Genomic DNA, 55,599 nt, shown 5'->3' with positions numbered 1-55,599 from the left:
CACGGCAGATGTCTTCGGGCAATGCGTCTCGCGCTATGCTGGTCGGGATCGCCGCTTTGGCGGGGTGAAACCATGAGCGGTGGGCATTCTTCCGGCAAGTGGCGCGATCTGGCGCCGCGGCTGATCTCTGCCGTGGTGATGGTGGCCGTTGGGCTGGGCGCTGTCTGGGTGGGCCATCTGGCTTTTACACTTCTCGTCGTTGCGGTCGGTCTGGTCGGCCTATGGGAGCTCGCGCGCATGGCGCGTCTCAAGCAGGCTGCGGGCGGCTTTGCGCCCGGCGATCAATCCATGCTGGCGCTCTATCTCGCGATCCTGCTCCTCGGCTGTTTCGGGCTTCTTGTCCTCTCGGCAGAAGGCGGGCGCGCGCTTTTGCTCTATGCGATCGGGCTTGTGGTGGTCACGGACAGCCTCGGCTATCTGGTCGGTAAAACGCTGGGCGGACCGAAATTCTGGGCTCGGATCAGCCCGAACAAAACTTGGTCGGGTATTCTCGGCGGTTGGGCCGGGGCGGCGATCTTTGCCTATTACGTCCATCCGTTCATGCCCGAAGGTTTCGTCCGGCTCTGGTTCTTTGTGTCCTCGGCCATCGTTCTGTCCTTTGCATCCCAGCTGGGCGACATGCTGGAAAGCGCGCTCAAGCGCCGCATGGGAGTCAAAGACAGTTCCAATATCATCCCCGGACATGGTGGGGTTCTGGACCGGTTCGATGCGCTTTTGGCCGTGGGCGCGATCTATCTTATTCTCGCGACGATATTCGGCTGAGGCTTTCGCATGCGACGCATTTCCATCTTCGGGGCAACAGGGTCCATCGGGCAATCGACCATCGATCTGATCCGGCGCGATAAGGTGGCCTATGATGTCGTGGCGCTCACGGGGGGCGGCAATATCGCCCGTCTGGCGCAGGATGCGATTGAACTGAATGCCGATGTGGCCGTGACGGCCTATGAAGATCGACTGCCAGATTTGCGCGCGGCATTGGCCGGGACGGGCATCGAGGCTGCGGCTGGCGAAGCGGCGCTGATCGAGGCGGCGGATCGGGAGGCGGACTGGATTATGTCGGCCATCGTCGGCTCTGCCGGTTTGGCTCCGGGGCTGCATGCCTTGCGTCATGGCACCACTTTGGCGCTGGCCAATAAGGAAAGCCTTGTCACTGCCGGACCTCTGCTCATGAGGTCTGCGCAAAGCTATGGCGCGCGGGTTCTGCCGGTCGATAGCGAACATTCGGCTGTTTTTCAGGGCCTTGTCGGCGAAGATCAAAGCGAGGTGGAACGCGTGATCATCACCGCCTCTGGCGGACCGTTCCGGGATTGGTCGCTCGCGCAGCTCGAAGGCGCCACTTTGGAACAGGCCTGCAAACACCCGTCTTGGGATATGGGGCAGCGGATCACCATCGACAGTGCGTCCATGTTCAACAAGGCGCTGGAGATTATTGAGACCAAAGAATATTTTGGGTTTTCGCCGGAGCAGATTGAAGTTCTGGTGCATCCCGGTTCTTACGTCCACGCGCTGGTCGGATTTCGCGACGGGGCGCTGATGGCGCATCTTGGCGCACCGGACATGCGCCACGCCATCGGCTATGCGCTGCATTGGCCGGAGCGTCGTGACCTGCCGGTCGAGCGGCTGGATCTCGCCAAGGTTGGTCAACTGCGGTTCGAGGCGCCCGATGAGGTCCGTTTCCCGGCGCTGCGTCTTGCGCGTGAGGTGATGGAGATCGGCGGCTTGGCCGGGGCTTCGTTCAATGCCGCCAAGGAAGCCGCGCTGGACCTGTTCATTGCAAAGAAAATCGGTTTTCTTGATATGGCGCGGGTTGTGGAACGGGTTCTCAACGAGATGTCAGCGGATGTGAGCCTGGGCGTCAACGCGCTGAGCTTGGACAATGTCCTCGCGGCAGATAAAGAGGCTAGGGCGCGGGTCTTCGCGCGCGAAGCGGCCTGAGAACTGGCCAGAAAAGCAGCCTGAGGAATTAAGGGGTTAGGGATTTGAGCACTCTTTTGAGCGATCTGGGCGGCGGTGCTTTCACGCTGATCTTCTTCATCGTCGCGCTGTCGATCATCGTCACGGTGCATGAATACGGCCATTATATCGTCGGGCGCTGGTCCGGGATCAAGGCAGACGTATTCTCACTGGGCTTTGGCAAACCGCTCTGGCAACGCACGGACAAACGCGGCACGGTCTGGCAAATCGCGGCTCTGCCTTTTGGTGGCTATGTCAAATTCGCAGGGGATGCGAACGCGGCATCTGCGCCCGATGCGCATGCCGTCGAGGGGCTGAACCCGGAGGAGGCTCGGCACACGATGCCCGGCGCGCCGCTTTGGGCGCGCACGGCCACGGTTGCGGCTGGCCCGATGTTCAACTTCGTGTTCTCTTTCCTCGTTTTCACGGTTTTCATTCTGATGTCCGGCAAAGCCGCTGATCGGTTGGTTGTCGATGAAATCCGCCCGGTTCCTTATGAAGTCGGGCTGATGAGCGGAGATGAAATTCTCGCCATTGATGGGGACGATGTCACTGAGACCACGGATCTTGGCGAGATCGTCGAGAACCTTCCTCGCGATGCGCGCGTCACCTACACGGTGCGCCGCGACGGGCAGGAGATTCAGGTCGAAGGGCCTTATCCCTATCCGGTGATTGTCGCCGGGATTTCCCCGAAATCCGCCGCCCGCGATGCGGGGCTTAAGACCGGGGATGTGATCACTGAGCTTGATGGCGAAGCGGTCAATACGTTCTGGGATTTGCAGGATTATGTCACGGGCCATGAAGGTGCGGCGATGACTTTGACGATCTGGCGGCCTGATGACGCTGGCGGCGAGACTTTTGAGACGACACTTGAACCGCGCCGCCGTGATCTTCCGTCCGAAGGGGGCGGGTTTGAAACGCGCTGGCTGATCGGTATCTCGGGCGGCTTGCTCTTCACCGTCGGTACTGAGCCTGTCGGTTTGGGCGAAGCCATGTCGGCAGGTATCAGCGCTGTTTGGCAGATCATCACCATGTCCCTGTCAGGGCTGGGGCATATGATCACCGGCGCGATTTCCGCCTGCAATATCTCCGGCCCTGTCGGCATTGCCGAGGTGGTGTCGACCTCCGCCTCTGACGGGGCGAGCAGTTTCCTTTGGACTGTCGCTATGCTCTCAACCGCGATTGGCCTTATGAACCTGTTCCCGATCCCGGTGCTCGATGGCGGGCATTTGGTGTTCTACGCCTATGAAGCCGTGCGCGGCAAACCTCTGCCGGATCGTGCTGTTGGGGTGATGATGACCTTCGGCATGATCGTGATCATGGGCTTCATGGTTTTGGGGCTTAGCTCGGATTTGTTCTGCAAATAAGGCGGCACGGGCGGATTTCCGCCTGCGCTTCCGAGCGCCGATGTCTGGCCTAAAATTTGGCCCCAAACTGAATTGATCCGGTGGCAAGATTATTGTGCCACGTCCAATTCTCGCCACATTCCATTCGTAAACTATAGCCAAACGGGACGCTTGTGTCCCTTTTCGGTGTGGCGTGAGCCGCACTGCTTTGAGAGTTTCAAGCTGACGCCAATATCCGATGTGGAGGGCCCTTAAATGACTGCAATTCATGCGAGCTACCGCAGCCTTACACAACTGGCCGATCTCAATTGGGACCGTCTGCTCTATGCTGTGACCTTGGTTGTCGCTTTGGCCGCCGGAGCATTTTTCGGTCAAATGTTCCTCTGAACTGATAGAGACCTGCCAAGTTCGGCGGGCGCTATCTTTGGACGTCTCTACATTGCACTCTTCCGCGCCGTTCAGGCGGTTCGATGTCACGGATTTTTGTGCCGTGTGATCCCTCGTGATGCGTCAAGCCCTTTTCGTAGCCCTTTCATCAATATGAAGGGTTTTCGCAGGGAGAGAACGCCACTATGGTGTGTGCAAAAGGGTGACCGTTCCGTTTTGACAAGGGGCGGCATTCCCGTTACTCAACGAGGGACTTGTGGGGAATTTCGAGAAAGCCACCATGTTTGCAATCAATGATCGTTCGACCCGTGGGGCATCGCATGTCGCGGCCCGCGCATTTGCCCTTTCTTTTGCGGCTTTCGCTGTCACGACCGTGTCCTACACGGCGTTTCCCGCTAAAGCTGTGGCGCAATCCTATAGCTTCAGTAACGTAAGCGTCGAAGGGGCGACCCGGGTGTCGGCCAATACGATCCTGTCTTACGCGGGAATCTCGCAAGGGCAGACCGTCTCTGCTGCCGAGCTGAATGACGCCTATCAAAAGGTGCTTGCCTCGGGCCTCTTCGAGACCGTCGAATTCACGCCGCGCGGCAATACGCTTGTGATCAAGGTCGTCGAATTCCCGGTGGTGTCTCGCATTTCCATCGAGGGCAACAAAAAGGTTTCGGACGACAATTTGATGTCGCTTCTCGCGACCAAGGTGCGCCGTGTGTATTCTCCGGCCACCGTCGAGGCTGATGCGGCTGCGATCACCCAAGCCTATGAGGTGAAAGGTCAGCTTGTCGCCACCGTGACCCCGAAAATCATCCGTCGCCCGGACAACCGCGTCGATGTGGTGTTTGAAGTGACCGAGGGCAAAGGGGTCGAGGTTGAGCGTCTCAGTTTTGTCGGCAACCGCAACTATTCGGACAGCCGCCTGCGTCGTGTGCTTCAGACCAAACAAGCGGGCCTGCTGCGTTTCATCATCGGCAAAGACACCTATGCCGAGGATCGCGTCGAGTTCGACAAACGCGTGCTGACCGATTTCTACACCTCGCGTGGCTATGTTGATTTCCAGGTGCTGAACGTCGCTGCGCAATTCTCGCGCGAGCGCAACGCTTACTTCATGACTTTCAACGTGCGTGAAGGCCAAAAATACGAGTTTGGTAACATCACGGTTTCTTCCGAGATCGCGGAGGCCGATTCGGATGAGTTCCTCAAGGTGAACAAAATCCGTGCGGGTCAGACCTATTCGCCGCTCGCTGTCGACAATGCCGTTGAGCGCATGGAGACCTTGGCGACCAAAAAAGGCATCGACTTCCTGCGCGTCGACCCCCGCGTGACCCGCAACGAGCGCACCCAGACGCTGGATATCGAATTCGCTCTGGTGCGTGGTCCGCGCGTCTTCGTTGAGCGGATCGACATTGAAGGCAACGCCACCACTCTGGACCGCGTTGTCCGTCAGAAATTCAAGACGGTCGAGGGCGACCCGTTCAACCCGCGCGAAATTCGCGCAGCGGCAGAACGTATCCGCGCGCTTGGCTTCTTCTCCAACGCCGATGTGAACACCCGTCAAGGCTCGTCCTCCGATCAGATGATCGTGGATGTGAACGTGACGGAAAAACCGACGGGCTCTTTCACCTTCGGCGGCAACTACTCCGTGTCCGAAGGGGCCAACCTGATCGCATCCTTCAGCGAAGCAAACTTCCTTGGCCGCGGCCAGAAGCTTTCCTTCAACCTGACCACGGATGTGTCTGAAGGCAGCCTGTCTTTCAACTTCGTTGAACCGGCGTTCCTCGGGCGCGATGTGGCCTTTGGCCTGTCGGCTGGGATTGGTTCCTCGCAGCCGTCCTACGCAGAATACATCACCCGCAGCTTCTACGTGTCGCCGCGTCTGACCTTCCCGGTATCTGAAAACGGTGCGCTGACGGTCAACTATCGAGGCGCATTGGGTGAAGTTGTTGAGGACGAAGATTACACGGATGACGGCTACACCTATCCGGTTCAAATCCAAGACGATATTGATACCGGTCGGTTGACCACCCACAGCCTAGGATATTCCTATAGCTATGATACGCGCCGTTCGGGCTTGAACCCGAATGCGGGCATGCTGTTCAAATTCGGACAGGACTATGCGGGCCTGATCGGGGGGGACTCGAATTACATCAAGACCTCTGCGGAACTGACCGGTGAGATGAAGGTCTGGAACGAAGAAGTGACCCTGCGGGCGACCATTGAGGGGGGCATACTTGACGCGGATGGCGATAGCCGGATCACCGATCGCTATTTCAACAGCTCTTCCATCATCCGTGGTTTCGAACCCGGTGGGATTGGGCCGCGCTCTTCGACGAATGATCTCGCGCTTGGCGGCAACTACTACGCCGTGGCACGTCTGGAAGCGAACTTCCCCTTTGGGCTTCCCGAAGAATACGGCCTCTCCGGTGGTGTCTTCTTTGACTATGGTTCGGTCTGGGGACTGGATGATACGACGGATATCATCGATGGGTCTGACGAGTTGAACTGGCGCTCCGTGATCGGCGCGTCGATCTTCTGGACGACGCCGATGGGGCCGCTGCGTTTCAACTTCACCCATGCGCTCGACAAAGAAGAGTACGATGAAGAGCAAACCTTCGATCTGACCCTGTCCAAGAGCTTCTGATGAGCGCGCTCTGATGCGTAGACTTGTTGCGGTTCTGCTGTGTATCCTGAGCTTAGGCGTATCTAGCGCCCAAGCGCAGGAGGCAAACACGCCGACGCCACCGCGCTCGCAAAGTCAGAAGATTGTCTTTCCGGTGCTGGTGTTTGATCGGGCGCGTGTTGTTGAGCAAAGCGAGACCGGGAAAGCGCTGGAAGAGCGTATCGAAGCAGCACGTGCGGCGCTTCTTGATGAAAACAACCGTCTCTATGACGAGCTTGAGGCCGAAGAGCAGAACCTCGCGGATATTCGCGACAGCTTGAGTGCGGCTGATTTTCGCGCCCGGGCGAAAGCTTTCGATGACAAGGTGACGAATTTCCGTTCCGAACAAGACCGTAAGGCACAGGACATTCAGTCACAGTATGATGAAGGTCTGACCGAGCTTGAGAAGGGCATGAACGCCGTCCTGACCGGTATTGCGCGGGATTATGGCGCGGTCTTGGTGTTCGAACGCGGCCAAGTCTATCTCATGAGTGGCGCCATTGACGTGTCCAGCCTTTTGATCGAGCGGCTTGATGCGCAAGAAGGTGTGGACGATGTGCCGGCCAGTGACGCGGTCGCCGGGGATCAGACTGCCCCTGATCAGACCGAAAACGGGGCGGGGGAAGCCGCTGAGAGCAGCTCTGCGACACCGGGACAGGACTGAGGGCGCTTGTCAGCCCGTGCCACGATTGTTACAGGATTGTGAGAAAACGACCCGCCCGCTTCAGGGCCGCGCGCGGGATTGGGCTTGTGCCCGGATATGTCTGAGTTGGCCCGACAAAATATAAAGAAGGCCCCGGGGATTAAGACCATGACCGAGAGCACAGAAACCAAGACCGCCGATATCGATCTGATCCAGCGCATCCTGCCGCATCGTTACCCGTTTTTGCTGGTGGACCGCGTGGTGGAGATTGACGCGCCCAACAGCTGTGTCGGCATCAAGAACGTGACCTTTAACGAGCCGCATTTCCAAGGCCACTTTCCCGGTGAGCCGGTGATGCCGGGTGTGACCATCGTCGAAGCGATGGCACAGACCGCGGCCGTGATGGTGGGGGTTCACATGGATCTCGCCGACAAAGAGTTCAACGTCTATTTCATGAACATCGACGGCGTGAAATTCCGCCGTAAGGTGGTACCGGGCGATCAACTCAAGATGCATGTCACAGTGAAACGTGGCGGCGGCAAGGTCTGGAAATTCGAAGGCCGTGCCGAGGTTGATGGCGAACTGGCCTGTCAGGCGGAATTCACCGCTATGATGGACCTGACCCCGAAATCCTGAGCCTGACCGCCGGAAGGATCCCCCTATGAGCACGATTGACCCGAGCGCGAAAGTTCACCCTTCGGCGGTGATCGAAGACGGGGCCGTGATTGGTGCCGATTGCAAGATCGGCCCGTTTTGCCTTGTTGGCCCGAACGTACGTCTGCACGAGCGGGTCACGCTGAAATCCCATGTCGTCGTCACCGGCGACACGGAGATTGGTGCGGACACCACAGTGTTCCAATTCGCCTCCATCGGGGAGATTCCGCAGGATCTCAAGTTCAAGGGCGAAGAGACCAAGCTGATCATCGGGGAGCGCAACCGCATCCGCGAGTATGTCACGATGAACACTGGCACAGAGGGCGGCGGCGGTGTCACCCGCGTCGGCAATGACGGCCTGTTCATGTCGTCTTGCCATGTGGCCCACGACGCGCAGATCGGCGATCGGGTGATCCTTGTGAACTCCGTGGCGGTGGCGGGCCATTGCCACATCGAGGATGACGTGATCATCGGCGGACTTTCGGGCATTCACCAATGGGTTCGGATCGGGCAGGGCGCCATCGTGGGCGCTTTGTCCATGGTCACCTCCGATGTGCTGCCCCATGCGCTGGTGCAGGGGCCGCGCGCCGAGCTTGATGGCTTGAACCTTGTCGGGCTCAAGCGCAAGGGCGTGCCGCGTGACGACATCAATCAGCTGCGCGCCGCGTTCCAGATGCTCAAACAGGGCGAAGGTTCGTTCAAGGACCGTGCACAACGCCTGTCGGAGGATTTCGACAGCGACTATGTTGCACGGATGGTGGCTTTCGTCATGGGCGACAGCGACCGTGGTTTCCTGACCCCAAATTGATCCGCAGATGACAAGAACAGCGATCATAGCCGGTTCCGGCGCCTTGCCCAAGCTTTTGGCCGAGGCCCTGAACAATCCGGTCTATGTCACGCTCGACGACACGCAAGCGCCCAGAGGCATCGAACATGTCTCGGCGCGGATCGAGAAACTGGGCAAGCTCTTCAAAGCTCTGAAATCTCACGATGTGGGCGCTGTGGTCTTCGCGGGCGCGATGGCGCGCCCCAAGGTTAACCCCGTGCTTCTCGACCGCCATGCGCTCCGTCTCGCCATGTCCTTGGGCAAGGGCGACGACGCGTTGCTGCGTGAAGTGCTGGCGCTCTTCGGCGATCAGGGGTTTCTGATCCGTGGCGCTACGGAAATCCGTCCCGACCTTCTGCTCGAACCGGACACGCTCTGGGGCCGCAAACCGAGCCGGGAAGAGTTGAGCGATGCCGAACGGGCGCAAGATGTGCTCAAGGCGCTCTCGCCGCTGGACGTTGGACAAGGTGCGGTCTGCGCCGGGGGCCAGATGCTTGGGATTGAAACGGTGCAGGGCACCGACGCCATGCTGTCCTTCGTTGGGGCCACCCCGGAGCGGTTGCGCCGCGCCAAGGGCGTTTTCGTGAAAGCACCGAAACAAGGGCAGGACATGCGCATCGACATGCCGACCATCGGGATTGAGACCGTGGAGAAAGTGATCTCCGCCGGGCTTGGTGGCATCGTCGTCCCGGCTGGCGGCGTGATCGTGCTGGAACGCGACAAGGTCGAAGCCCGCATCAAGGAGGCAGGTCTGTTCCTGAAAGCGCAATGAGCCTCAAGGTCTTCGTTATTGCCGGAGAGGCCTCGGGCGACAAACTGGGCGCGGCGGTTATGGCCGGGTTGAAAAGCCTGTCCGATGTCGAATTTCGCGGCGTGGGTGGGAAACTCATGGGCGAAGAGGGGCTTGAGAGCCAGTTTCCGATGTCGGAACTCTCTCTCATGGGCATTGCGGAAATCCTGCCGAAATATTTCCACCTGAAACGCCGCATTCGCGAGGTGGCTGACGCCATTCTCGACTGGCGTCCCGATGTGGTGCTGACCATCGACAGTCCCGATTTCTGTTTGCGCGTCGCCGATCTGGTGAAGGCGCAAAGCGACATTCGGGTTTGTCATTACGTTGCGCCGACGGTCTGGGCCTGGCGTCCCGAGCGGGCCGCGAAGATGGCGAAGCGGGTCGATCAGGTCTTGGCGCTCTTTCCGTTTGAACCGCCCTATTTCGAGAAAGAAGGGCTGCGCTGTGATTTTGTCGGGCATCCGGTTGTCGCCGAAGGCATCGCCGATTTCGATGAGGTGAAGGCCTTCCGCGAGGGGCATGCCATTGGCGACGCGCCCCTCGTCTTGGTTCTGCCGGGCTCGCGCCGGGGCGAGGTCAGCCGTCTGGCCCCGATCTTCGGCGAAACCCTCGGGCTCTTCGCGAAGACGCATCCGGAGGCGCGCTATGTCCTGCCCATGGCGCATGGCGTCGAGGACCATGTGCGTGCCGCGGTCGAGGACTGGCCGGTCAAACCGATCCTGATCTCTTCCAAGGCGGAGAAACAGGCGGCGTTTCGTGCCGCCAACGTGGCGCTTGCGGCATCAGGGACGGTGTCCTTGGAGCTTGCCGCCAATGAGACGCCGATGGTCGTGGCCTACCGGATGAACTGGCTGACCGAGCAGATCGTCAAGCGCAAGCTGTTGATCGACACGGTGACCTTGGTGAACCTTGTCAGCGAGACCCGCGTCGTGCCGGAATACCTCGGCCCGGAGTGTATCCCGCAGAAAATCTCCTCCGCACTGGCCCATGCGCTGAATTCCGATGAGCAGCGCGCGGCTTTGACCCTCACGATGGAGCGTTTGGGGCGGGGCGAAGAGGCTCCGGGGCTTCGTGCCGCGCGTGCGGTGCTCGACGGTATCGCGCAGGTAGCGGGCAAGTCCTGATCCACTAAAGCGACATCGTCAAGACATGTCGCGCCATCGCTCCAAATGTGGAATGTTGCGGGTCATGAACCACGCGACAGGGGCCCAAATGCCATGCACGCGCAGCTTTTCGGAGCAAAGCGCCTGCATGTCATGCGCGGTCATGTTCGGATCAACGAAATCGCCGTCGAGATAGCAGAACGAACAGAAGTGATCAGAGCGTGTGCCGTCAATATTGCGACCGCCGCCCAGCGGGTCTTGGGACAATGGCATGCCGCAGCTTTGGCAGAACTTCACATTGGACGTCATGGCGCAGCCCTCCATTGCAACCATGTGGCTGACGGTAATCCGACTCGGAAAACCCGTTCTTTGCGCTCGGTCAAATCCGGGCATAACGTGAAGGGCGGAGGTCCGAGATGCTGCGTGGCGTTTTTTGTATCGGGGTGGCGTTTTGTGCGCCAGGCGCACATGCCGGCGAGCTTGCCGTTGGGGAAGTTTTCGGAGACCCGGCGCGCGGCGCCGAAATTTACGCGGAGCGCTGTGCGCGATGTCATGGCGTTGCGATAGAAATGATCCTCGCGCCAGAGGACGCGCCCCGAGTCGCTGCTTTTATCGCCTCGCATAAGACGCGTTTGGATCAGGATCGAACGGATCAGGACAATGCCGATCTCGCGGCCTATTTGGTGAGCCTGTCGCCCACTCAGCGCAATTGATCGTTCAGTTCTTTCGTCCGCGCGCGGGTCAGCTCCACGCGGCAAGAGGTGATCGCAATTCCCGTGCCGGAGCCGCCACCAAAGCCTGCGCCAACAAAATCGCATTGCGTGTCGCGATAGGCTTCCCAAGCGGTTTGTGAGGCCTCAAGCGCGGGCAGGGCGACGGCGCGCCCTGTGATCCCATCGAGTTCCTCGGCAGAGCCCTTGGCGAAACCGAGCGTGAGTTCCATCGCGCGGGTGGCATTGGCCTCGGCCTCGGCAACGCAATTGCCGATTTCGACCTGAGAGCTGAAATGCGCGCATTCCAAAGACGGATCGGCGATGGCTGCCACCGGAAGAGCCGCAACAAAGGCGGTGGGGAGAAAAGCCAAAAGCGCGATCCGTTTCATCTCAACGTCCTTTCCAGATCCAGCCGCCACCATAAATGCGCGGGCTCTCCGGATCATAGAACACACAGGCCTGACCGGGCGAGACACCTTCTTCGGCGATCGCCAGCTCGACCTCGGCCTCGGTTTCCGAAATCGGGCGCACGATGGCCTCGCGCGGCGGACGGGTGGAGCGGACTTTGACGTCCAGAACCCATTCCTTGCGCGACATGAAGGGTTCATCTCCGAGCCAGTTGATCTCCCGTACCGGAATGGTCCGGGTGGCAAGCATCTCTTTCGGCCCGACGATCACGCGCCGGTTGTCTACGTCGAGTTTGACCACATAGAGCGGCTCAGTGAGACCGCCGATGCCAAGCCCGCGCCGTTGCCCGATGGTGTAGTGAATGACCCCGTTGTGAGTGCCGCGCACATTGCCCTCGTGATCGACAATCTCTCCGGGCTCCGCCGCACCCGGGCGCAGCTTTTCAATCACCTGCGCATAATTGCCGTTGGGCACGAAACAGATGTCCTGACTGTCGGGTTTGTCCGCGACAGAGAGGCCGTATTTCGCCGCCAAGGCGCGGGTCGCGTCTTTCGACGGCAGATGACCCAGCGGGAATCGCAGGTATTCAAGCTGCTCCGGTGTCGTCGAAAACAGGAAATAGCTCTGATCGCGGTTCGCATCAGCCGCCGAATGCAGCTCCGGCCCGTTCGGCCCCATCACGCGTTGAATATAGTGTCCGGTCGCCATGCAATCGGCATCCAGATCTTTCGCCGTGTTGAGCAGATCTTTGAATTTCACCCGCTCGTTGCAACGAATACAGGGCACAGGGGTCGCCCCCGCCAGATAGCTGTCGGCAAATTCGTCGATCACCGCGTCCTGAAAGATGTTCTCGTAATCAAGCACATAATGCGGGAAGCCCATCTCTTCGGCCACGCGGCGCGCGTCATGAATGTCGCGCCCGGCACAACAGGCCCCCTTCTTGGCCAAGGCCGCGCCATGGTCATAAAGCTGGAGCGTCACGCCGACGACATCATATCCCTCTTCGGCCAGCTTCGCGGCCACAACAGAGGAATCGACACCGCCCGACATGGCCACAACCACGCGGGTGTCCTTGGGGGCTTTCGCAAAGCCTAAAGAGTTCAGCGGGTGTGCGCCGTCATCAAACATGAACAAATCCTTTCGGGAACAGACCCGCTATATAGGAAAATTCGAACTACTCTCAAGAGCCAGCTTCACCCCCCATTAAGAGGATTGCTGCAAAACGGGGTGACGATTCACGAAGAGGGTGAGACCAATGTACCTCAAAAAAGTCGACGGCCCGCGTGCCGTGACATTGCCCGACGGTTCGATCATGACCCGAGCCGACCTGCCGCCAAAGGACACGCGCCGCTGGGTTGCTTCGCGCAAGGCCGCTGTGGTGAAGGGCGTTGTGTTCGGGCTGATCACCACCTCTGAGGCGCTTCAGATGTATGGATTGTCCGAGGAAGAATTCAATTCTTGGAAGACCGCTATCGCTGAGCATGGCGAAGCGGCATTAAAGGCGACATCTGTGCAGAAATACCGACAACCTTGAGTGGAAAATCAAAAAAGGGTAGCTCTGGTAACGTGTAGTTAACCATTTGTGCCCATCTTCCAAAGGAACGAACGCAACGAGAACGAATTTGGAAGAGAATAACGGAGTTCCTAGGTTATGCGTATTTTGCTGGTCGAAGACGATCCTACCACCTCGAAAAGCATCGAGTTAATGCTGTCTCATGCCAATCTTAACGTCTACACGACGGACCTTGGCGAAGAGGGGATCGATCTCGCGAAACTTTACGATTACGATCTGATCCTTCTCGATTTGGGGCTTCCAGATATGAACGGTCACGAAGTGCTGCGCCAGTTGCGGCTGGCTCGTGTCGATACGCCCATTCTCATTCTCTCCGGTGCCGATGATACGGAAAACAAGATCAAAGGGTTCGGTTTTGGCGCCGATGATTACCTGACCAAACCGTTCCATCGCGAAGAGTTGGTGGCCCGCATCCACGCGATCATTCGGCGCTCCAAAGGCCATTCCCAATCCGTCATCCGCACCGGCAAGGTCGAGGTCAATCTCGATGCGAAAACCGTGTCCGTGGTTGGCAAACCGGTGCATCTGACGGGCAAGGAATATCAGATGCTGGAACTGCTTTCCCTGCGCAAGGGGACGACTTTGACCAAGGAAATGTTCCTCAACCATCTCTACGGCGGCATGGATGAACCCGAATTGAAGATCATTGATGTCTTCATCTGCAAGCTGCGCAAGAAGCTCGCCAATGCCACCGACGGGGCGAATTACATCGAAACCGTCTGGGGCCGGGGCTATGTCTTGCGCGATCCCGAGCCGGGAAACGATCATGGTGATGAACAGATTGCCATCGGTGCCTGACCGGAACGATACGCGAGTTGTCGTGCCCCGGCGGTCTTACGCCGTAGGTTTTAGGCCAGTCCGGAGCGTTTTCTTCCTTCCGTGAATTCTGACTGGACCTCCTCCTGTCCCTCTCCTAAATCAGAGAGAAGACATCCGCGGGGAGTATTTCATGGCTGAACATCTGGACGAGACGAAACCCGTCGAGGCGCTGAGCGCGGATGAAGCGCGCGCAGAGCTTGCGCGGCTTGCGGAGCGTCTTGCCGGAGCCAATACCGCCTATCACACCGACGATGCGCCGGTGATGTCGGATGCAGATTACGACGCGCTCAAGCTTCGAAATGCGGCGATTGAGGCGCGGTTTCCCGAGCTGCAGCGCTCCGACAGCCCGACGGAACAGGTCGGCGCCGCTCCCTCCGAAGGCTTCGGCAAGATCACCCATGCCGTTCGCATGATGTCTTTGGCCAATGCGTTTGACGACGAAGATGTGCAGGAATTCGACCGCTCCGTGCGCAAATATCTCGGCGCTCCGGGGGAGATTGCCTATACGGCGGAACCGAAAATTGACGGGCTGTCCCTGTCGCTCCGCTACGAACAGGGCAAGCTTGTCTCCGCCGCGACCCGCGGCGATGGCGAGGTGGGCGAAAACGTCACTGCCAACGCCCGCACCATTGAAGATATCCCCCAAGAATTGACCGGTGCGCCCGATGTGCTTGAGGTGCGCGGCGAGGTCTACATGTCCCATGCCGATTTCGAGGCATTGAACGCGCGCCATGCTGAGCGTGGCGGCAAGACCTTCGCCAACCCGCGCAATGCGGCGGCGGGGTCATTGCGGCAACTCGATGCGGAGATCACCCGCGCGCGCCCTCTTAAATTCTTTGCCTATGCCTGGGGCGAACATTCTGAGCCGCTCTCCGATACCCAAACGGGCGCGATCAAGCGGCTTGCGGCCCTCGGGTTTCAAACCAACCCGTTGACCAAACGCTTTACCGACATCAGCGATATGATCGCCCATTACCACGAGATCGAGGCACAGCGCGCGACGCTGGGCTATGACATCGACGGGGTGGTCTACAAGGTCGATCGGCTCGATCTGCAACATCGCCTCGGTTTTCGCTCGACCACGCCGCGTTGGGCCATCGCGCATAAATTCCCGGCGGAACTTGCCTGGACCCAACTTGAATCCATCGACATTCAGGTTGGCCGTACCGGCGCGCTTTCCCCGGTGGCGCGGCTCACGCCCGTGACGGTCGGCGGCGTCGTTGTGTCCAACGCGACCTTGCACAACGAGGATTACATCAAAGGCCTCGACAGCAAGGGCGAAGACATTCGTGGCGGCAAGGACATTCGCGTCGGCGATTGGGTGCAGGTCTACCGCGCCGGCGACGTGATCCCGAAGGTCGCCGATGTCGATCTTGCCCGACGCAAGCCCGACGCAGAGCCATACGTGTTTCCGACAACCTGTCCGGAGTGCGGATCGGACGCCATTCGCGAAGAGGGCGACGCGGTGCGCCGCTGTACCGGTGGGATGATCTGCCCGGCGCAAGCGGTGGAAAAACTAAAACATCTCGTCTCGCGCGGGGCTTTTGATATCGAGGGGCTCGGTGCGAAACAGGTGGAGCAGTTCTATAAAGATGGCTGGGTCAAAGAGCCCGCAGATATCTTTGAACTCAAAGCAAAATTCGGCCCCGGAAATCTGTCGCAATTGAAGAACCGGGAAGGCTGGGGCGAGAAATCCGCCCTCAACCTGTTCGATGCCATCGATGCCCGCCGGGAGATTCCGTTGGCCAAACTGATCTTCGGCCTCGGTATTCGCCATGTCGGCGACAGCTCCGCCAACCTTCTTGCCACGCATTACGGCACATGGGGCGCGTTTGAAAAGGCGATGAAATCAGCCACGGTCGGAAGCGGTCCGGAGTGGGAAGATTTGCTCTCCATCGACGGTGTCGGCGATGTCATGGCGACCTCCGTGATCACGACGTTTCACCAAGAGGCCGAACGCGCCTCGATCGACCGTCTGGTCGCGCATTTGAACCCCATCGAGGCCGAAAAGCCCAAGAATGACAGCCCGGTCAGCGGGAAAACTGTCGTCTTCACTGGCACATTGGAAAAGATGACCCGCTCGGAGGCCAAAGCCCGCGCCGAGGCGCTTGGCGCGAAAGTGTCGGGCTCGGTCTCGGCAAAAACCGATTTGGTCGTCGCGGGTCCGGGAGCCGGCTCGAAAGAGAAGAAAGCCCGCGATCTTGGGATTGAGCTTTTGGACGAAGACGGCTGGCTTGCCTTGATCGGGGACGCATGAGCGGGGGGCGGCCGGATATCCTTTTTCCGCTGTTTGCGGGGCTTGAGACGCTTGCGGGCATCGGGCCGAAAACAGCAAAGCTTATGCCTGCGCTCGGGGTGGAGCGGCCACGCGATCTGTTGTTCACCTTGCCCAATGCCGTGGTGGATCGGCGGCGGCGCGACAGTTTGCGCGAGGTGGTGCCGGGGTCCATCGCGACCGTCGAAGTCACCGTTCTGCGCCATCAACCGCCGAGCCGCAAAGGCCTTCCGTATCGGGTGATTGTTGAAGATCGCGAGCTGGCGTTTCAGGTCGTGTTTTTCCGTGGCGCGCCGTCTTGGATCGCGTCGCAGCTTCCGGTCGGGGAGCGACGGCTGATTTCCGGTAAGGTTGAAATGTACGACGGCCAGTTTCAGATGCCGCATCCCGATCACATCCTGTCGCCGGAAGAGGCGGATGGCCTGCCGGGGTACGAGCCGGTGTATCCGTTGACGGCGGGGGTGACGCAAAAGACCATGAGCAAGGCCAGCGCTGCGGCTTTGGAGCTTGTTCCGGAGTTGGAGGAATGGGTCGATCCGGCGTTGAAGGCGCGGGAAGGTTGGCCGGATTTCGAGGCCGCTTTGGCGCAGGCCCATCGCCCGTTGTCTCAAAACGAGATCTCTCCGACAAGCGCGGCGCGGCAGCGTTTGGCCTATGACGAATTGTTCGCGCATCAGGTGACGCTGGCTTTGGCGAGGGCGCAGGTCCGACGCGGCAAAGGGCGGGAAAATGTCGGGAACGGTGCGCTGCGCGGCAAGGTGCTGGCGGCTTTGCCCTATCGACCGACAGGGGCGCAGGCCCGCGCGATGGAGGAAATTGCCGCAGATATGGCCGCAGCACAACGGATGAACCGGTTGCTGATGGGGGATGTCGGCTCTGGTAAGACGCTCGTTGCGCTGATGGCTTTGCTGGTCGCGGTCGAAGCGGGCGGGCAGGGCGTCATGATGGCCCCGACGGAAATCCTTGCACGTCAACACCTTGAGGGGCTGCGCCCGATGGCGGAAGCTGCGGGTGTGGTGCTTGAACTTTTGACCGGGCGGGACAAGGGGCGCGCGCGCGCAGAGAAACTTGCGGCGCTCAAACGTGGTGACATTCATATTCTGGTCGGGACTCATGCGGTGTTCCAAGACGATGTCACGTTTCATGATTTGCGCCTGTCTATCATCGATGAGCAGCACCGCTTTGGTGTGACGCAGCGCCTTGCACTGTCCCAAAAAGGCACGGCGGTCGATGTGCTCGTGATGACCGCGACACCGATCCCGCGGTCTCTGTCCTTGGCGCAATATGGGGATATGGATGTCTCCATTCTGGATGAAAAACCACCCGGACGGACGCCGGTGAAAACCGCGTTGAGTGCGATTGATCGGATGGATGAGGTGGTGGCCCATCTCAAAACCGCGATTGCGCAGGGGCGGCAGGCCTATTGGGTCTGTCCGCTGGTCGAAGAGAGCGAACTCGTCGACATGATGGCCGCCGAAGAGCGGTTCAAAGCGCTCCGCGCGGTGTTGGGGGAAGGGCATGTCGGGCTTGTCCACGGCCAGATGGCGCCGGAAGACAAGGACCGGACCATGGCGGATTTTGCCGCCGGGCGGATTGCGGTTCTTGTGGCGACGACGGTGATCGAGGTCGGGGTGAACGTGCCTAACGCGTCGATCATGGTGATTGAGCGGGCCGAGCATTTCGGCTTGGCGCAGCTCCACCAGCTGCGCGGCCGGGTCGGGCGCGGGGATGTCGCCTCGACCTGTCTGTTGATGTACAAACCACCTCTTACCGAGACCGGGCGGCGGCGGTTGGAGATTTTGCGCGAGACCGAAGACGGCTTCCGTATCGCAGAAGAAGACTTGGCAATGCGCGGGGCGGGGGATGTTTTGGGTACGGCGCAATCGGGCCTGCCGAGGTTTCGGGTGGCCGATCTTGAGCGGCAATCCGCGCTGATGGCTCTGGCGCAATCGGATGCGCGCAAACTCCTTCATGATGATCCGACACTCAAAACAGAACGCGGCGCGGCCGTGCGTGTTCTTTTGTGGCTGATGGGTAAGGATGAAGCGATCCGTTTGATTTCAGTGGGTTAGGTGAATTCCTCCTGGGGGAATTACATTTTGTTCGCAAATGTTCCCAAAAAGTTCTTTACAGGACTCAGTTAAAATGAGAACAAACTAGCAACAAGTCATTAACCACGTTGCTGAGGATGCCATGATCCAAGATCTCAAATCTGTCGTTTCCCGCTCTCAAGCCACCTTGTTCGAAGACATGCTTGGCGCCATCGCACTGTTGGTCATTCTTGTTGGGGGGCTATCCCTGCCGGCGCTGTTCTGACGTCAAACCCTCCCAGTCTGCCTGTGATCTGACCCCGTCCCACGCGTGCTGACCCTCACCTGTTCCTGTCAGCGGTGGATGTATCCCCCCCCACCTGACAGCGTGGATATCAGATCAGACTGCCGCCGCCTTCTTTGGAAGTGCGGCGGTTTCTTTTTGGATCGCACGATCAGAACGTGTAGGCGAGGCGCAGGCCGCCCCAATGTTCCCCGTTCACAAGGATGGGGGCCGAGACGTCCTTCATCATTACGAATTTCCCGCCCCCCATATCGCGGCGATAGACTTGCAACAGGAAGGGCGCGGTGTTGCGTCCGGCTTTCAGACCGACGCGATCATCGAAGATACGTCGATTGCGTGCATGGGCAGCATTCCACTCGGGGTCTTTGCCCTGCGGCTGAGAAAACGCTTTGTTATGTGTCGGCAGGTAACCGTTCGGATCAATCGCGGCGCAGAACACCACTTTCGGATCAAGGGACAGCATTCGTTCCTGAATGGAGGGAAGCACCTCGTCGGTGAACTGGGTGAACCGCGCCATGTGTTGTGTCGGGCTGGTGCTCGCGAGGGGCGTGTAGGTGCGATCAAACAAATCGGCGCGGGAGATGCGTCCCGATACAATCGCGGTTTCGAAGAGGTCCGAAATCTCCGCCGCAGCTTGCCGGGTTTTCTCAATAAACTGCATATCGTCGCTTGCCCCGCCGAGCGCGACGGCGGTCTGAAAGATCGTCTCAGATGTGTCCACAAGCTTCTCGACGCGGGTATTCGTGGTGTGGATGCCTTCTGCGATTTGACGGGCCGCGGCCCCGATCGTGTCGAAGGCGGGTTGAAACCTTTCGACGGCGTGATGCACGTTTTCGGTTTCTTGCGACATGGAGCGCGTGGCGTCATGGGTTTGCCGAACCCGGTCCGCGATGTCGGCGAGGGCATGATCGGCGTCAGACGCGGTGGAGATTACATGGCTGGCCTCAGAGGAAACCGTTCCGGCCTCCTCGCGCAGCCGTCCGATCCAGTCGGAGAGCGTCGAAATGTTGTCCTCAATCCCTTCCGCCGCGCGGGCGGTTTTCTGTGACAACTCGTTGATGGCTTCTGCCACGACGCCGAAGCCACGACCGCTGTCTCCCGCGCGCGCGGCTTCGATTTTGGCATTGATGGCGAGAATGTTTACTTGTCGTGCGATGTCGGAGATATGCGCATTGTTGGCTTCGACCGCCTCCAAAGAGGTTGCGACACGTTCCATGCGTTCGGCGAGATCCTGAACCCAGCTGGCAACGGTTTGCGATTTCTGGCCGCTCTCTCGGACGAAAGCGACGGAGCCTTCTACCTTTTCAAGGGTCTGGTCCATGATCCCCGTTACGGTTTCAAGTGCACTGCGGACAGAACCGTTCGCGGTCATGACGGCGGAGGCGGCACTTTGTGCTTCGCCAAGTGTCTTGATCTGGTTTTGCGATTGCTGATCGACCGTCTCGAGAAAGCCCGCAATATCGACCACCTCGAACCCGAGACGACCGGCATATTCGGCAAGCTGGGTCAGGCGCGTGTCTGTGGGCACGGCGCGATCGAACTCTGGATTTGGAATCATGAAAACCTCCGGACTGCACCGGATCATGATCTAAGTGTCTTACAGATCGGTTAAGTCAGGCTTGATTTCGCAGGATTTCGAACCCGCGACAGGCGGCAGTGACCGCCAAGAGGATCGAGCCATGACGGTTTTTGAACTCGCGTGCGGGGAGAAGCGCCTCGAACCCCTCGAACGGGGCGGACGGCACAGGGCCGCCTTCTTTGAGAAATGCAGTCAGCTCATCACGGGCGCGGGTCAGCTCGTCCTCCGTGCGGCCCAAAACATGACGGCCGAGCACAGAGGCTGAGGCCTGTCCCAAAGCACAGGCTTTCACGTCCTGAGCGAACCGGCTGACGCGGCCGTCCGCAATATCCATATCGACGGTGACAGTGGAGCCGCAGAGCGGGGCGCGTTCCTTCACGGAAACCATCGGCGCATCCAGCCGCCCCGTATGCGGGGTGTCTGCCGCCAGCGCGAGCAGCGTGCCGGAATAGAGTTGAGCGAGCTCTGTGGTGGATTGCGCGGACATGGTTTGCCTTTCAGGATCGGAGCCCATAGATAGGGCATGCGCCCCCGGTTGGAAAGGACAGCCCATGTGTTCCGAGGAGAGTTTCGGCAAATTCGATGCCGCTCAGTTGAAATATGACGACAAGGGGCTGATCCCGGCGATCGCGCAGGACCATGAGAGCGGCGAGATTCTCATGATGGCCTGGATGAATGAAGAGGCCGTGCGCAAGACGCTTGAGACCGGCAAGGTGACCTACTGGTCGCGCTCGCGCCAGTCATTTTGGGTGAAGGGCGAGACCTCGGGGCACTTGCAGAAACTGGTCGATTTCCGTTTCGACTGTGATAGCGATTGCATCGTGGTGCTGGTTGAGCAAACCGGCGCGGCCTGTCACACCAACCGTCGCTCCTGCTTTTACCGCGCCGTGCGGGACGGGGAAGCGGTCGAGCTGATGGAACCCATGGCCTGAGTATTTTTGGCAGCAAAGGAGACGGATGCAGTTTCCTTTGCTGTTTTAAATACTCACAAGCCGATCATCGCCTTTACATCCTCCGGGCTGAGACCTTCTTCCCGGAATTTCGAGATTGCCTTGGCATCGGTGCGTTTTGCCAAGCGTTTGCCGTCCTCATCACGGATCAATCGATGGTGGTGATAGGCGATCTCCGGCAGGTTCAGAAGCGCTTGCAGCAGCCTGTGGATCTGTGTCGCTTCCATCAGGTCCACGCCGCGCACGGCTTCCGTGACACCTTGGGCTGCGTCGTCGATAACCACAGAGAGGTGATAGGCGGCGGTGCCAAGGTCTTTGCGGGCGAGGACGATGTCGCCGACGCCATCGATCAGTTGCGCTGCGTCAAGGTGGTGTGTGTCGGTTTCAAAGGGGCCGGTTTCCTGCCATGAAAAACGCGACACATCTCCTAGATATTCCACAGCTTTTCGCATGTTGAGGCGGATGGCTTCACCGGGTTGGAAACTGTCCATAGAGCGCCCGCGACAGGTGCCGGGATAGATGATCCCGTCCGGCCCCATAGGCGCACCTTCCTGCGGCGCGGAGAGCGCATTGATCACGTCGCGGCGGGTGCAGGAACAGGGGTAGATCAGCCCGAGGTCGTTGAGATGGTGCAAGGCGTTTGCATAGATGTCTTCGCGCGCCGTGACATGCAGGACAGGCTCGGACCATGAGAGGCCCAGCCACCGAAGATCGGCGTAGATCAAAGCCTCCCATTCCGGGCGGCAGCGCGACGTGTCGCCGTCTTCTATACGCAGGAGGAAGGTGCCGTTCCGCTCCTGGGCGCGCTGGTAGGCGGTGAGAGCGGAAAAGGCGTGACCCAGATGCAATGGCCCCGTGGGGCTGGGAGCGAACCGGGTCACAAGGGGCATTAGGATTGCCCTTCAAGCCATTGATTGAATTCTTCTTTGGCGCGGTCTGTGTAGCCTTTGTAGCGCTCTTTTCGGCCCTTGCGTCCGCCACGAATACCATCGAGCGGAGGGAAGAGACCGAAGTTCACGTTCATCGGCTGGAAGGTCTTTGCGTCTGCACCGCCGGTGATATGGTTGATCAGCGCGCCCATGGCCGTGGTGAAAGGCGGCGGCGGAAGATCGCGGCCTGTGAGTTCAGCTGCGGCCATACGTCCGGCCAGAAGCCCCATCGCGGCGCTTTCCACATAGCCTTCAACGCCCGTCACCTGACCGGCGAAGCGGATGTTCGGGCGCGATTTCAGACGCATCTGATCATCGAGCAAGGTGGGCGAATTCAGGAAGGTGTTGCGGTGGATGCCACCCAGTCGGGCAAAGGAGGCATTCTCCAGGCCGGGGATCATTTTGAACACTTCGGTCTGTGCGCCGTATTTCATTTTAGTCTGAAATCCGACGATGTTATAAAGCGTTCCTAAAGCATTATCACGGCGCAGCTGTACCACCGCATAGGCCTTTTCTTCGGGCTTATGTGTGTTGGTCAGGCCGATGGGTTTCATCGGACCATGGCGCAGGGTTTCACGACCGCGTTCGGCCATGACCTCGATCGGCAGGCAGCCGTCGAAATATTTCGCGGTTTCGCCCTCGTGGAACTCGGTTTTGTCTGCGGCAAGAAGCGCATCGATGAAAGCCTCGTACTGATCCTTGGTCATCGGGCAGTTGAGATAGGCTTTCTGCTCTTCCTCGGTCTCGCCCTTGTCATAGCGCGACTGCAGCCACGCCACATCCATATTCACGCTTTCCGCATAGACGATGGGGGCGATGGCATCGAAGAATGCCAGACGGTCCGCGCCGGTCTCCTTCGCGATGGCCTCGCCAAGCGCGGGGGATGTCAGGGGGCCAGTGGCGAAGATCCATGCGCCCTCAGAAGGCAGTTCGGTGATCTCGCCGTATTCGACGGAGATGTTCGGATGCGCCATGAGCGTCTCAGTCACATGTTCCGCGAAGGCCTCGCGGTCCACGGCCAAAGCGCCACCGGCCGGCAGTTTGAACTTGTCCGCCGTCGCCATGATCAGCCCGTTGGCGGCGCGCATTTCCCAATGCAAAAGCCCAACGGCGTTCTGTTCGTCATCGTCCGAGCGGAAAGAGTTGGAGCAAACCATCTCGCCGAATTTGCCGCTCTGGTGGGCAAAAGTTTCAACTTCGGGCCGCATTTCATGCAGCACGACTTTGATGCCGAGATTGGCGGCTTGCCAAGCGGCCTCGGAGCCAGCCATGCCGCCACCGACGATGTGAAGAGTGTTCTGTGTCATGATGCGGGATGTAGCTTTTGTCGGATTGGGAGGAAAGAGAAAAGTCGCGCTTGTGGGAGGTCGTGGCGGTGTTGGGGGATGTTGAGATGGGCAGGCAAATAAAAAACGACCCCGCATATTGCGGGGCCGTCTCACTCTTAAGCCTGATATTTAAGAGGGATTTTTGCGATCAGTAGTCGAGCAGGTCGTAGAGCGGCGTGGTGTCGGATGCGAGGTAATCGATCTGATCCATCACGCGCAGACGACGGGAGCCGGTTTCGAATTTGAGAGCCAGACCGAAGCCATCGGAGTTGTCGTCATAACCGAAGCTGGTGACGTAGTTGGCTTCGAGAGACACTGTGTCGGTGAAGTTGTAAGTGCCGCCGAAGGTTGCGAGGCCGTAGTCACCGAAATCTTCGTTGTAGGACAGCAGGGAAACACCGAGGGTGATCGTGCCGTTGATGTCGTAGGACGAAGCGATGGCGGTCAGGCCATTGTCGAAATCGTCGGCCCAGATGCTGCCGAGATCGAAGTCCCAGTTGCTGGCTTCGTAGGTGTAGCCGAGCATATAGCCTTCTGCATCGTCGGCGTCAGTGTAGGCTGCGTAGACGGTAGATGCGCCGAAGCCGTAGTAACCGCCAAGGGTCACAACATCTGTGTCAGCTTCGTCGAAATACATGTAGTCAAGGGCAACGCCATAGTTGGCAGTCTGATATTCTACGCCCAGGCCGTATGCTGTTTCGTCAGAAGCGTTGTCTTGGTCGGCGTATGCAAGCGAACCGTAAACGGTCAGGCCGGGCATGATGGCGTAGCCTGCGGTCACATCGATGACGTAAGCGTCGTCGGTGTCGCCGGTCACGTAGCCTGCGCCGCCGGTGAAGGAGAGTTTGCCGGAAACGTAGTCAAATTCACCGGACAGCGTTTGGAAGTCGCTGTCATCAACATCAAAATAGGTGGCCAGCGGAGCCGTAAGTCAGTTCGCCTGCATATGCAGCGCCAGATGCGGCACAGACCAGAGCGGTCGTGATCATAAGGTGTTTCATAATTCTTTCCTCGTATCGTCCTGTAGGACGATCTCTTTTCTGGGTTTTTCTCACGGAGATAGCGGCGTTTATGACGCTGCTGTCTCCGTGCGGCGGACATAGTCCTCAGCCAGATGAGGTGCGATAGAATTGCGCGGAAAAGATGAAAAAACATGCAAATAAAAGATCGCGTGTAATCTTTTCGCAACGCTTTTTCCTGTTTCTGTGCATTTTTACAGATACCTCTGAGCATACAAATGGAGTTGCGGAGTTGAGGTCCTCGGGTTGTGCAGAGAGCAATTACGACTGTGCTGAAATTTGGAAATTAAGTGTTATGGGTTTCCTAAATATAATTTAATACAATGGGTTAACTTAATTGTTTTAGGGGGTAATCTTACGCCATCCTAGATGGCAGGCATTATGTAGATATTTTTGGAATGTATGATTGACACACATTTGAGCTTGGATTGGGAAGGGAGTGTTGGGCTGTGTGATCTGTTTTTGGCGATTCTGTGCGTATATGCGCGAAAATCCGCCTATTTTTTATACAGTTTGAGCGGCCTCAATGCCGAGGCTCTCTGCGATGGAAAGCATGCAGAGATCAGAGCGTGGAAAAACATATTTGAAAAGAAAAAGGCCCGCGCTTGGCGGGCCTTTGTGACTTAGCTTTCGCTGGTCTCGCTCTCGTCATCCTCATCGCTTTCCGCGATCCAGGCGACGGAGACGACTTCTTCGCCTTTGCCGGTGTTGAAGACCTTGACGCCGCCAGCTCCGCGCGAGCGGAAGGAGATGCCATCCACCGGGCAGCGGATCGATTGGCCTTTCGAGGTCGCGAGCATGATCTGGTCTTCAAGTCCAACAGGGAAGGATGCGAGCAGAGCCCCGGTTTTGGTCGAAAGTTTGAACGCCCCAACGCCCTGACCGCCGCGGCCACGGACCGGGTAATCATGCGAGGAGGTGAGCTTGCCGAGACCTGATTTGGTGATGGTCACCAAGAGTTCCTCGGCGGCTTTCATCTCTTCGAACCGCTCCATGGAGATGGAGCCTTCGGCAACTTCTTCATCCTCGTCCGAGGCCTCGGAATCGTCGGCCCCGGCCATTTGGCGGCGCATCTTGAGATAGGCGGCGCGCTCAGACGGATCGGCCTCGAAATGGCGGATGACCGACATGGAGACGACCTCGTCGCCCTCGTTCACCAGCTTGATGCCGCGCACGCCGGTCGAGGAGCGCGAGTTGAACACGCGCACGTCCGGAACCGGGAAGCGGATGGCGCGACCGCCGGACGTGACCAGCATCACGTCGTCATTTTCGTCGCAAATCCGGGCGTTGATCAGGCGGGTGCCTTCGTCATCGCCTTCGAATTTCATCGCGATCTTGCCGTTCGACTTCACATTGGTGAAATCCGACAGGCGGTTGCGGCGCACAGAGCCTTTCGAGGTGGCGAAGACGATCTGAAGGTCATCCCAGTCTTTCTCGTCGCGGTCAATCGGAAGGATCGCGGCAATCGAGACACCCTGAGGGATCGGCAGAATCTGCAACAGCGGCTTGCCTTTCGCCGTCCGGCCACCTTGCGGCAGGCGCCAGGTTTTGAGCTTGTAGGCCATCCCGTCGTCGGTGAAGACCAAAAGCGGCGTGTGGGTGTTGGCGACGAAGAGCGTGGTGATCACGTCCTCATCTTTGGTGGCCATGCCCGACAGACCTTTGCCGCCGCGTTTTTGTGCGCGGTAATCGGCAAGCGGCGTGCGTTTTGCCCAGCCAGAAGAGGTCACGGTCACAACCATGTCCTCTTTCTCGATCAGGTCCTCGTCTTCCATGTCGCCGGACCAGTCGGCAATCTCGGTGCGACGCGGCACGGCGAACAGCTCTTTGACCTCAGTGAGTTCGTTCGAGATGATCTCCATGATCCGCTCGCGCGAGGCGAGGATGGCCAGATAGTCTTTGATCTTCGCGGCCAGTTCGACCAACTCGTCGGTGACTTCCTTGACGCCGATCTGGGTCAGGCGTTGCAGGCGCAGATCGAGAATGGCGCGGGCCTGAACCTCGGAGAGATTATAGGTGCCGTCGTCGTTCATCTTGTGCAGCGGATCGTCGATCAGCCGGATGTAATCGGCAATCTCATGCGCCGGCCAGCGGCGGGTCATGAGTTTTTCGCGCGCCTCCGCTGCGTCTGCGGAGGAGCGGATGGTCGCGACCACCTCGTCCACGTTCGACACAGCCACGGCCAGACCACAGAGGATATGAGCGCGGTCACGGGCTTTGCGCAGTTCAAAGGCAGTGCGGCGCGCCACCACTTCCTCGCGGAAGGTGATGAAGTGCTCAAGGAAGGCGCGGAGCGTCAGTTGTTCCGGTCGACCGCCATTCAGCGCCAGCATGTTGCAGCCGAAAGAGGTCTGCATCGGCGTGAAGCGGAAGAGCTGGTTCAGAACAACCTCGGCGGTTGCGTCACGTTTCAGCTCGACCACGACGCGCACACCGTTGCGGTCGGATTCATCCTGAACGTGGGCGATGCCTTCGATCCGCTTGTCGCGCACACATTCGGCGATCTTCTCGATCATCGAGGCTTTGTTCACCTGATAGGGAATCTCGTCCACGACAATGGCGTAACGGTCCTTGCGGATTTCCTCGACGCGGGTCTTGGAGCGGATCACGACAGAGCCACGGCCTTCGAGATAGGCTTTGCGCGCGCCGGACCGGCCAAGGATCATGCCGCCCGTCGGGAAATCCGGGGCAGGGACGATCTCCATCAGACGCTCGGTCGAAATGTCCGGGTTCTCGATGAGAGCCAGCGTCGCATCGACGACTTCGCCAAGGTTGTGCGGCGGGATGTTCGTCGCCATACCAACCGCGATCCCGCCTGCGCCGTTCACCAGCATGTTCGGGAAGCGCGCCGGAAGCACCGTCGGCTCTTTGTCTTTGCCGTCGTAGTTCAATTCGAAATCGACAGTATCCTTGTCGATATCGGCCAGAAGATAGGCGGCAGGTTTGTCCATGCGGACTTCGGTGTAACGCATGGCCGCAGCCTGATCGCCGTCCATAGAGCCGAAGTTGCCCTGACCATCAAGCAGCGGCAAGGACATGGAGAAGGGCTGCGCCATCCGCACGAGGGCGTCATAGATCGCCGAGTCGCCGTGCGGGTGATATTTACCCATCGTGTCACCCACGGCGCGCGCGGATTTCCGATAGGGCTTGTCATGGGTGTTGCCCGCCTCGTTCATCGCAAACAGGATGCGCCGGTGCACCGGCTTGAGCCCGTCGCGCAGATCGGGGATCGCGCGGGACACGATCACGCTCATCGCGTAATCGAGGTAGGAGGTTTTCATCTCATGTGTGATGGAAACCTTCGGTCCGGCCCAAGCCATCGGCTCGCGTGCTGTTTCATCACCGTTTTCGGGTGTGTTTTCAGGGGTTTCGGGTGTATCGCTCACGTTGTCCGCCTGTTGTCTTTGTGTTGCGGGAGCCTGTCCCGTATCTCGTTGTATGACACTTTACCCCATACCTCATATGGGGTGCAATGGCGGATGCGTCTGCCTGAAAGCGGATCAGCGGCAGCCAGCGCGGTCGAGTGATAACACATTGTTTTAGAATGGTTTTCATTGACAGATTTGGAAAATTGGGCAGGATTTTTTTAGGGAGGCACAAAACAGGTCGAAAATGGCCGCACCAACAGGAGATCACGCATATGTCTCAGGAGATGAGCGACACGGAAATGATGCTGTCGGGTTACGGGCTGACGCTCGCGGAATTCACCTATCGGATGCCGGATTATGAAAGCGTGCTGAACACGTTTTCATGGCAGCTTCTCGATCTTGCGCCGGATTATCCAAAGCTCTTCAAATTCATCGAGTTTTGGCAGGAGAATATCGAGGGGCCGCTGCACCATGTGAAGTTCACCCATCGCAAGCTCATTGCGCCGGGCGAGTGGCGCAATTGCGTCGGGGAATTCACAGTCCATTGACGGTGGACCTATAAGAAAGGGTGCAGTTCAGAAGCGTTTCAAAAGCCGTTTGAGCGGGGTGGTGGCATCGCCGGTCTGCGAGGCTTTCGAGACCTTGTGGAACCGCGCCTTGAGGGCTTCCGCTCGCGCATCGGCCAAAGCACCGCCAACCCGTTTGCGCCCACGCCGGGCGGCGGGAAAGGGGATGACGGTTTTGCTCGATCTTGCTTTGCTCATACTCACAAGATGGGGTGTCTTTGCGAAAAGCTCAAGCCTTCTTCCATGCGACAAACCAAAGTGCCGCGAAAATCAGCGAGAACAGAAAATTCCACCCGGCCATGGTGATGCCGAGGCCCCAAGTGTCCCAGACAATCTCATCGCAAAGCACAAGCGTTGCATCGCCCGCAGACGGCAGAAGATCCATGCCGGAGAGGCCGGACAAGGCATCGCCCGAACCGGTGCAGGACGTCGGGCCGGGCCACCATTTCTGCTCCACACCGGCGTGATAGAGGCCGAGGCCGGCGGAAACCAGCATTGCCAGCATGCCGAGAAGCGTCAGGCCACGGGCTTTCGTCATCACAAAGAGGATGCCAATGGCGATGGCAACCGCATGCGGCCAGCGTTGCCACAGGCACATTTCACAGGGGGCATACCCCAGGGACTGAAAGATGAAAGCCCCGCCGAGGATGGCAAGTGAGCCGAGTGTGGCGGCGAGGGCAGGTTGCTGCGGGGCGAAAGGAGAGGCTGGCTTGGTCATAGGTATTTCACGGCATAGAAGCCGCCCAGAAAGAGCAGGACAAGAAGGGTGAAGACCAGACCGAGGCGGCGCTCGATGAAGTCGCGGATCGGATCGCCGAATTTCCACAGCAGCGCTGCGACGATAAAGAAGCGGATCGCGCGGGCGGTGATCGAGGAGATGATAAAGACGGGCAGGGACAGATGGGTCACGCCGGACAGGATGGTGATGACCTTATAGGGGAAGGGCGTCACCCCGGCGATCAGGACGGCCCAAGCGCCATAGTCATTATACTTGGCGGCGAAATCGTCGAAATAAGCGTCCTTGCCATAGAATTCGAGCACCGGCTTGCCGATGGTCTCAAAGGCACCATGGCCGATCCAGTAACCGAGCATGCCGCCCAGTACGGAGGCCACTGTCGCGATCCCGGCGATTTTAAACGCCTCGCGCGGGCGGGCGACGATGAGCGGAATCATCAGAATGTCGGGCGGAATCGGGAAGACGGAGCTTTCGATGAAGGCGACAAAGGCCAGTGCCCAAAGCGCATGCGGGCTCTCCGCAAGCGACATGGTCCATGTGTAAAGCCGTCTGATCATCTGCCCACTCTGTTTTTGTTTGTCTCTTTAGGCCTCATTCCCTGAGCCGGGTCAAGCGTGAGGTCTTGTTCGGCGCTGGCCTGACGGTATTGTGAGCGCATCAAAGAGTGAAAGGGTGAGCGATGAAATGGCAGGGGCGGCGCGGCTCGCGCAATATCGAAGACCGGCGGCGGATGAACTCCGGCAAAGCCGTGAGCGGGGCCGGGGGCATTGGTCTTCTGGCCATCGTGGTGATCGGGTATATGCTCGGGATCGACGTGACCCCATTGCTGGAGGGCACGCAGGACATTTCAAGCAACAGTGCGAGCGTCGAGATCACCGAATCCGACGAGCGTGCCGCGCAATTCGTGTCCGTCACTTTGGCCGACACGGAAGAGATTTGGACCGAGGTGTTCTCTGATCAACTGGGCGGCGAATATATCCCGCCAATCCTCGTCCTCTATAAAGGTGTGACGCAAAGCCCGTGCGGTTCCGCCTCCGGGGCGACCGGGCCGTTCTATTGTCCGTCCGACCAGAAAGTCTATCTCGACACGGATTTCTTCACCATGATGGAGCGCAAGCTTGGCGCAGGCGGAGATTTTGCGCAGGCCTATGTCGTGGCGCATGAGGTGGCGCACCATGTGCAGAACGAACTTGGCATCTTGGGGCAAGCCAATGCCTACCGCGCCAAAGCCCCGGAAACGGAAAGCAATGCGGTGTCTGTCATGATCGAACTGCAGGCCGATTGTTATTCCGGGATTTGGGCGAAAATGGCGGATGAGAAATTTGGCTCCATCGAGCATGGCGACATTCGTGAAGCACTGAATGCGGCCAAGCAGATTGGCGATGACACGCTTCAGAAAAACGCCGGGCGCGTGCCGCAGCCGCATACGTTCACCCATGGCACTTCTGATCAGCGCCAGCGCTGGTTCGCGACGGGCTACAAAAACGGATCGCTTTCGGCTTGCGACACGTTCTCGGCGAGCAAGCTCTGAGATATGCGCTGCAAAGCGGACCGGGTCCGGAAAATTTCTTGTCGTTCGGCGCTTATCCCTCTGGACCTCGCCGAACGCCTCGGCTAAACGCCTTTTACTGCGCTGGATAACGGCGCTCTGCCCGTGTGGTGGAATTGGTAGACACAGGGGATTCAAAATCCCCCGCTGTAACAGGCTTGCCGGTTCGAGTCCGGCCACGGGTACCAATTGATTTTAAAAGAAAAAATGCCGCTCCGACCGGGGCGGCGTTTTCTGTTTTGGGTGACTGTGTAAGCACTATGTAAGCACCATAAACCAAACCCGTGCTGAAAATTATTTCTGCCACTCTTGTGCTGCACCCACTCTGATTCCACTGATTAGGGGTGTGCATACCCCCTGCATCCCCCTTACATACCCGTTACATCCCCCCCCTTAAAAAACGTGCATCCCCCTTACATCCCCCTTACATCCCCCCTGCACACACATCCCCCTTATACCCCCTATGGGATGCGCGGGCGCTAGAGCGCCCCGCGCTCCCCAAAAGAACCTCGATTAGCGTCAGTCATACCCCCACTGATATACTGCACAGAGACGGCAATGCGGGTGATGGAATGAAGTGGCAGAACAGTAACTTGGGGAAGTTTGGCGCAACAAAGGCGCTCAACAACCTGCACAAACTGCCGCTCAAGAACTTGGCGGCCACCTCGCTGGACAAGCTGGAGGACTACCGTGCACGGCGTATCTACGACGACATGACGGCCTTTGTGGGGGTGCGCTACCCCGAGACCCGTAACGTGGTTCTGGCGCGCTCTCTACTCACCCTAGGCGCCCTGTACGCCAAGCGGGCGGGTGTGGATGGGGAAGAGATCGCGCTGTTTATTTCAGAGGAGCAATCAAAGCATGTGGTCTAAACTATCTAATGACATTGCCAAGGCGCTGGGTGGCCCGGACCTTGGGCTGGTGATTGCGTTGCGTAAGACCACGACCAGCGGGCCAGCATACGACCCTGTGACGTCCTATGAGTATCATCGTCTTACGGGTATGCAGTCGGCGATCAAACAGGTGGATGCGGGCGGCACATTCATCGGTGTTACTGGCAAGCGGTTGTTGGTGGCGGTGGAGGGTGTGACGCCGACTAAGAGTGACCAAGTCATGATTGACGGGGCGGAGGCGTTCTTGGATGCGCCAAGCGATGCGGCGTGGGATGGTGTGCCGGTGACGTCCGTCGAGGCCGTGGCACCTGCCGGACAAGCTGTGCTTTATAAATTGTTCGTCAATGGGTGATGCATTGCAAGATTATTGCGTCTACAATGGTCCCAATGGTAATTTTGTTGCGTGGGTGGGGTGTCGCGGGGCGGGGTCTTCCTTTCTCTCTCCCAAAAAATCGGGGGAAATTTGATGGCAAGACCAACGAAACAAGCGGCGGCGGCCATTAAATTCCTCGAAAACCTGACGATCCCAGAGGGGAAAATGGCAGGAAAGCCCGTCAAATTAGCGTCATACCAAAAGAAATTCATAAACGGTGCGCTCAAGTCTGGCGTGATGGTTGGGGTGCTGTCAATCGGTCGCGGTAACGGCAAGACGGCGCTGTCTGCGGGTCTGGCTCTGGCTGACGTCATGGGGGAACTCACGGACCAGCCAAAGCGCGAGGTTATCCTTGCCGCCCGAAATCGAGACCAAGCGAAAATCGCTTTCAACTTTATTGTTGGATACGTCGAGGGACTGCCGGAATCCGAGCAAGAGTTGTTCACAATCCGGCGCGGGTCCAAACTTGAGATTGAATATAGCGGCAACGGTGGCGGTCTGGCACGCTGTATTGCGGCGGATGGGAAATCCATTCTGGGCGGCGCGCCGACGCTCTGTATTTTGGATGAACGGGCGGCATGGGAACCGGAAAAGGGGGACAACCTCGAAAACGCCATTCTGTCCGGTCTGGGCAAGCGAGATGGCCGTGCGCTCATTATCTCGACCTCTGCCCCGGATGATGCAAACACGTTCTCACAGTGGTTGGACGAACCGCCGTCTGGCACCTATGTGCAGGAACATCGCCCCGCGTTTGGCCTGCCCGCTGACGATCTAGAATCGCTCCTGATCGCGAACCCCGGCGCTAAGGAAGGTATCGGTTCAACGCCTGACTGGTTGGTCTCGCAAGCTGAACGTGCGATTGCGCGTGGCGGGTCTGCGCTGTCTTCTTTCCGTAACCTCAACAGAAACGAACGTGTAAGCACTGAGGATAGATCGGTGCTGGTCACGGTTGATGAATGGCTAGCGGCTGAGGTTGCGCCCGATGAACTTCCCGCAAGAGAGGGACCGTGCGTCCTTGGCGTCGATCTGGGCGGGTCGCGGTCTATGTCTGCGGCAGCGCTTTACTGGCCTGAGACGGGGCGTCTTGAGGCTGTGGGGACATTCCCGTGCAAACCGTCTCTGGCGGATCGTGGGTCGGCGGATGGCGTCAAAGGGCGTTATCTGGAAATGAACGAACGGGGCGAACTCACGACGATGGGGGACACGACCGTGCCTGTGGGGCGGTGGTTGGCTGACGTTGTGAAGATGACGGACGGACAGGGCATTGCGTGTATCGTTGGCGACCGCTTCCGGCACGCTGAATTTCAAGAGGCTATGCGCGGCGCGGGTCTGGATCGTGTGCCTTTCATCTGGCGCGGGTTCGGATGGAAGGACGGGGCCGAGGACATTGAGCGGTTCCGGCGGGCGTTGTTCGAAGGTCAGGTGCGCACGGTGCCGTCGCTGCTGTTGCGCTCTGCATTCGCTGACGCGATCACGTTGGTGGACCCTGCGGGAAACCATAAGCTGGCAAAGGCCCGCTCTCTGGGCCGCATTGACGCGGCGGCTGCAACCGTGGTGGCCGTGGCTGAAGGGGCTAGGATGGTGAACCGTCCGAAGCGTGAGGCAAGGGCTGCGGCATGGGTGTAAGTCGATGGCAACGGCACGGTTCCAGTATCTACAAAACCGAGCAATGGAAAGCCGTGCGGAAGCAAGCCAAGGACCGCGACGGGTGGAAGTGCGTGCAGTGCGGATCACGGCGGCGTCTTGAGGTGGATCACATCCGGCCTATCCGCCACGCGCCGGAACTGGCGTTTACACTTTCCAATTTGCAAACTCTCTGCGGCTCCTGCCACGCGAAGAAAACCCGCATTGAGATTGGCCTCGGAAAACCTGACCCTGAGCGTGAAAAGTGGTCCTCTTTGCTCAAGAATACCCCCGCGCGGTAAACTTTCCTCGGTTATAACTGCGAGGAATTTTCTATGCTGCAAAGCGTTAAACTGCAAAAACGTCAGTCTGAAATTCGCCAAAATCTGGCGGAACTTTCTGGCAAAACGAATCCTGACGAAAACGAAATTCGGTCGATGGAACAACTCGACGCTGAGTATTCCAAGAATGAAGTTCAATATCGTGCCGCGCTGATCGCCGAGGACACGGAACGCCGCGATGCTGGCGCGGAACTTGAAACCCGTTCGGATCGTGAATGGGGCGAACTGGTTGATAAGTTTGAACTGCGCCAGATCGCGTTTGCGCTTGATGAAGGCCGCGCGCTGGACGGTGCGACGCGAGAAGTTGTCGAGGAAATGCGGTCTCTTGGAGGCTATCAAGGCATCCCAATTCCGTATGCTGCACTCGAAACCCGTGCGGGTGAAACGGTCTCTGGTTCTGATCTGCCGAACCCGAAACAAATTCGTCCGATCATTGACCGGCTGTTCCCGGCGTCTGTCGCGTCCCGTTTGGGCGTTCAGTCTATTCAGATCGCGCAAGGTGAGGTCGGGTTTCCGGTCGCAACGGCTGGCGCGGTGTTTGGTTGGCAAACTGACGAACTCGCGGCTGTGGGTGCGGCATCGGCGTATCAGACGACTGAGCGTAGTCTTTCCCCGGATCAAACGGGCGGTGCGCAGATGGTCATTTCCCGCAAGGCGCTCAAACAATCTGGCGCTGGTCTCGAAGCGGCGATTAAGCGTGACCTAAATGCCGTGATCGGCGCAGAGATCGACCGCGTGGTGGTCAACGGCTCTGGTGCATCGGGCGAACCGCTTGGCGTCATTCCGGGCGCTGCGACCTATGGGATTAATGATACCGATATGGCTGCGGCTGCGGTGACGTGGGCGGCTTTCCGTGCTGAGGTGGTGGCATTCATGGAAGCCAACGCGATCTCTTCGGCTGACGCTGTGAATTTGGGTATCACCCCGGCCATGTGGTCTGACCTCGATGACACGCTTGTATCTGGGACTGCCGTTTCGGAGTGGGACCGCCTGACCAAACACGTTGGCGCTCCGGCGATTTCAAATGTCGTTCCGTCTGGCACCGCTATCATGACGGCAACGGTTCAAGGCGTCGCTCCGGGGTATCTTGGTCTCTATGGCGGGGTCGATTTGATCCGCGATCCATACACGAAAGCGGGCAGCGGCGCGTTGGTTCTGACCGGGCTTGTGACGGCGGACTTCACTGTCCCGCGTGGGATGCAAACCCGTATCCTGAGCAACTTCGGGTGATTAAATGCTGACCAGCTTTTCTGATAATGCTGGGCTTGAACTTCGAGCCGCTGGGGACGGAACCCGGCGGCTCCATGGCCGTTTTCCCTACGGCAAACGTGCTGTTCTGTCCGACGGTGGCCGCACTGGTCGCCCTCGCAAGGAAGTCATTCAACCCCGCGCTTTCGCCTATCGGGTCGAGCAACCGAAAGAAGAGATTCACCTTCTTATTGGGCATAGTTATGACAAGCCTCTGGCGTCGAAAAACGCTGGGACGTTGATCCTAAATGACGCTGACGACGCACTGACGTTTGAGGCCATTATCACGCCAGAGGTTCAACGTACGACGTGGTGGCAAGATTGGTTGGCGTCCTTTGAGGCGGGCTTGATTATGGGCATCTCGCCGGGGTTCCGTATTCCCCCAAAGCGCACTGTGCCGGATGCGGAAACGGTGGAGGAGGAAGACCCTGCCGAAGGGCTGGCGCTCATTCGGAACATTTGGGCGGCGCTTCTCTACGAACTGAGTTTCGTGACCCGCCCGGCCTATGACGAAACCGAAGTGGAAGCCCGCTCTTGGGAGAAGTCCGAGGGCGGCGTCATCACTCCAAAACGGGGGGCATATCGTTGGCGGTGACACTCAAACAAACCGAAGACCTGCCCGCGTCCTATCCGACCGTGACGGGTCTCTCTGATGCTGCTGACGCTCTCGACAAGGATGCGCTGTGGCAACGCATAGAGGGCCACTGTGCGCACCGCTGGACGCCGCGTCAGGTGGTTTGGATTGCCGAGGGCTGTGGGGAGTGGAAAGCCCCTCTCACGCCCGCTGTGGTGGCTTCTGTGGACGTCTGGAACGGCGAGACTTATGAAACGGTTACGGCGGACTCTTCACCTTATGGTGGAATTGTGTTTGACCACACCGGCCCGCACCGGATCACGGCAACTGTGGGCGATGGTGTGACCTGTCCGGCTGGGGTTCTGGAAGCGTTCCGACGTCTTGCGGAGTATAGCGCCGAGATCACGGATAACGGACTTTTCGGTGGTCATACGTCCCATACGCGGCATTCAATCAACGTGGGTGGCGATATTGTCGCGGGGTTCTCGCGTTCCGAAAACTGGGCCGCAAATGCTCTAATCAATTCCGGGGCGGCTGACCTGCTCCGCCCATATCGGAGGGCTTAATATGTTTGGTTTTTTTAAGCGCAAGGAAGAAACCCGCTCCGCAGGTGGTGGATACACTCATGATCTTATGATGCACCGCGCGGCATACGTTGCGGGCCGAACCGGCGAAGGTGACCTGACTGCCACGGTTCAAACCTGTGTGGCGTTGTGGGAGGGCGGTCTGGGCATTGCCGATGTGGACGGCACCGACTTGATTGACGCACGTTCTCTAACGCTCGCTGGGCGCGCTCTGGCGTTGCGGGGTGAAGCTGTGTTCTTGATCCGAGAAACGGGGCTTGTGCCGGTGTCTGACTGGACGCTTTCCACCAAAGACGGCAAGCCCCGCGCGTACCGCGTCACAATCGCGGAAGCTGGCGGGTCTCGCACGGAAACGGTGCTGGCGGGCGAGGTTCTGCACTTCCGTATTGGCTCAGATGCGGCGGCACCGTGGCAGGGGACGTCACCGCTGCGTCGTGCCAGCTTGACGGCTGGAATGCTGCACAGTGTAGAAACCACGTTGGCCGAGGTGTATGAAAACGCGCCGATTGGTTCTCAAATCGTGCCATTCCCAGAAACGGCAGGGACAGACCTCGAAACTCTGGGGGCGGGCTTCCGGGGAAAACGTGGCCGCGTCCTTATGCGTGAATCTGTTCAGGTACAAGCGGCGGGTGGTCCAGCACCTGCGCAAGATTGGAAGCCACAATCGACCACGCCCGATCTGTCTGGCGTTGCTCCTGTGTCTTCTCTTGAGGCTGCACGGGCTTCGATCTGCGGTGTGTATGGTGTTTTGCCGTCCTTGATGGATACTGGCACCACGGGGCCGCTTGTGCGTGAGGCTCAACGCCACCTCGCTCAGTGGGGCCTTGCTCCTGTGGCTCAACTGATGGCGCAAGAGGCTACTGACAAACTTGGGACCCCTGTCACCATCGACGTTATGCGACCTCTCCAAGCGTTTGACGCTGGTGGCCGTGCTAGGGCAATGGGCCAGATCGTGGAAGCGATGGCGATGGCGAAAGAGGCTGGCGTTGATCTCGATAAAGCGGCGCAGATCGTTAATTTTGCGCCAGAGGGTGGCAGCATGTAAATTAAGGATGTGGCGGCGGGTTTTTGGTTTACACGGCCTGTTGTTTTACCGCCGCCACACTCTTTGTCAAATAGCGCACTCCGACCCCTCGCTGTCATGGCGGGGGGTTATTTTATTTGGGAAGGGGGGCTAGAAAAATCCAAAGGATGTTGGCTTTTCGCCCTTCGCAATCGCTTGTTCGTCAGAGATGGCCGCTTTAAGTGCCTCAATACGCCTTTGATGTGCAGCCAAGTCCTCAATCGTGGCAATCGTGTCTGAACTCTCACGCCATTCTGACGCGACTACGCGTCTCTCTGCGATTTGTGAGTTTAGAATTTTAGTAAGTGTCTGGATGTATTCGTTTTCGTCACTCATAATCATTTCTCCATAATTTTTGTGGAACGAGACGTTTCCACGTTGTGAATCTTACCCGCCGAGAACAGGTTTTCCATTGCTTTTTTGAACATTGCTTTTTTGATCCCTTCGCTGTTGGGGTGCTGGCTGAAAACGAGGGGAGCATAGGTCGAACCGCCGTTGGAGTTAACGTTGCGGCCCTGCTCTGTGAGTTGACGCAAGAGCGCCATGAAGACACGCTCCGCCTTTGCGGTGGCGGCTTGCCGGTCGAGTTGGCTCTCGCCTTGCTGGACCGCGAAAAAACCGTCAGTAAACCGGACGTCGAAACGACGCCCCGACTTTCCGTAATTGTTTTTCATGACCGTCAGGCGGCGGGCGTCGTAGTCCTCGATGTATCCGTCATCATTGGCAACAAACTCGAAATACAAACGCGACCGCACAGACCCGTTCCAAGCTGTCGAGCCACTGTCGCCACGGCCTGACGCCATGCCTGACTTGGAAGGGTGGGCCAGCATGACGATTGCGCAATCGTATGTAATGGCAAGCCGTTTCAGCATGTTAACAAACTGCCGCACCTTCGGGCGGTCGATCTCACTCGCCGGGTACATATCGGCGAGCGTGTCCAAAATTACGCACTTCGGCTTGTGCTGCTTTAGTGTCTCTTCTACGCGGTGATACAAAGGCGAGAAGTCAAGCGGCGCATGTGGGGATTTTTCAACCGCCATGAGGGCGTCTTCGCCCGCCAGTGAGCAAATCCGCAGGTTTGGCACATCGTCAAAGGTGGCGTTATTAGCGACAAGAATATCCGAAAGGCGAATGTGCATTTCGTCTAATTCGTCTTCGGCCCCTATATAGACCGCTCCGCCCCCGACGATGGGAACGCCAAGCCATGATTGCAACTCGCGCCCTTCGCGCAACGCCACGGCAACCGAAAGTTGCATAGCCAAAAGGCTTTTACCTGTCCCGCCGTCACCGTAGAGCAAGGTCACTTGGCGATCAGGTATCACGTCAGACACTACCCAATGGCGCTCCGGGATTGCCTTGCCCGCAAGATCGGCGGCGCTCATGGTCAGGGCAGGTGCGTCCTGCGCCTGACCCTTCGTTCCATAGATGAAATCCGAGGCGAACGCGTCGATTGCCGTTTGGGTGGCGGCGGGGCCAAAGTTAATAACTCTCATCGCCACGTTGCCTCGCACGTCAGGTCGAGGACGTGTGGGACGTAGTTCGCATGGCTGATCTGCCGCCATACATCCCACTCCATCTCGTCTTCCGGCTCGCGGTCGTAATCAAGCAACTCAGCCAGGTATGTCCGTAGCCGGTAATTTTCGCGCCACTTGGACGGGCGACCTTGCGGATTTTGACGCCATTGCGCTAGCGCTTCGTCGCGGTCTCGGATGTGATCCGCAGCGGTCCCGCCGAGGCAATATTGATGCTCCCCGTCGTGGAAAAAGGAACGCAGAATTGCAAGCGCTTCGTCCTCATACGCGCCGTCCCACGATGCGCGCCGGTCGATCAGCACATCGCACAGTTGCTCGAAAGCAGGGTGGAGTTTGTACACCTCACGCGGCGGCAAGGAGCCGGTGCGACTGATGAATTTGCGCAAGGTGTCCGCTCACGCGATCCGATGGTCAGCGAGGTTCATTCGCGTTTTTTGTAATGTCATGTGATCAGGCTCCGATCACCGCCGCGATGTCTGTCGCGCGATAGCGGACGGATCGCCCGACTTTGATGAACGGGAGGCCCTGTTTGAGCCAGCGGTCGCGTTCGAGTGTTTTGGGCGAGATGCGGAGATAGTCCGCTACCTCATCCTGCGTTAGGAGGGCAGGGAGGGTGACTGGCGTATTTGAAAAAGAATTGGACATATAATTCCGTTTCCTCTAATATGTCCTCAACGCGAATTTCCACATTCGTTGAGGCCGGTTTGAATTTGGGTGCGTCAACACCCGGTTCGACGGCCTTTTTATTTGCCGTGGTTCTATCTTACACTAGCGACTATGGTCGGCGCAAAGAGACTAGAAGTCCTTCAAATCCCATAAAACAAGGGGTTTGCGAATATGTGCGCTTTTGAAATCGACTTGTGCGATTTTGATAAATCGCGTTTTTCGCTGTTTTGTGTTCATGAAATCCGAATCAGCGCGAATCGTTCGATTGCTTCCATGGCGCGGCGCATTTCCGCGTGGCCGATCTGGATATAACCTTCTGTGACGTCACCAGTGGCTGCGTGGTTTGCGAGGCGCTTCGCCATCGTCAGGGAGAACCCGCACCCCTCCGTCGCCATTGTGATAAATGTGCGGCGCAAGTCATGCGCTGAAATTTGAAACCCGGTTGCCTCCGTCATGCGGGCAAGGGCCGATCTCATATCTTCCTGCAATTTGCCGTCCTTGTCGCTAAACACCGCGTCACCACTGAATGCCGCTTGCGACTTGAGAATTTTCACCAGTTTAGGCCCGATGGGGAGTATGTGATCCGTGCCGTTCTTCGTGTTGCGGAACGTCACTGTGCCAGTGTGTAAATCCACGTCAGACCATAGCAAAGGCGCATAACCGTCCTTTTCATTGCCCATAGCCTCGGCGTGACGGCATCCCGTCAATAGCATGAACAGGAGCGCAGTGCGGTGCTGACGCTCCCATTTCAGGCCGATCAGGGCGGTGCTGAGTGTCTCGACCCATTCGGGGACGTCTGCGGGCGCTATGTGGTTCTTGCGGCGTTTTGGCGCTTGCCACTTTGCCGCGCGTGAGAGGCGATCCACGGGGTTGCGCGCCAGAATGGGGTCGTCGTCGTCATGGTCCGTGTTGATGTGGTTTAAGGCGGCGCGGAGATAGCGCATTGCCAGTGCGGCTTGTGCGGGGGAGGTGGCGGCAATTTCGTCGTATTTCTTCACCACCATATCGCCCGTGATCGAGGTGACGGGTTTGTTCATCCATTTGGCAAACCGTTTCTCGGCCTTCTCAATGTCTCGGATCGTCTGGGGCTTCTTTGGTTCGCCACGCCCGTTGCCGCCGCGTTTGGGGGCCTTCTTATACGCAGTGAAAGCGTCAGACAGGGACATGCCACGGGCGTTGGCTTTCTGCTTCTCCGCGACCGGATCAACACCAGCCGCGAATGAGGCCACCATACCAAGAGCCATTTTCCGGGCGGCATCTGGTGCCACATCCTCTGCGCGGCAGATCGTGACTCGCCGCTCTTTGGTTCCCGCGCGTCTCTGCAATATATAAGACTTGGCACCCCCAGCGCTGATCCTCACCCCGAACCCACGCAACTCGGTGTCCCACACAATCACCTGTTTGCCGCTTATGGGCTGCAAGTTGGCGATTGCCGCTTTCGTCAGTTTGAGTTTTTCGGCCATTTCAGTGTTCCGTGTAAGCGCTGTGTAAGCAATGTAAGCAGAAACCCATAGAACCAACGGGGGATTAACTGCCGTGTAAGTCATTATATAGGCTGAATATTGTGTGCTTACAAGAAGACCTTAGAACCCCCTAAAAGCCGCATGATGGGGATTCAAAATCCCCCGGCTTTGCGGCCTTGCCGGTTCGAGTCCGGCCACGGGTACCATTTCCCAAAATTTTGAAAAACGCCCAGTCGCGTTGTGTCGTTCGGACACCTGATCTGGGGGCTGTCCTCTGGTGTTCGATTCGTGATCGGATGACTCAATTGTTGACGTGTCCGGGTAAATAGTGCCGATAATGGCCTATTGGTTCCTTGCAGTGGAGATGGTCAATAAAATGCCACATTCTGACCGTCTTTTGGGCGCTCAATTCGGCATGTTTTTATCTTCAAGGTTAACCTGTCTAGGGTTGGTCGAATTGTGTTTTTTAATGACATTAAGTATCAGTAAATAAATATATAAATACACATTTAGAAGGGTTTCGTTGAGCGATGTATCCCTCTCGAAAACGGGTTTCGAAAATGTGTTCAACTTTCGGTGCGCCATATTTGAGCACATTTTTGCCATTTTCCCTGTTTCCACGGCGCTCTTTTGGAATATCCAGAAGGGGCCCGGTTGGGACGCAGGAAGGCCATGGGGGTGGCCGCGCGCGTGGTATTCGTATCGAGAATATCGATCAGTGTGACTGATGTGGAAAATGGGTTGGGGTGAACCAATCTGCTGCTTGAGGTGATGCAACGTCGATCACCGTGACGGATCGTCATGGTGAAGGCTGTTTCTGGTCGTGTCTTTTCCATGACGATGTACGCGCGCTGACGCGTGGAGTGGGTTGGCCCCGGTCTGTTCCGGGCGCAACCATTGTGTGACGAGGAAACTGCTCCGGCGGAGCAGGCTGGAGAGAAGAGAGAGACAATGAGGGATAGAACTTCGGGCAAGCATTGCGAACCAACCAATCCGACCAGAGATGGTATTGTCGAGGGCACAACTGGCAACGATTACATCGACGTTGATTACACCGGTGATCCGGATGGCGATATGGTCGACAGCGCCGACGGTCTGAACGACATCATCAAAGCGGGCGGCGGCGATGATACGGTTCTTGCGGGCGAAGGAAATGACACCGTCTATGGCGAGGCGGGGGACGATACGCTGCAAGGCGATGCTGGCACGAACTATCTGTCGGGCGGCACGGGCGATGACACTTTCATCGGCGGTGCGGGCGCGGATACGTTCAACGGCGGCGCGGGTCAGGACAATATCGACTATTCCAATTCTGCCGCTGCGGTGAGCGTCAATCTCGCGACCGGGGTTCTCTCCGGCGGTGATGCTGACAATGACACGATCGAGGGCGGCATCGACGGTGTGATTGGCTCCGAATATGACGATACATTGGTTGGTTTCGACGGTCAGGGCACGGATGCCTCCGACACATATACCAACGAGTTTTGGGGGATGGGCGGCGATGACACCATCCTTGGCGCTGGCGGCGCAGATTATCTCGATGGCGGCGATGGTCAGGATTATATCGAAGGCGGCGACGGCGATGACATTATCATCGGCGGCGAAGACGGCACGCCGGATCGCGGCTATGGCCCGTATCTCGCGGATGACGCAGACCCCGACAATGACAAGGACACGCTCTACGGCGGCGCTGGCGATGACATCATCTATGGCGGCGACGATGACGACTATATCGATGGCGGCGCGGATGACGATTACATCGATGGTGGCTATGACGACGATACGATCCTTGGGGGCGACGGTGATGACACGATCATCGGCGGCGAAGGCTCTGACACGATCGACGGCGGCGACGGAGATGACACCATCTATGGCGGTCTCAACCCGGCTTACCCGGACAGCCTCAACATCCCCGACGACGAGAACGACTACGAGGTCGAAAACGGCCAAGACGTCATCGACGGCGGCGCTGGCAATGACACGATTTACGGTCAGGACGATGACGATCTGATCTATGGCGGCGACGGCAACGATTATATCGACGGCGGTATCGATGACGATACAATCTACGCGGGCGCGGGGACCGATACGGTCTATGGCGGTGAAGATGACGACACCATCTACGGCGGAGGAGACAATGACGTCCTGAATGGTGGCGACGATCAGGACACGATCTATGTGACCTTCACGGATGTGACCTCCGGCGTCTACAACACCACCGTTCAAGGTGGCGATGGCGGGGTCGATTGGGACACGCTCGATCTGTCCGAGCTGATGGCGGACGGCTGGGTCATCACCAACCATGTTCAGAACCCGGACAGCGACGGCAATGGCTACGATGGTCAGATCCAGCTCTACAATGCCGGGACCGATGAATATGCCAATATCAACTACAGCAACATCGAGGAAATCGTTCCCTGCTTCACGCCCGGTACGCTGATCGCGACGCCGCGTGGGGAGATGTTGGTGGAAGAACTTAAGGTTGGCGATCGAGTCATCACCCGTGACAACGGCATTCAGCAAATTCGCTGGATCGGGCGCAAGACCTTGTCTGCCGCTGATCTTAAGGCGCGACCTGAGCTGAACCCGGTGCTTATTCGCCAAGGGGCGCTTGGTGCGGGACTGCCGGAGCGGGACATGCTTGTGTCGCCGAACCACCGGATGTTGATCGTGAACGAGAGAACCTCGCTCCTGTTCGAAGAGCATGAGGTTCTGGCGGCTGCGAAACACCTGACCAAGATGGATGGGGTGGACAAGGTCGAAGCCTCTCGTCTGACCTATATCCACATCATGTTTGATCGGCATGAAGTCGTTCTGTCGGACGGGACTTGGTCGGAAAGCTTCCAGCCCGGAGATTACACCCTTGCGGGCATTGGCGACGAAGCGCGTGCGGAACTCTTTGCACTCTTCCCGGAGTTGGAAGAGGTGTCGAGCCGTGGGGCTTTTGGCGCGGCGCGCAGGATTCTCCGCAAGCATGAAGCGGAGATTCTCGTGTCCTGATTTTTGGGGCGCGATGCGATTGTCCGGGACCCCGCGAGTCGGGGTTCCTGTTCTCAAACGGAAACAAACTATCAAAGATTTATTAAAAGTTTCCGCGAGCGAAACTAAGATCGCTGAGAGCGTAAAATTTAAGCAGTTTTTTTGTGCGCGGCTCTCGGGATGATTCTTCGCCAATGACGTGTAATTCTTCGCAAGATGCAAATAGATTTAGGTTTTATTGGCGTTTTTATTAACAAAAGCGCCAATAGGCAGTCATTGGCTCCTGAAAGAAGTCTAAAAATGGGGCCGATGAAAGAGGCGCTGATTTCTGTCGTCAGGGTGTCGAAAATGGGGCAAAAATGTGTCTATGCAGATAGCCACCGCTCGTTTACTCTAAGTCAAGCACTTCAAAGTGCAGAAAAAACAGGATCCTAGGGTGGGCAGTTCCGAAGGGATCGTTTTCCAAAATCAACGATTAGGCTCTTTCCGCCAACGGCAGGGGCAAGGTAACGCATAGGGACTGCTATGACGGGTTCACGCCACCATCATCATCCGAGACCTCCGAAGCATGACGATCATTGTATCTGCTTCACGCCGGGCTCCTTGATCGCGACTGTACGCGGCGAAGTTGCCGTCGAAAGCCTGCAGGAAGGGGATCAGATCTTCACCCGCGACAACGGTTCGCAATCGATTGTCTGGACTGGTCGCAAAGAGCTTACGGTCGAACAGGTTGAACGCAAAACCGACCTGATCCCGGTGATGATCGCGAAAGGTGCGCTTGGCAATGGTTTGCCGGAACGTGACCTGATGGTGTCGCCGCAGCACCGGGTTCTTCTGACCTCTGATCGTGCCGCACTCTATTTCGAAGACCGCGAAGTTCTGACCGCCGCGAAACATCTGGTTGGTCTGCCGGGCATCACACGTCCCGCGCTGTCTGCCGTCACCTATATTCACTTCATGTGCGAGAATCATGAGGTTGTCCTGTCGAACGGCGCTTGGACGGAGACGTTCCAGCCGGGCAATTCATCGCTTGGTGCGTTGGAAGCCGGACAGCGGACAGAGATTTTCACGCTTTTCCCTGAGCTGGAAACGCAGAGCGGGCTGAAAGCCTATACGTCCGCGCGCAAGACACTGAAAAAACACGAGGCGCAGCTTTTGCTCGCCGACTAAATATTGCTGGAAGTGGGGGGTAAAGAGGCGGACTGAGTGCCGCCTTTTTACATTTGCCGCCAGTCTTCGGGCGTATTCACATGCCAACACGGGGCGTCCGACGCTATCTGCACCCGCTTCTCGCCATGGCGTTCGAGCAAGCTTTGAATGCCTTGCTCCCCGGTCAAAGTTTCGAAATCGGGCAAGACCGCTGCCGGGAAGATGACCGGATAGCCCATCCGCCCGTTCTGACATTGCGCGCGCACAATTCGGGAGCCGTCGAAGGTTTCGAACAGGATCACCAAAGTTTCGAGATGCGTGGCTGTGATGAACGGCATATCGGCCATGAGAATGGCGAGCCCGTCATAATGCGCCTCAATGGCATGCCGGGCCAGTGCCTTCAGTGTCGTGGCCACGCCTTCGGCGGCATTTTTAACAATGAGGACCGGATCATGTGGTCGCAGAAGCTCGCGGCGCGCGCGGTGGTAGGGGTGAGTTTCCGGCGGAAGTGCGACGATGAAATCCGTGCCACGGGCCGCAGAGACGGCGCGGCTCAGTAACGTATCGGGAGAATGCAGAGAGGGGGCGGTCGACAGTTTGTCGAAGCCCATGCGTTCAGACTGTCCTGCGGCACAGATGCCAGTGAGCAATTTCACGTAGAGGCCTCGCTTGAAATCGATTTACGGGCGAAACGGGCCCATCACTTCTTACGACATGCCGAGAGGATAGGGGCTGAGAGGCGCTTTGCGGAGATATTTTTCAGCAAAGCCCCATCTCGCGATTGCGCGCAGGCAGGCGCTGTTTTTTTAAGCAAGCCCCAGCCGATTATCGTCTCGGTTGGGGCTTGCAGGATTTGGGTTCTGAAAAGGTCAGAGCGTTATTTCTCAGGCAGAAGCCCGCGCGGTGAGAACCGCAGAACGACCAGAAGGATGATGCCCATGGTCAGATAACGCATATAGGCGACACGTTCGATCAACCCGGCCTTGAGCGCAGAGCCATCTTCCATCCCGGAGGTTAGAAGTCCCACGATCCAGCCGCCGATGGGTTCGACCTCGACCCAAAGGAACCAGATCAGCATGCCGCCGAGCACGGCACCCCAGTTGTTGCCCGAACCGCCGACGATCACCATGACCCAGACAAGGAAGGTGTAGCGCAGCGGTTGATAGGTTGTGGGGGTGAGCTGGCCATCGAGCGTCGTCATCATGGCACCGGCAAAGCCGATAATCGCGGCACCGAGGACGAAGATTTGCAGGTGACGCCCGGTGACATTCTTGCCCATGGCTTCGGCTGCGGTTTCATTGTCGCGAATGGCGCGCATCATCCGGCCCCAGGGGCTTTTGAGCGCAAGCTCCATCGCCAGAACGATCACCACGATGACGGCGAGGAAGAACCCGGCGTAGAGCAGTTTGACGAAGACGGAGGAACCCGTGACCGGGTCCATACCGATCTTGTCCATCAGATTTAGGAACCAGTCTGCCTGTTGCAGGTCGATCTCATAGGGCACCGGACGGGGCAGGCCGTTGACGTTTTTCACGCCGCGGGACAGCCAGTCCTCGTTTTTCATGATGGCGACGATGATCTCTGCAATCCCGAGGGTCGCGATGGCGAGATAGTCGGAGCGAAGACCGAGCGCGGTTTTGGCCACCAGCCAAGCCGCCCCGGCCGCGAGCAATGCGCCGACAGGCCAAGCCAGAATGACCGGAAGACCGAGGCCGCCGAGATAACCGGAGACCGCCGGGTTGACCGCCTCAATAGCGGCAACGGCCGGATCGAACAGAGAGCGGAAAGCCCAGAGGCCAACGATCAGGATCGCTGCGATGACAAGACCACGGATGCGTCCTTTGGGCAGGCGTGGGAAAGCGAGCGCCGCGATCACGATGGTGGCTGCTCCCACGGCAAGCGCGAGAAACACACGGCCACCACCGGCGGCCCATGCGGCGGGGACAGGGGCCATGGAGGTCAGCACGACAGCGAGACCGCCAAGCGCGACAAAGCCCATGACGCCGGTGTTGAACAACCCGGCATAGCCCCATTGCAGGTTCACGCCGAGCGCCATGATCGCAGAGATCAGACCCATGTTGAGAATGGACAGGGCCGAGTTCCACGACTGAAGAAAACCAACGCCCAGAATGAGCAGGGCCATGGCGGCGAAATAAAGAGGAGCGCGGTGCCGGGTCATATGTTTTGCCCCTTGAACAGGCCGGTCGGTTTGAAGATCAGCACGATGATGAGGATCGAGAAGGACACGGCGTATTTGTAATCGGTGGACAGCAGTTGCACCAATCCGTCAGGCGCCCAGCTATCTGGCCCGAGATAGGTCACGACTTTCTTGAACGCGTAGGTCAGCGTCACTTCGGAGAAGGCGATGACAAACCCGCCCGCAATGGCGCCCAGCGGATTGCCAATGCCGCCAACAATGGCTGCGGCGAAGACCGGCAGCAGGAGTTGCTGGAAGATGAAGGGTTTGAACGACTTGTCGAGGCCGTAGAGCGCCCCGGCGATGGTGGCGAGCGCCCCGACCAAAATCCAGGTGATCGTAACCACGCGTTCGGGGTTGATGCCGGACAGGAGCGCCAAATCTTCGTTGTCCGAATAGGCGCGCATCGATTTGCCGGTGCGGGTCTTGTTCAGGAACCAAAAGAGCGCCGCCACGGTGATCATTGCGACGACCACGGTGATGACCTGCGTCGTTTTGATCGCGAGACCTTCGGAGAGGCCCGTCATGGTTTTGAAATCCCGCGCGGAGATGACGAAACGCGCACCATCTGAGAACCGCCGATCCTCCGTGCCAACGATCATCCGAACCAGCCCGTTCATCGTGAACATGACGCCGGTGGAGACGATTACGAGCATGACCGGGGCGGCTTTGACCTTGCGGTAGAACTTATAGACCACCTTGTCCGTCGCCAGAAGCAAAAGCGCCGTGGCGATGATGCCGAAGGGCAGGGCGAGCAGTGCTGTTGGCAGGACGCCGAGCGAGATGCCCCAGCTTTTAAACAGGCCTGTGACCAAAACGACGACCATCGCCCCAAAGGACATGGTCTCGCCATGGGCAAAGTTGGAAAAGCGCAGGACGCCGTAGATCAGGGTGACGCCAAGCGCCCCGAGCGCAAGCTGTGCGCCATAGGCTGTGGCCGGCACCACGACGAAATTGGTAAACGCAACCAGTGCGTTGAGAAGATCCATCAGATAACCTCCTGACAGACGCCGCCAAAGGGGAGCATTTCGATCCCCGGCGTTGGGTCTTGGGTCATTACATCGATATAGCCGGTCATCACACCGTCATCGCGCAAATCCCAGTACGCCTTGCTGTCGCTGTGCTGATAGCGGTGGGTGTTGGTCGTCTCCGCCGTCGTTTCGAACAGGCAGGTGCTGTCATGAGCACCTTCTTCGCGCAGATACCGCGCGCAGCTGACGCCGTCGCCTTGTTCGAGATCGAACCGCCACGGCGCGCCGCCGCCCTGCACGATGACCGAACAGGTCTCCACGGCGAGGACCGGGGCAGGCAGAACAGCGATCAGAAGTGCGGCGAGGGTCTTTTTCGGAAAGGACAGTCGCATATCAGCCCCCCAAGAACGTGCGGCGGACTTCGGGATCAGCCAGAAGATTGGCCCCCGTGTCGGTATAGGCATTCGCGCCTTGGACAAGCACATAGCCCTTATCCGCGATCTCAAGCGCCTGACGGGCGTTCTGTTCCACCATGAGAATGGAAATGCCAGTCTTGGCAACCTCGATGATCCGGTCGAACAGCTCGTCCATAACGATGGGCGACACGCCTGCGGTCGGCTCATCAAGCATCAAAAGCTTCGGCTGGGTCATCAGAGCGCGGCCGACGGCAACCTGCTGGCGCTGACCGCCGGACAATTCGCCCGCGTTCTGATCGCGCTTCTCATAGACTGCCGGGAAGAGCTCATAGACCTGTTCGATGGTCTGCTCATAATCGTCTTCACGGATGAAAGCGCCCATCTCAAGATTCTCGCGGACCGTCATGGTCGGGAAAATATTGTGGGTCTGGGGCACGAATCCCATGCCCTTGCGGACACGTTCTTGCGGGCTGAGCCCGGTGATGTCTTCGCCGTCGAGATGCACATGCCCATCGCGCAGGTTCAGCATCCCGAAGACGGCCTTCATCGCGGTCGATTTGCCCGCGCCGTTGGGGCCGACGATCACAGCGATCTCGCCCTTTTGCACCGTCAGCGTACAGCCGTGCAGGATGTCCGCACCATTGCCGTAGCCGCCGCGCATTTCGTTTGCGTGGAGGAAAGTCATTCGGCCTCCTCCGTTTTCTTGTTCTTCACGCCGGTGCCGAGATAGGCCTCGATCACCGCCTCGTTCTGCATGATCTCATCGGCGGAGCCGGTCGCCATGACCTGACCCTGCGCCATGACGATCACCGGGTCGCAAAGCTGTTTGATGAAGTCCATGTCGTGCTCGATCATACAGAAAGTATAGCCGCGCTCGACGTTGAGACGTTTGATCGCGTCGCCGATCGTATAGAGCAGCGTGCGGTTTACGCCCGCGCCGACCTCATCGAGGAACACGATTTTCGCGTCCACCATCATGGTGCGGCCCAGCTCCAGTAGCTTTTTCTGGCCACCGGAAACCTCGCCCGCTTTCAGATCCGCGATATGAGAAATCGTCAGGAACTCCAAGACCTCGTCGGCCTTCGCGCGCAGCGCGCGTTCCTCGTCGGCAATCCGTTTGCGTCCGAACCATGTGTTCCAAAGCGTCTCGCCCGACTGACCCGCGGGCACCATCATCAGGTTCTCGCGGCAGGTCATCGAGCCGAATTCATGCGCGATCTGGAAGGTGCGCAGAATGCCTTTGTGGAACAGCTCGTGCGGCTTGAGGCCCGTGATGTCCTCGCCGTTGAACAAGACCTGTCCAGAGGTCGGGGTCAGAACCCCGGCAATGCAGTTGAAGAGCGACGTTTTCCCCGCGCCGTTGGGGCCGATCAGCCCCGTGATGGACCCTTGCTCAAGCGTGAGCGAAGCGCCGTCCACCGCGCGAAAACCGCCGAAATGCATGTGCAGATCACGCACTTCGATCATGTATGTATGTCCCGTGTCTGTTCCGACGTCTTGGCAAGCGGGCCGGATAATAAATGTAGCCCGGGACGTCAAACGCCCCGGGCCGGTGTCGTCTGTGACGCCGCCTCTTAGCGGATGTCAACGGTCTCGAAAGCGCCGTCGGTCACGGTGTAGTAGCGGTAGGAGCCAGCAGCTTCGCCCGGTCCGATCAGCTCGACATTGGTTGCGCCGACGTAGTCGATGTCGCCACCTTCCGCGAGGATTTTCAGAGCTTTGTCCAACTCGCCCGGCAGGATCGGCTCGCCCGGAGCGTTGGCAACGTCGAGGACGTTGGCCGCGACGGCTTCTTTCGTGGCTTCGCCACCCTTGGCCATTGCGAGCGCGATCAGAGCGCCAGCATCATAGGATTCACGCGTGTAAGCGGATTGCACGTTGATGCCGGCAGATTCGCCCAGCGCGTTGAACGCGTCGGTGCCTTCGCCTTCGGCCCAGGGCACGATGCCCATGGAACCTTCGACCAGATCACCGAGATCGGCGATCAGGCTGTCACCATACATGCCATCGCCCATCAGGTAGGTGTCGAATGCGCCGGTGTCTGCAGAGGCTTGGATGATGCCTTTGCCGCCTTGATCGACATAGCCCAGAACGACCAGAACTTCGCCGCCAGCGGAGGCCAGAGCGGCGATCTCTGCGGAGTAGTCGGCTTTGCCGTCTTCGTGCGAGGCGTTGATGGTGATTTCACCGTCGAAGGACGCGGCGAAGGCGTCAGAGAGGCCTTTGCCGTAGTCGGAGTTGGTGTAGGTCACTGCAACAGATTTGATACCTTTTTCTTCAAGCACATCTGCGAGGATTTCACCCTGACGGGCATCCGACGGCGAGGTGCGGAAGAACAGGCCGTTGTCTTCGACGGTGGAGAGGCCCGGGGAGGTTGCAGACGGCGAGATCATCACGACACCGTTTGGCACGGCCACGTTCGACAGAACCGCGCCGGTGACGCCGGAACAGTCAGCGCCCATGATCGCGACGACACCGTCAGCGGTGATCAGACGCTCGGCAGCCGCAGAGGCCGCGGCGGCGTCGATACAGGTGCTGTCTGCCCGCATCGGGGTGATGGTGCTGCCACCGAGGAAAGTACCGCTTTCGGAAACTTCCTTGAAGGCGAGTTCCGCGCTTGCCGCCATGTCGGGGGTCAGCGATTCAATCGGGCCGGTGAAGCCGAGGATGACGCCCACTTTGACGTCTTCGGCAAATGCGGCGCCAGACAAAAGAGTGGCGGCGGTGGAAGCCAGAAGCAGCTTTTTCATACGAGAATTCTCCCTGTTTTGTATCTTGTTCTGTGGCCGGAGCGTAGACGGGCTTTGACTGGATGGAAAGATATGCCGTTCCGTTCTTTGTACGTCTTTGGTGCATTTGCTCAAAATCTGACAATCCCGCGCGATTTGATGGCGTGATCCTCCCGTCTCGCCTGTGCATTTCCGCCGACATGTGAGGCGACTCAGTTTCGGCGTTGATCGTTGAGGGCTACGCCTTACCTTTTGTATGTCTTGTTCTTACGCCGGGGGTGCCATGTTTCGTATCGTTTTCTGTCTTCTGCTTTTCGCTCTGCCGATGCCGGGAGGGGCAAAGGAACGTATGGCTGGCACACGAAGCGTTGAGGTGTCGCCCGTCGTCACCGGGCTCTCTGCACCTTGGGCGATTGAATTTCTCCCGGATGGGGGCGTTCTTATCACCGAAGTCGATGGGCGGCTTCTCTTGTTGAAAGATGGGGAACTGAAGACTGTGTCCGGCGTGCCAAAGGTCTGGGACAACGGGCAGGGCGGTTTGCTTGACGTCATGGTCCCCCGCGATTTTGCCACAAGTCGCGAGATTTTCCTGAGCTATTCCAAACCGATGCGGGGCGGGGCCGGAACGGCGCTCGGGGTTGGGCGGCTGATCGAGGGGCGGCTCGAAGGTTTTCACGATCTTTTCGCGATGAAATCCGGCAGCCGGAAAGGGCAGCATTTTGGCGCGCGGATTGTGGAGGCCCCTGACGGAACGCTGTTCCTCACGGTTGGCGAGCGCGGGGAGCGATCCGCCGCACAGGATCTGAGCCGGGCGAACGGCTCCGTGCTTCGCCTCAATCGGGACGGGACCGTGCCGAGCGACAATGCTTTCATTGGGCGGGACGGCGTGCTCCTGATGATTTGGTCCTATGGGCACCGCAATCCACAAGGCGCGGCGTTGGATGCGGAGGGTCGGCTTTGGGTCAATGAACATGGGCCGCAGGGCGGAGATGAGATCAACCGCGTGATAAAGGGCGGCAATTTTGGTTGGCCGCTCACCACCTATGGCGAGAATTACGGCGGCGGACGTTTCGCACCGACCGCTCTTGAGGGCACCGAGCCGCCCGCTCATCAATGGACCCCATCCATCGCGCCCTCCGGCTATGCGATCTATTCCGGGGCGTTGTTTCCGGATCTGAAAGGGGCGCACCTGATTGGCTCTCTCAAGTTCGACTATATTTCTGTCATGACACCTGATTTGAACCGGGAAACCCTATGGCAATGGCCCGAAACCGGACGGGTTCGCGATGTGGTCGAAGCGCCTGATGGCGCGATCTGGTTCCTTTCTGTCATTGATGGTGCGGCTTACCGCATTGCGCCAATACCGTGATCCGCGCATGAAATGGGCATTTGCTCTCGATTTGCGCGACATTTTCCAACTGTTTTGGGTTTTCTCAGAGCGCTCAGCCCACTATAACTCCGCAGACCACCCATGTTTGCTAACGCTAACGGCCGCATGGGAGGGAGGAGAATATTAACCGTTTTGGAGTAGAGACGATGACGGATTGGGTGAAAACCGCATGGCGCAACAAACCGCGTGTGCAGATGCCCGACTATACGGACGAGGCCGCGCTGAATGCCGTTGAGGCACAGCTTGCCAAATATCCGCCGCTCGTCTTTGCGGGCGAGGTGCGTAAGCTCAAGCGTGATCTGGCGAAAGCCTCGCGCGGCGAAGCCTTCCTTCTGCAAGGTGGCGACTGCGCCGAAAGCTTTGCCGAATTCGGGGCGGACCAAATCCGCGACACGTTTAAGGTCATGCTGCAAATGGCGATGGTCCTGACGTTCGGCGCGAAAGTGCCGGTGGTGAAGGTCGGCCGTATGGCCGGTCAGTTCGCGAAACCGCGTTCGGCCCCGACCGAAACCGTGAACGGTGTGGAACTGCCGTCCTACCGTGGTGACATCATCAACGGCTTCGATTTCGACGAATCTTCTCGCGTACCCGATCCGCACCGCATGCTGCAGGCCTATACACAGGCTGCTGCGTCCCTCAACCTTCTGCGCGCCTTCTCCAAAGGCGGTTTTGCTGACATTCACCGGGTTCACGCCTGGACGCTCGGCTTCACGGAATCGGATGAGGCGGAGAAATACCGCGACATGGCGAACCGCATTCAAGATGCGCTCGATTTCATGAAAGCGGCGGGGATGACCTCCGAGAACAACCACGATCTGCACACGGTGGATTTCTACACCTCGCATGAGGCGCTTTTGCTGGAATACGAAGAGGCGCTCTGCCGCGTTGACAGCACCACCGGCGCTACGATTGCGGGGTCCGGCCATATGATCTGGATCGGCGACCGGACCCGTCAGCCTGATGGTGCGCATGTGGAATTCTGCCGTGGCGTGCAGAACCCGATCGGCCTGAAATGCGGCCCGACCACCACCGCCGAAGATCTCAAGGTTCTGATGGAAAAGCTGAACCCGGAGAACGAAGCCGGTCGTCTGACGCTCATCGCACGTTTTGGTGCAGGCAAGGTGGCGGATCACCTGCCGCGTCTCATCGAGACGGTGAAATCAGAAGGTGCCAATGTGGTTTGGTCCTGCGATGCCATGCATGGCAACACGATCAAATCCGAGAGCGGCTACAAGACGCGCCCGTTCGAACAGGTGCTCTCCGAGGTGCAGGAATTCTTCGCCGTGCACCGCGATCAGGGCACCATCCCGGGCGGCGTGCATTTCGAGATGACCGGTCAGGACGTGACCGAATGCACCGGCGGTCTGCGTGCCGTGTCGGACGAAAATCTGGCCGATCGTTACCACACCGCTTGCGATCCGCGTCTCAACGCGTCGCAATCGCTGGAGCTTGCCTTCCTCGTGGCCGAAGAGCTGCAAAAAGGTCAGACCCCGGAAACGATTGCCGCAACCGCGTAATCTGGTTGAAAATCAAATGATTGAAAGCCGGGCTTGAGGTCCGGCTTTTTCATGTCCCGCGATGGAAGATGAAGCAGTTTCCGGAAGGTTCATAGCCAGCCGCCGCATAGAATGACATGGCTCCGGGCGCTGACAGGAGCAGATGTGTTCTCACTTCAGGTGCGGCTTTGACCGTTTCGCGCAGGAGCGCTTTTCCGATGCCGCGCCCCTGAAACTTTTGATCGACTGCGAGATCGGAGCAATAGAGGCAATAGGCGAAATCGGTGACGGAGCGCGCCACCCCGGCGAGATGACCCGCGGAATCCCGTGCCGTCACAATCAGATCGGAGCCCGCAAGCATCTTGGCGATCCGCTGCGGCTGATCCATCGGACGACGCTCTGCGAGCGTGGAGGCTGCGAGCAGAGCAAGAAATTCATTGGCGGAAAGATCGGGTTCGATGGCGTAGGTGATCATGCGATGCTCTTGTGTTGAGGGCAGAGGAGCATGTGAGGCTTGGCTTTGAAAGCGAAAAGAGGGGATTCGCGAGGGACGGTGCGCGGCTGTGAGCGATCCGTCAGTCGTCGCTGCGCACCAAGCGCAGCATCGGTTTGCCACGCTTCGGTTCACCTGCGTCTAACGTCGGTTTCGCGCGCGGCGCTTCGACCTTATGCGTTGTGTCGGATTTCTTTTTCCCGAAATCGTGTTTGCTGTCGGCGAAACCAGCCGCGTCGGATGCGGGTTTTCCGCGTGTCGCGAAGGTCTGTTCCGTGGGGTTGCCGACAAGCGGACGGTAGTGAACTTCTGATACCTCAAAGCGTCGCGGTTGCCGGCCAATCTCGCCGCGCGACTGCAAGCAGCCGAGAATCCGATTCACATCGCCCAAATCCGATTTCAACGGGCAGAGCAAAATCTGCGCATCCATTGCACCGCGCCCGATCCCGCATTCTGCTTTCAAGGTGAGCGTGGTGATCTGGGGCGTCGCAAAAACCGCCTCAAGCGCTTCGGACAGTTCTGCGCGACTTTCAGGGACGAACATCGCGGTGAGCGGCATGCCCCGCACTTCCATCCCCATCAGATCGGTCAGATGCATGCCTGCCAGACGAAAACGGGCAACGCCGGGTGCGATGCGTTCAAGGATGAAGGCGTATTCAAGCGCAGATTGCATCCCGCGCGGATCAATGTCTGAACGGGCAGGCACCGGGCGGCCATTGCGGAGCCCATCCCAATAGGCTTCGACCGTTTTCAGGGCCGGGAAGTGAGCGTTGCCCAAGCGGTTCATCAGGGAAACCACATTCGAGCCTTTGGCATGTTCCGTTGTCATCTCATCACCTATCTCTTTGACCGGTGTGTCAGGCCGGACCCTGAATGGGACCCTTACGAAGGGTGCATTTGGTGGCGGGAGGTCAT

At 58.4% G+C, this 55,599-nt stretch carries 58 protein-coding genes and 1 tRNA gene (1 of these 59 running past the window's edge); 33 read left to right on the top strand and 26 right to left on the bottom strand.

Annotated elements, in window-relative coordinates:
* The 11 genes from ACYBHZ_RS08630 to lpxB form a co-directional block, all read left to right on the top strand.
* Positions 1-76, top strand: the 3' end of a protein-coding gene (locus tag ACYBHZ_RS08630; RefSeq protein WP_460273852.1) for an isoprenyl transferase. 677 nt of this gene lie to the left of the window's left edge; the window shows 76 of its 753 coding nt (coding positions 678-753); the start codon falls outside the window, past its left edge; its stop codon occupies positions 74-76.
* Positions 73-762 (top strand): phosphatidate cytidylyltransferase, encoded by a 690-nt coding sequence (locus tag ACYBHZ_RS08625; protein ID WP_460273851.1) that lies wholly within the window; start codon positions 73-75, stop codon positions 760-762. The genes ACYBHZ_RS08630 and ACYBHZ_RS08625 overlap by 4 nt, the downstream gene beginning before the upstream one ends.
* Positions 763-771: 9 nt before the next feature.
* Positions 772-1,935, top strand: coding sequence for a 1-deoxy-D-xylulose-5-phosphate reductoisomerase (gene dxr, locus ACYBHZ_RS08620; RefSeq protein ID WP_460273850.1), 1,164 nt, complete (start codon positions 772-774; stop codon positions 1,933-1,935).
* 44 nt (positions 1,936-1,979) lie between these two features.
* Positions 1,980-3,320, top strand: a complete 1,341-nt coding sequence (rseP, locus tag ACYBHZ_RS08615) for an RIP metalloprotease RseP (RefSeq protein WP_460273849.1) — start codon at positions 1,980-1,982, stop codon at positions 3,318-3,320.
* 234 nt (positions 3,321-3,554) lie between these two features.
* Complete coding sequence (locus ACYBHZ_RS08610; RefSeq protein ID WP_460273848.1) at positions 3,555-3,686, top strand: hypothetical protein; 132 nt, start codon at positions 3,555-3,557, stop codon at positions 3,684-3,686.
* Positions 3,687-3,966: 280 nt separating this feature from the next.
* Entirely contained in the window at positions 3,967-6,321 is a 2,355-nt protein-coding gene (gene bamA, locus ACYBHZ_RS08605; protein WP_460273847.1) for an outer membrane protein assembly factor BamA, read from the top strand.
* A 13-nt stretch (positions 6,322-6,334) separates the two neighbouring features.
* Positions 6,335-7,003, top strand: a complete 669-nt coding sequence (locus ACYBHZ_RS08600) for an OmpH/Skp family outer membrane protein (protein WP_460273846.1) — start codon at positions 6,335-6,337, stop codon at positions 7,001-7,003.
* A 147-nt stretch (positions 7,004-7,150) separates the two neighbouring features.
* Positions 7,151-7,618: a 3-hydroxyacyl-ACP dehydratase FabZ gene (gene fabZ / locus ACYBHZ_RS08595; protein ID WP_460273845.1), complete on the top strand. Its 468-nt coding sequence runs from the start codon at positions 7,151-7,153 to the stop codon at positions 7,616-7,618.
* Positions 7,619-7,643: 25 nt separating this feature from the next.
* A complete protein-coding gene (gene lpxA, locus ACYBHZ_RS08590; RefSeq protein ID WP_460273844.1) occupies positions 7,644-8,444 on the top strand; it encodes an acyl-ACP--UDP-N-acetylglucosamine O-acyltransferase in 801 nt (266 codons plus the stop codon).
* Between the two features lie 7 nt (positions 8,445-8,451).
* The gene (locus ACYBHZ_RS08585; RefSeq protein WP_460273843.1) at positions 8,452-9,234 is read left to right on the top strand and encodes an LpxI family protein; all 783 of its coding nucleotides are present in this window, start codon (positions 8,452-8,454) and stop codon (positions 9,232-9,234) included.
* Positions 9,231-10,379 carry a lipid-A-disaccharide synthase gene (gene lpxB / locus ACYBHZ_RS08580; protein WP_460273842.1) on the top strand — a complete coding sequence of 383 codons (1,149 nt, stop codon included), beginning with the start codon at positions 9,231-9,233 and terminating at the stop codon, positions 10,377-10,379. Before ACYBHZ_RS08585 ends, lpxB begins: the two co-directional genes overlap by 4 nt.
* An 18-nt stretch (positions 10,380-10,397) precedes the next feature.
* Here the strand turns inward: lpxB and ACYBHZ_RS08575 are convergent, their stop codons facing one another.
* A complete protein-coding gene (locus ACYBHZ_RS08575; RefSeq protein ID WP_460273841.1) occupies positions 10,398-10,667 on the bottom strand; it encodes a zinc ribbon domain-containing protein in 270 nt (89 codons plus the stop codon).
* A 107-nt stretch (positions 10,668-10,774) separates the two neighbouring features.
* Here ACYBHZ_RS08575 and ACYBHZ_RS08570 point away from each other — a divergent pair, with 107 nt between their 5' ends.
* The gene (locus tag ACYBHZ_RS08570) at positions 10,775-11,071 is read left to right on the top strand and encodes a c-type cytochrome (protein ID WP_460273840.1); all 297 of its coding nucleotides are present in this window, start codon (positions 10,775-10,777) and stop codon (positions 11,069-11,071) included.
* Here the strand turns inward: ACYBHZ_RS08570 and ACYBHZ_RS08565 are convergent.
* Together ACYBHZ_RS08565 and mnmA are read right to left on the bottom strand one after the other, a co-directional pair.
* Complete coding sequence (locus ACYBHZ_RS08565; RefSeq protein ID WP_460273839.1) at positions 11,059-11,460, bottom strand: lysozyme inhibitor LprI family protein; 402 nt, start codon at positions 11,458-11,460, stop codon at positions 11,059-11,061. The genes ACYBHZ_RS08570 and ACYBHZ_RS08565 overlap by 13 nt on opposite strands.
* 1 nt (position 11,461) lies before the next feature.
* Complete coding sequence (gene mnmA, locus ACYBHZ_RS08560) at positions 11,462-12,607, bottom strand: tRNA 2-thiouridine(34) synthase MnmA (protein ID WP_460273838.1); 1,146 nt, start codon at positions 12,605-12,607, stop codon at positions 11,462-11,464.
* Between the two features lie 127 nt (positions 12,608-12,734).
* On the opposite strand from mnmA, the gene sciP reads away from it, so the two are divergent.
* The 5 genes from sciP (at position 12,735) to ACYBHZ_RS08535 (ending at position 18,462) form a co-directional block, all read left to right on the top strand.
* Positions 12,735-13,013, top strand: a complete 279-nt coding sequence (gene sciP / locus ACYBHZ_RS08555; RefSeq protein ID WP_460273837.1) for a CtrA inhibitor SciP — start codon at positions 12,735-12,737, stop codon at positions 13,011-13,013.
* Between the two features lie 117 nt (positions 13,014-13,130).
* Positions 13,131-13,850, top strand: a complete 720-nt coding sequence (gene ctrA, locus ACYBHZ_RS08550) for a response regulator transcription factor CtrA (protein WP_460273836.1) — start codon at positions 13,131-13,133, stop codon at positions 13,848-13,850.
* A 151-nt stretch (positions 13,851-14,001) separates the two neighbouring features.
* Complete coding sequence (gene ligA / locus ACYBHZ_RS08545; RefSeq protein WP_460273835.1) at positions 14,002-16,128, top strand: NAD-dependent DNA ligase LigA; 2,127 nt, start codon at positions 14,002-14,004, stop codon at positions 16,126-16,128.
* Complete coding sequence (gene recG / locus ACYBHZ_RS08540) at positions 16,125-18,218, top strand: ATP-dependent DNA helicase RecG (RefSeq protein WP_460273834.1); 2,094 nt, start codon at positions 16,125-16,127, stop codon at positions 18,216-18,218. Before ligA ends, recG begins: the two co-directional genes overlap by 4 nt.
* A gap of 121 nt (positions 18,219-18,339) precedes the next feature.
* Complete coding sequence (locus ACYBHZ_RS08535; RefSeq protein ID WP_460273833.1) at positions 18,340-18,462, top strand: hypothetical protein; 123 nt, start codon at positions 18,340-18,342, stop codon at positions 18,460-18,462.
* Between the two features lie 169 nt (positions 18,463-18,631).
* On the opposite strand, the gene ACYBHZ_RS08530 is transcribed toward ACYBHZ_RS08535, so the two are convergent.
* On the bottom strand, positions 18,632-20,038 hold the full coding sequence (locus ACYBHZ_RS08530) for a methyl-accepting chemotaxis protein (protein ID WP_460273832.1): 1,407 nt from the start codon (positions 20,036-20,038) through the stop codon (positions 18,632-18,634).
* Between the two features lie 55 nt (positions 20,039-20,093).
* Positions 20,094-20,546 carry an iron-sulfur cluster assembly scaffold protein gene (locus tag ACYBHZ_RS08525; RefSeq protein WP_460273831.1) on the bottom strand — a complete coding sequence of 151 codons (453 nt, stop codon included), beginning with the start codon at positions 20,544-20,546 and terminating at the stop codon, positions 20,094-20,096.
* A gap of 64 nt (positions 20,547-20,610) precedes the next feature.
* Here ACYBHZ_RS08525 and hisI point away from each other — a divergent pair, with 64 nt between their 5' ends.
* Positions 20,611-20,991: a phosphoribosyl-AMP cyclohydrolase gene (gene hisI / locus ACYBHZ_RS08520; RefSeq protein WP_460273830.1), complete on the top strand. Its 381-nt coding sequence runs from the start codon at positions 20,611-20,613 to the stop codon at positions 20,989-20,991.
* Between the two features lie 53 nt (positions 20,992-21,044).
* Here hisI and gluQRS read toward each other — a convergent pair whose 3' ends face one another.
* The 4 genes from gluQRS to gyrA form a co-directional block, all read right to left on the bottom strand.
* Positions 21,045-21,899, bottom strand: coding sequence for a tRNA glutamyl-Q(34) synthetase GluQRS (gene gluQRS, locus ACYBHZ_RS08515; protein WP_460273829.1), 855 nt, complete (start codon positions 21,897-21,899; stop codon positions 21,045-21,047).
* Complete coding sequence (gene trmFO, locus ACYBHZ_RS08510; protein ID WP_460273828.1) at positions 21,899-23,245, bottom strand: methylenetetrahydrofolate--tRNA-(uracil(54)-C(5))-methyltransferase (FADH(2)-oxidizing) TrmFO; 1,347 nt, start codon at positions 23,243-23,245, stop codon at positions 21,899-21,901. Before trmFO ends, gluQRS begins: the two co-directional genes overlap by 1 nt.
* Positions 23,246-23,414: 169 nt before the next feature.
* A complete protein-coding gene (locus ACYBHZ_RS08505) occupies positions 23,415-24,083 on the bottom strand; it encodes a hypothetical protein (RefSeq protein WP_460273827.1) in 669 nt (222 codons plus the stop codon).
* Positions 24,084-24,908: 825 nt separating this feature from the next.
* On the bottom strand, positions 24,909-27,671 hold the full coding sequence (gene gyrA, locus ACYBHZ_RS08500; RefSeq protein ID WP_460273826.1) for a DNA gyrase subunit A: 2,763 nt from the start codon (positions 27,669-27,671) through the stop codon (positions 24,909-24,911).
* A 254-nt stretch (positions 27,672-27,925) separates the two neighbouring features.
* Here gyrA and ACYBHZ_RS08495 point away from each other — a divergent pair, with 254 nt between their 5' ends.
* Complete coding sequence (locus ACYBHZ_RS08495; protein ID WP_460273825.1) at positions 27,926-28,201, top strand: usg protein; 276 nt, start codon at positions 27,926-27,928, stop codon at positions 28,199-28,201.
* 27 nt (positions 28,202-28,228) lie between these two features.
* On the opposite strand, the gene ACYBHZ_RS08490 is transcribed toward ACYBHZ_RS08495, so the two are convergent.
* Genes ACYBHZ_RS08490 through ACYBHZ_RS08480 form a run of 3 tightly spaced genes read right to left on the bottom strand, consistent with a single transcriptional unit; the run spans position 28,229 to position 29,512 of the window.
* A complete protein-coding gene (locus tag ACYBHZ_RS08490; RefSeq protein WP_460273824.1) occupies positions 28,229-28,417 on the bottom strand; it encodes a hypothetical protein in 189 nt (62 codons plus the stop codon).
* Positions 28,418-28,448: 31 nt separating this feature from the next.
* Positions 28,449-28,937: a disulfide bond formation protein B gene (locus ACYBHZ_RS08485; protein WP_460273823.1), complete on the bottom strand. Its 489-nt coding sequence runs from the start codon at positions 28,935-28,937 to the stop codon at positions 28,449-28,451.
* On the bottom strand, positions 28,934-29,512 hold the full coding sequence (locus tag ACYBHZ_RS08480; protein ID WP_460273822.1) for a YqaA family protein: 579 nt from the start codon (positions 29,510-29,512) through the stop codon (positions 28,934-28,936). The genes ACYBHZ_RS08485 and ACYBHZ_RS08480 overlap by 4 nt, the downstream gene beginning before the upstream one ends.
* A 122-nt stretch (positions 29,513-29,634) precedes the next feature.
* On the opposite strand from ACYBHZ_RS08480, the gene ypfJ reads away from it, so the two are divergent.
* The 10 genes from ypfJ to ACYBHZ_RS08430 all read left to right on the top strand — a co-directional run bounded on the left by ypfJ (position 29,635) and on the right by ACYBHZ_RS08430 (position 37,185).
* Positions 29,635-30,486, top strand: coding sequence for a KPN_02809 family neutral zinc metallopeptidase (ypfJ, locus tag ACYBHZ_RS08475; RefSeq protein ID WP_460273821.1), 852 nt, complete (start codon positions 29,635-29,637; stop codon positions 30,484-30,486).
* A 119-nt stretch (positions 30,487-30,605) separates the two neighbouring features.
* A tRNA-Leu gene (locus ACYBHZ_RS08470) sits at positions 30,606-30,692 on the top strand.
* Between the two features lie 384 nt (positions 30,693-31,076).
* Complete coding sequence (locus ACYBHZ_RS08465) at positions 31,077-31,376, top strand: hypothetical protein (RefSeq protein ID WP_460273820.1); 300 nt, start codon at positions 31,077-31,079, stop codon at positions 31,374-31,376.
* Entirely contained in the window at positions 31,366-31,749 is a 384-nt protein-coding gene (locus ACYBHZ_RS08460) for a hypothetical protein (protein ID WP_460273819.1), read from the top strand. The genes ACYBHZ_RS08465 and ACYBHZ_RS08460 overlap by 11 nt, the downstream gene beginning before the upstream one ends.
* Before the next feature lie 114 nt (positions 31,750-31,863).
* Positions 31,864-33,396, top strand: a complete 1,533-nt coding sequence (locus ACYBHZ_RS08455; RefSeq protein WP_460273818.1) for a terminase large subunit domain-containing protein — start codon at positions 31,864-31,866, stop codon at positions 33,394-33,396.
* Positions 33,387-33,695, top strand: a complete 309-nt coding sequence (locus ACYBHZ_RS08450; RefSeq protein ID WP_460273817.1) for an HNH endonuclease — start codon at positions 33,387-33,389, stop codon at positions 33,693-33,695. Before ACYBHZ_RS08455 ends, ACYBHZ_RS08450 begins: the two co-directional genes overlap by 10 nt.
* A 33-nt stretch (positions 33,696-33,728) precedes the next feature.
* A complete protein-coding gene (locus tag ACYBHZ_RS08445) occupies positions 33,729-34,964 on the top strand; it encodes a phage major capsid protein (RefSeq protein ID WP_460273816.1) in 1,236 nt (411 codons plus the stop codon).
* Between the two features lie 4 nt (positions 34,965-34,968).
* Positions 34,969-35,577 (top strand): HK97 family phage prohead protease, encoded by a 609-nt coding sequence (locus tag ACYBHZ_RS08440; protein ID WP_460273815.1) that lies wholly within the window; start codon positions 34,969-34,971, stop codon positions 35,575-35,577.
* Positions 35,568-36,122 carry a hypothetical protein gene (locus ACYBHZ_RS08435; RefSeq protein ID WP_460273814.1) on the top strand — a complete coding sequence of 185 codons (555 nt, stop codon included), beginning with the start codon at positions 35,568-35,570 and terminating at the stop codon, positions 36,120-36,122. The genes ACYBHZ_RS08440 and ACYBHZ_RS08435 overlap by 10 nt, the downstream gene beginning before the upstream one ends.
* Position 36,123: 1 nt before the next feature.
* Complete coding sequence (locus tag ACYBHZ_RS08430; protein WP_460273813.1) at positions 36,124-37,185, top strand: phage portal protein; 1,062 nt, start codon at positions 36,124-36,126, stop codon at positions 37,183-37,185.
* Between the two features lie 129 nt (positions 37,186-37,314).
* Here the strand turns inward: ACYBHZ_RS08430 and ACYBHZ_RS08425 are convergent, their stop codons facing one another.
* The 5 genes from ACYBHZ_RS08425 to ACYBHZ_RS08405 all read right to left on the bottom strand — a co-directional run bounded on the left by ACYBHZ_RS08425 (position 37,315) and on the right by ACYBHZ_RS08405 (position 40,948).
* Complete coding sequence (locus tag ACYBHZ_RS08425) at positions 37,315-37,539, bottom strand: hypothetical protein (protein WP_460273812.1); 225 nt, start codon at positions 37,537-37,539, stop codon at positions 37,315-37,317.
* A 2-nt stretch (positions 37,540-37,541) separates the two neighbouring features.
* Positions 37,542-38,696, bottom strand: a complete 1,155-nt coding sequence (locus ACYBHZ_RS08420) for an AAA family ATPase (protein WP_460273811.1) — start codon at positions 38,694-38,696, stop codon at positions 37,542-37,544.
* On the bottom strand, positions 38,693-39,121 hold the full coding sequence (locus ACYBHZ_RS08415) for a hypothetical protein (protein WP_460273810.1): 429 nt from the start codon (positions 39,119-39,121) through the stop codon (positions 38,693-38,695). The genes ACYBHZ_RS08420 and ACYBHZ_RS08415 overlap by 4 nt, the downstream gene beginning before the upstream one ends.
* 64 nt (positions 39,122-39,185) lie before the next feature.
* Complete coding sequence (locus tag ACYBHZ_RS08410) at positions 39,186-39,380, bottom strand: helix-turn-helix domain-containing protein (RefSeq protein ID WP_460273809.1); 195 nt, start codon at positions 39,378-39,380, stop codon at positions 39,186-39,188.
* Between the two features lie 254 nt (positions 39,381-39,634).
* Complete coding sequence (locus ACYBHZ_RS08405; protein WP_460273808.1) at positions 39,635-40,948, bottom strand: tyrosine-type recombinase/integrase; 1,314 nt, start codon at positions 40,946-40,948, stop codon at positions 39,635-39,637.
* Between the two features lie 867 nt (positions 40,949-41,815).
* On the opposite strand from ACYBHZ_RS08405, the gene ACYBHZ_RS08400 reads away from it, so the two are divergent.
* A complete protein-coding gene (locus ACYBHZ_RS08400) occupies positions 41,816-43,864 on the top strand; it encodes a Hint domain-containing protein (protein ID WP_460273807.1) in 2,049 nt (682 codons plus the stop codon).
* Between the two features lie 504 nt (positions 43,865-44,368).
* Entirely contained in the window at positions 44,369-45,013 is a 645-nt protein-coding gene (locus tag ACYBHZ_RS08395) for a Hint domain-containing protein (protein WP_460273806.1), read from the top strand.
* A 47-nt stretch (positions 45,014-45,060) separates the two neighbouring features.
* Here ACYBHZ_RS08395 and ACYBHZ_RS08390 read toward each other — a convergent pair whose 3' ends face one another.
* The 7 genes from ACYBHZ_RS08390 to ACYBHZ_RS08360 form a co-directional block, all read right to left on the bottom strand.
* Positions 45,061-45,648, bottom strand: a complete 588-nt coding sequence (locus tag ACYBHZ_RS08390; RefSeq protein WP_460273805.1) for a nucleotidyltransferase family protein — start codon at positions 45,646-45,648, stop codon at positions 45,061-45,063.
* A gap of 221 nt (positions 45,649-45,869) precedes the next feature.
* Positions 45,870-47,171, bottom strand: a complete 1,302-nt coding sequence (locus ACYBHZ_RS08385) for a branched-chain amino acid ABC transporter permease (protein ID WP_460273804.1) — start codon at positions 47,169-47,171, stop codon at positions 45,870-45,872.
* Entirely contained in the window at positions 47,168-48,178 is a 1,011-nt protein-coding gene (locus ACYBHZ_RS08380) for a branched-chain amino acid ABC transporter permease (protein WP_460273803.1), read from the bottom strand. The genes ACYBHZ_RS08385 and ACYBHZ_RS08380 overlap by 4 nt, the downstream gene beginning before the upstream one ends.
* Positions 48,178-48,552: a hypothetical protein gene (locus ACYBHZ_RS08375; RefSeq protein ID WP_460273802.1), complete on the bottom strand. Its 375-nt coding sequence runs from the start codon at positions 48,550-48,552 to the stop codon at positions 48,178-48,180. The genes ACYBHZ_RS08380 and ACYBHZ_RS08375 overlap by 1 nt, the downstream gene beginning before the upstream one ends.
* A 1-nt stretch (position 48,553) precedes the next feature.
* Positions 48,554-49,261 (bottom strand): ABC transporter ATP-binding protein, encoded by a 708-nt coding sequence (locus tag ACYBHZ_RS08370; protein ID WP_460273801.1) that lies wholly within the window; start codon positions 49,259-49,261, stop codon positions 48,554-48,556.
* Entirely contained in the window at positions 49,258-50,043 is a 786-nt protein-coding gene (locus ACYBHZ_RS08365; RefSeq protein WP_460273800.1) for an ABC transporter ATP-binding protein, read from the bottom strand. The genes ACYBHZ_RS08370 and ACYBHZ_RS08365 overlap by 4 nt, the downstream gene beginning before the upstream one ends.
* Positions 50,044-50,150: 107 nt before the next feature.
* Entirely contained in the window at positions 50,151-51,326 is a 1,176-nt protein-coding gene (locus ACYBHZ_RS08360) for an ABC transporter substrate-binding protein (protein WP_460273799.1), read from the bottom strand.
* Between the two features lie 262 nt (positions 51,327-51,588).
* Here ACYBHZ_RS08360 and ACYBHZ_RS08355 point away from each other — a divergent pair, with 262 nt between their 5' ends.
* Positions 51,589-52,674, top strand: a complete 1,086-nt coding sequence (locus tag ACYBHZ_RS08355) for a PQQ-dependent sugar dehydrogenase (RefSeq protein WP_460273798.1) — start codon at positions 51,589-51,591, stop codon at positions 52,672-52,674.
* A gap of 167 nt (positions 52,675-52,841) precedes the next feature.
* Positions 52,842-54,212 carry a class II 3-deoxy-7-phosphoheptulonate synthase gene (locus ACYBHZ_RS08350; protein ID WP_460273797.1) on the top strand — a complete coding sequence of 457 codons (1,371 nt, stop codon included), beginning with the start codon at positions 52,842-52,844 and terminating at the stop codon, positions 54,210-54,212.
* A gap of 49 nt (positions 54,213-54,261) precedes the next feature.
* Here ACYBHZ_RS08350 and ACYBHZ_RS08345 read toward each other — a convergent pair whose 3' ends face one another.
* Both ACYBHZ_RS08345 and ACYBHZ_RS08340 read right to left on the bottom strand, forming a co-directional pair.
* Positions 54,262-54,666 carry a GNAT family N-acetyltransferase gene (locus tag ACYBHZ_RS08345; RefSeq protein ID WP_460273796.1) on the bottom strand — a complete coding sequence of 135 codons (405 nt, stop codon included), beginning with the start codon at positions 54,664-54,666 and terminating at the stop codon, positions 54,262-54,264.
* A 100-nt stretch (positions 54,667-54,766) separates the two neighbouring features.
* A complete protein-coding gene (locus ACYBHZ_RS08340) occupies positions 54,767-55,513 on the bottom strand; it encodes a PAS domain-containing protein (RefSeq protein ID WP_460273795.1) in 747 nt (248 codons plus the stop codon).
* Positions 55,514-55,599: the final 86 nt, after the last annotated feature.

This window comes from Celeribacter sp. ULVN23_4, from assembly GCF_054788345.1.
The sequence above is the reverse complement of the archived record's forward strand: the minus strand, read 5'-3'. Positions and strand labels throughout refer to the sequence as shown.

Bases quoted from the DNA above. Each gene is read 5' to 3' on its own strand.
- ACYBHZ_RS08625 (WP_460273851.1), top strand. From the start codon at position 73: ATGAGCGGTGGGCATTCTTCCGGCAAGTGGCGCGATCTGGCGCCGCGG.
- dxr (WP_460273850.1), top strand. From the start codon at position 772: ATGCGACGCATTTCCATCTTCGGGGCAACAGGGTCCATCGGGCAATCG.
- ACYBHZ_RS08610 (WP_460273848.1), top strand. From the start codon at position 3,555: ATGACTGCAATTCATGCGAGCTACCGCAGCCTTACACAACTGGCCGAT.
- bamA (WP_460273847.1), top strand. From the start codon at position 3,967: ATGTTTGCAATCAATGATCGTTCGACCCGTGGGGCATCGCATGTCGCG.
- ACYBHZ_RS08600 (WP_460273846.1), top strand. From the start codon at position 6,335: ATGCGTAGACTTGTTGCGGTTCTGCTGTGTATCCTGAGCTTAGGCGTA.
- fabZ (WP_460273845.1), top strand. From the start codon at position 7,151: ATGACCGAGAGCACAGAAACCAAGACCGCCGATATCGATCTGATCCAG.
- lpxA (WP_460273844.1), top strand. From the start codon at position 7,644: ATGAGCACGATTGACCCGAGCGCGAAAGTTCACCCTTCGGCGGTGATC.
- ACYBHZ_RS08585 (WP_460273843.1), top strand. From the start codon at position 8,452: ATGACAAGAACAGCGATCATAGCCGGTTCCGGCGCCTTGCCCAAGCTT.
- lpxB (WP_460273842.1), top strand. From the start codon at position 9,231: ATGAGCCTCAAGGTCTTCGTTATTGCCGGAGAGGCCTCGGGCGACAAA.
- ACYBHZ_RS08575 (WP_460273841.1), bottom strand. From the start codon at position 10,667: ATGACGTCCAATGTGAAGTTCTGCCAAAGCTGCGGCATGCCATTGTCC.
- ACYBHZ_RS08570 (WP_460273840.1), top strand. From the start codon at position 10,775: ATGCTGCGTGGCGTTTTTTGTATCGGGGTGGCGTTTTGTGCGCCAGGC.
- ACYBHZ_RS08565 (WP_460273839.1), bottom strand. From the start codon at position 11,460: ATGAAACGGATCGCGCTTTTGGCTTTTCTCCCCACCGCCTTTGTTGCG.
- mnmA (WP_460273838.1), bottom strand. From the start codon at position 12,607: ATGTTTGATGACGGCGCACACCCGCTGAACTCTTTAGGCTTTGCGAAA.
- sciP (WP_460273837.1), top strand. From the start codon at position 12,735: ATGTACCTCAAAAAAGTCGACGGCCCGCGTGCCGTGACATTGCCCGAC.
- ctrA (WP_460273836.1), top strand. From the start codon at position 13,131: ATGCGTATTTTGCTGGTCGAAGACGATCCTACCACCTCGAAAAGCATC.
- ligA (WP_460273835.1), top strand. From the start codon at position 14,002: ATGGCTGAACATCTGGACGAGACGAAACCCGTCGAGGCGCTGAGCGCG.
- recG (WP_460273834.1), top strand. From the start codon at position 16,125: ATGAGCGGGGGGCGGCCGGATATCCTTTTTCCGCTGTTTGCGGGGCTT.
- ACYBHZ_RS08535 (WP_460273833.1), top strand. From the start codon at position 18,340: ATGATCCAAGATCTCAAATCTGTCGTTTCCCGCTCTCAAGCCACCTTG.
- ACYBHZ_RS08530 (WP_460273832.1), bottom strand. From the start codon at position 20,038: ATGATTCCAAATCCAGAGTTCGATCGCGCCGTGCCCACAGACACGCGC.
- ACYBHZ_RS08525 (WP_460273831.1), bottom strand. From the start codon at position 20,546: ATGTCCGCGCAATCCACCACAGAGCTCGCTCAACTCTATTCCGGCACG.
- hisI (WP_460273830.1), top strand. From the start codon at position 20,611: ATGTGTTCCGAGGAGAGTTTCGGCAAATTCGATGCCGCTCAGTTGAAA.
- gluQRS (WP_460273829.1), bottom strand. From the start codon at position 21,899: ATGCCCCTTGTGACCCGGTTCGCTCCCAGCCCCACGGGGCCATTGCAT.
- trmFO (WP_460273828.1), bottom strand. From the start codon at position 23,245: ATGACACAGAACACTCTTCACATCGTCGGTGGCGGCATGGCTGGCTCC.
- ACYBHZ_RS08495 (WP_460273825.1), top strand. From the start codon at position 27,926: ATGTCTCAGGAGATGAGCGACACGGAAATGATGCTGTCGGGTTACGGG.
- ACYBHZ_RS08490 (WP_460273824.1), bottom strand. From the start codon at position 28,417: ATGAGCAAAGCAAGATCGAGCAAAACCGTCATCCCCTTTCCCGCCGCC.
- ACYBHZ_RS08485 (WP_460273823.1), bottom strand. From the start codon at position 28,937: ATGACCAAGCCAGCCTCTCCTTTCGCCCCGCAGCAACCTGCCCTCGCC.
- ACYBHZ_RS08480 (WP_460273822.1), bottom strand. From the start codon at position 29,512: ATGATCAGACGGCTTTACACATGGACCATGTCGCTTGCGGAGAGCCCG.
- ypfJ (WP_460273821.1), top strand. From the start codon at position 29,635: ATGAAATGGCAGGGGCGGCGCGGCTCGCGCAATATCGAAGACCGGCGG.
- ACYBHZ_RS08465 (WP_460273820.1), top strand. From the start codon at position 31,077: ATGAAGTGGCAGAACAGTAACTTGGGGAAGTTTGGCGCAACAAAGGCG.
- ACYBHZ_RS08460 (WP_460273819.1), top strand. From the start codon at position 31,366: ATGTGGTCTAAACTATCTAATGACATTGCCAAGGCGCTGGGTGGCCCG.
- ACYBHZ_RS08455 (WP_460273818.1), top strand. From the start codon at position 31,864: ATGGCAAGACCAACGAAACAAGCGGCGGCGGCCATTAAATTCCTCGAA.
- ACYBHZ_RS08450 (WP_460273817.1), top strand. From the start codon at position 33,387: ATGGGTGTAAGTCGATGGCAACGGCACGGTTCCAGTATCTACAAAACC.
- ACYBHZ_RS08445 (WP_460273816.1), top strand. From the start codon at position 33,729: ATGCTGCAAAGCGTTAAACTGCAAAAACGTCAGTCTGAAATTCGCCAA.
- ACYBHZ_RS08440 (WP_460273815.1), top strand. From the start codon at position 34,969: ATGCTGACCAGCTTTTCTGATAATGCTGGGCTTGAACTTCGAGCCGCT.
- ACYBHZ_RS08430 (WP_460273813.1), top strand. From the start codon at position 36,124: ATGTTTGGTTTTTTTAAGCGCAAGGAAGAAACCCGCTCCGCAGGTGGT.
- ACYBHZ_RS08425 (WP_460273812.1), bottom strand. From the start codon at position 37,539: ATGAGTGACGAAAACGAATACATCCAGACACTTACTAAAATTCTAAAC.
- ACYBHZ_RS08420 (WP_460273811.1), bottom strand. From the start codon at position 38,696: ATGAGAGTTATTAACTTTGGCCCCGCCGCCACCCAAACGGCAATCGAC.
- ACYBHZ_RS08410 (WP_460273809.1), bottom strand. From the start codon at position 39,380: ATGTCCAATTCTTTTTCAAATACGCCAGTCACCCTCCCTGCCCTCCTA.
- ACYBHZ_RS08405 (WP_460273808.1), bottom strand. From the start codon at position 40,948: ATGACTTACACGGCAGTTAATCCCCCGTTGGTTCTATGGGTTTCTGCT.
- ACYBHZ_RS08400 (WP_460273807.1), top strand. From the start codon at position 41,816: ATGAGGGATAGAACTTCGGGCAAGCATTGCGAACCAACCAATCCGACC.
- ACYBHZ_RS08395 (WP_460273806.1), top strand. From the start codon at position 44,369: ATGACGGGTTCACGCCACCATCATCATCCGAGACCTCCGAAGCATGAC.
- ACYBHZ_RS08385 (WP_460273804.1), bottom strand. From the start codon at position 47,171: ATGACCCGGCACCGCGCTCCTCTTTATTTCGCCGCCATGGCCCTGCTC.
- ACYBHZ_RS08380 (WP_460273803.1), bottom strand. From the start codon at position 48,178: ATGGATCTTCTCAACGCACTGGTTGCGTTTACCAATTTCGTCGTGGTG.
- ACYBHZ_RS08375 (WP_460273802.1), bottom strand. From the start codon at position 48,552: ATGCGACTGTCCTTTCCGAAAAAGACCCTCGCCGCACTTCTGATCGCT.
- ACYBHZ_RS08370 (WP_460273801.1), bottom strand. From the start codon at position 49,261: ATGACTTTCCTCCACGCAAACGAAATGCGCGGCGGCTACGGCAATGGT.
- ACYBHZ_RS08365 (WP_460273800.1), bottom strand. From the start codon at position 50,043: ATGATCGAAGTGCGTGATCTGCACATGCATTTCGGCGGTTTTCGCGCG.
- ACYBHZ_RS08360 (WP_460273799.1), bottom strand. From the start codon at position 51,326: ATGAAAAAGCTGCTTCTGGCTTCCACCGCCGCCACTCTTTTGTCTGGC.
- ACYBHZ_RS08355 (WP_460273798.1), top strand. From the start codon at position 51,589: ATGTTTCGTATCGTTTTCTGTCTTCTGCTTTTCGCTCTGCCGATGCCG.
- ACYBHZ_RS08350 (WP_460273797.1), top strand. From the start codon at position 52,842: ATGACGGATTGGGTGAAAACCGCATGGCGCAACAAACCGCGTGTGCAG.
- ACYBHZ_RS08345 (WP_460273796.1), bottom strand. From the start codon at position 54,666: ATGATCACCTACGCCATCGAACCCGATCTTTCCGCCAATGAATTTCTT.
- ACYBHZ_RS08340 (WP_460273795.1), bottom strand. From the start codon at position 55,513: ATGACAACGGAACATGCCAAAGGCTCGAATGTGGTTTCCCTGATGAAC.